The organism is Frigoribacterium sp. AC394, assembly GCF_979258095.1.
The window spans coordinates 749,333-806,780 of sequence record NZ_OZ409834.1; the positions used below are offsets into that span (position 1 = coordinate 749,333).

Genomic DNA, 57,448 nt, shown 5'->3' on the forward strand with positions numbered 1-57,448 from the left:
GTCGAGGCGGCGAAGAACAGCGGCCTCGAGCTCGCCCTCGACCTCGCGCTGCAGTGCTCGCCCGACCACCCCTGGGTCGCCGAGCACCCCGAGTGGTTCACGACCCTGCCCGACGGCACGATCGCGTACGCCGAGAACCCGCCGAAGAAGTACCAGGACATCTACCCCCTGAACTTCGACAACGACTACGACGGTCTCAGCCGCGAGGTGCTCCGCATCGTCCGCTACTGGATCGACCTCGGCGTGACGATCTTCCGCGTCGACAACCCGCACACGAAGCCCGTCCGCTTCTGGGAGTGGCTGCTGCACGAGATCCGCGGCACGAACCCCGAGGTGGTGTTCCTGTCGGAGGCGTTCACGAAGCCCGCCATGATGCAGGCGCTCGCCCAGGTCGGATTCCACCAGTCGTACACGTACTTCACCTGGCGCAACGAGAAGTGGGAGCTCGAGGAGTACCTCACCGAGCTGTCGAAGGAGACGAGCGGCTGGCTCCGGCCCAACCTCTTCGTCAACACCCATGACATCCTCACCCCGTACCTGCAGTACGGCGGCCCGTCGGCGTACAAGATCCGTGCGGCGATCGCCGCGACGGCATCGCCGACCTGGGGCGTCTACTCGGGCTACGAGCTGATCGAGGACGTCGCGCGCCCCGGCAGCGAAGAGAACATCGACAACGAGAAGTACGAGTTCAAGCCGCGTGACTGGGCCGCCGCGGAGGCGGCCGGCGCCTCGATCGCGCCGTACCTCACCCAGCTGAACCGCATCCGCGCATCGCACCCCGCGCTGCGTCAGCTGCGGAACCTCGAGATCCACTCGAGCGACGACGACGCCGTGCTGGTCTTCTCGAAGTACCTGTCGCGGGCCCACACCCGCAGCGGTCGCGCCGACGCCGTGATCGTCGTCGCCAACGTCGACCCGCACTCGGCCCGCGAGACCACCGTGCACCTCGACGTGACGAAGTTCGGCCTGACCCCCGGCGGCACGTACACGGTCCGAGACCTGATCGCGGGCCAGTCGTGGACGTGGGGCGACGACAACTACGTCCGCCTCGACGCCTTCGTCGAGCCCGTGCACGTCTTGACCGTCGACCTCAACCGCGCACCGTAGGAGCACCCGAGATGACCTCCCCCTTCACCCCCGCCCCCGCGGAGGACCCGACGCCCGCCGACGTCCCGGTCGACCTGACCGTCGAGCCGACGCCGTCGGAGCAGACGCCCGCCGCACAGGAGCCCGCCGCGCAGGAGCCTGTCGAGCAGCCCACTGTGGCGCCGACCGCACCCGACCTCGACGACGCCGAGGTCGCGGCCGCCGCGGAGGGTCGTCACGGCCACCCGCACGCGCTGCTCGGCGAGCACACCCGCGACGGGGTGACCGTCGTTCGCGTCGTCCGACCGCTGGCCGCCACGGTCACGGTGACCGGCGCCTCCTCGGAGGTCGTGACCCTCGAGCACGTGGGCCACGGACTCTGGCAGGGCGTCGCCGACGAACCGCTCGGCGGCTACGAGATCGAGGCGAGCTACGAAGGAGGCGCACCCTGGGTCGCCGACGATCCGTACCGCTTCTCCCCCACGGTCTCCGAGCTCGACCTCTACCTCTTCGGCGAGGGCCGCCACGAGCAGCTCTGGAACGTGCTCGGCTCGCACGTCCGCGAGCACGACGGCGTCACCGGCACCTCGTTCGCCGTGTGGGCACCGCACGCGCACGCCGTCCGTGTGATCGGCGAGCTCAACGGCTGGTACGGCGCGCTGCACGCGCTGCGTCGCCTCGACGGCAACGGCGTGTGGGAGATCTTCGTGCCCGGCGTGACCGAGGGCGCGTACAAGTACGAGATCCTCACGCCCGACGGCGTCTGGGTCGAACGCGCCGACCCGATGGCGCGCCGGTCGGAGGTCCCCCCGGCCACCGCCTCCCTCATCACCCGCTCGGAGCACACCTGGTCCGACGACGCATGGCTCGAGAAGCGCGCCGCGAGCGACCAGCACGCCGGCCCGATGAGCGTCTACGAGATGCACGTCGGCTCGTGGCGCCCGGGGCTCGGCTACCGCGAGCTGGCCGACCCGCTGGTCGACTACGTCACGGCCCTCGGCTTCACGCACGTCGAGTTCATGCCGCTCGCGCAGCACCCGTTCGGCGGCTCGTGGGGCTACCAGGTGACGGGCTACTACGCGGCGCAGAGCACCTACGGCTCGCCCGACGACCTGCGCTACCTGATCGACCGCCTGCACCAGGCGGGCATCGGCGTGATCATGGACTGGGTGCCCGGGCACTTCCCGAAAGACGAATGGGCCCTCGGCAACTTCGACGGACGCGCCGTCTACGAGCACTCCGACCCGCGTCGCGGCGAGCAGCCCGACTGGGGCACCCTCGTCTTCAACTTCGGCGACTCGCAGGTGCGGAACTTCCTGGTCGCGAATGCGCTGTACTGGCTCGAGGAGTTCCACATCGACGGACTGCGCGTCGACGCCGTCGCCTCGATGCTGTACCTCGACTACAGCCGCAACGACGGCGAGTGGCTGCCCAACGAGCACGGCGGCCGCGAGGCCACCGAGGCGATCTCGTTCCTGCAGGAGGCGAACGCCACCGCCTACAAGCGCCACCCCGGCATCGTGATGATCGCGGAGGAGAGCACCAGCTGGCCCGGCGTCTCGCGTCCGACCAGCGAGGGCGGCCTCGGCTTCGGTCTGAAGTGGAACATGGGCTGGATGCACGACACCCTCGACTACGTCGAGAAGGATCCGATCCACCGCTCGTACCACCACGGCGAGATCACCTTCTCGTTCCACTACGCCTGGAGTGAGAACTTCATGCTGCCGATCTCGCACGACGAGGTCGTCTACGGCAAGGGCTCGCTCATCGAGAAGATGCCCGGCGACGACTGGCAGAAGCGCGCCAACCTGCGCGCCTACCTCGCGTACATGTGGGGCCACCCCGGCAAGCAGCTGCTCTTCATGGGCTCGGAGTACGGCCAGCCCACCGAGTGGAGCCAGGAGGCCGGTCTCGATTGGTCGGTGCTCGACCGCCACGAGCACCAGCAGATCTTCGACCTCGTCTCGAAGCTGAACAGCGTGTACCGCGCCGAGAAGGCGCTGTGGGCGCACGACTTCGACACCGAGGGCTTCGAGTGGATCGACGGAGGCGCGGCGCAGCAGAGCGTCGTCGCCTTCATGCGGAAGTCCGGCGACGGCGAGAGCGTGGCCGTCCTCGCGAACTGGTCGGGTCAGCCCGTGCAGATGCGCTTCGGGTTCCCCGAGGCCGGCACCTGGCAGGAGGTGCTCAACACCGACGCCGTCGAGTTCGGCGGCTCGGGGGTCGGCAACTACGGTTCGGTCGTGGCGACGGACAGCCCCTGGGCCGGGCGCCCCGCCTCGGCGGACGTCCTGCTGCCGCCACTCGGAGTGCTCTGGCTCAAGCGCCGCCCCTGAGTCCCGAGGCGGCGGGGTCGTGACGATCCGCGCCTCCTCGGAGCGGCCCGCGACAGCGGAAGGCCCCCGTCCGGTTCTCGGACGGGGGCCTTCGTCGTTCGCCTGGCGCCGGGGTCGGCGTCCGGGCGTCGGCGTCCGGCGTCGGCTCAGTAGAGCAGCATCGTCAGACGGCGGCGCGCGGCGACGACCCGGGGGTCGTCGGCTCCGACGATCTCGAAGTACTCGAGGAGGCGCGCGCGGGCCCTGTCACGCCCCGCGGCGTCCTGCGTCGGGAACACGGTGAGCACCCGGTCGAACGCGTCGTCGACATGTCCGCCGCTCACGTCGAGGTCGGCCACGGCGAGCTGCGCGTCGAGATCCGCCGGGTCGGCCGCAGCCGCCTCGCGGACCTCGGCCAGCGTGACCCCCTGCAGACGGGCGATCAGCGACACCTGCGCGAGACCGGCGACGGCCAGCTGGTCGCGGGGGTCTTGGGCGATGGCCGTCTTGTAGGCCGCGATCGCCGCGTCGTAGTCGCCGCGGTCGATGGCGTCGTAGGCGTCTTGATGGTGCGGGGGCAGCGGCTCGGGCTCGGGCTCGCGGGCCTCGCCCTCCACGTCGGGGGCGCCGTCGACGACCGCCCGGCCGGTGACGCCGTTCTGGGCGGCGAGCTCGAGCACCTGCTCGAACGCGTCGCGCACCTGCGCCTCGGGGAGGGCCCCGACGAACAGCTGCACGGGTCGACCGCCGACCACCGCGGCGACCGCGGGGATCGACTGCGCCTGGAACGCCTGGGTCAGCTGGGGGTTCGCGTCGACGTCGACCTTGGCGAGCACGAGACGACCGGCGTACTCGGTCACCAGCTTGTCGAGCACCGGCGAGAGCTGCTTGCACGGCCCGCACCACTCGGCCCAGAGGTCGACGATGACGGGCACGGTGTTGCTCAGCTCGAGGAACTGCGCGAAGGTCTCGTCGGTCGCGTCGATCACGAGCGACGGGACGCCCACGGTGGCCGCGGCCCCGCCGTCGGGGGCGCCGGGTGCTCCCCCGGTCGCGGGCGCCGGTCGGCCGGCACCGCCAGCGGACGGTCGCTCGACCAGCGACGACAGGTCGACGGCTCCGCGGAGACCGGCGGGCAGAGGGGGGACGTTGGTCATGGCAGCTCCTTAGCGCTGATGAGGGCCTGGCTGAATCCGAGGAGGACGATCTTCTGGTCGCTGCCCACGGCCGGCACGGAGAAGAGCAGCTCGACGCCGTAGGTCGCCTCGATCCCCTTCGTCGTCTTCTCGATGCCGGTGAGGGTCTTGACCGCACCGGCCGGGTTGACCTCGGCCCCCTCGGCTGTCGGCTTCACGGTCTCGACCTCGTTCAGGGCGACGGAGACGATGGCACCGGCGTCGTTCGTCGCGAAAGCGACCGCCGGGTCGTCGTCGGGGTTCGAGGCGAAGTCGATCGAGGCGGTCTCGGGGAGGGCCTCTCGCTTGGCGTCTTTGTAGGGCTTGCCGATCTTCTCGCGGAGTGTGTCGCCCTCCGACTCGAACAGCGGCGCGTACTCGCTCTCGTCGCCGTCGGCGAGGATGTCGCCGTAGGCCGTGGCGAGCTGATCGGGCTGCAGGGTCAGCAGCTTGACGTCGGGCGAGAGCCGGGCGGCGCCGATGCTGGCGGGCGCGACCGTGGGAGGCGTGGCCCCGGCCTCGAGGCTGGTCAGGTACTCGACCTGGTAGTTGGCCCGCGCCTCCTCTTGCACCAGGGTGAGCGCGATGGGCGCCACGGCCGTGTCGTCGGACTGGACGATGGCGAAGACGCTGCGGGGCCAGGTGTCGGCCTGCTGGGGCAGGGTCAGGGTGACGTCGCCCTCGGGGATGGCGATGGGCTCGGCGGCGGCCGCGTCTTTGTCGCGCAGGGCGTAGTTGGCCTCGCGCTGGGCCAGGGCCGGCCCGGTGAAGCGGGTGGCGGCGAGCTCGGCGTCGAGGGTCCCGTCGGCCTGCGAGGCCACGGCGGAGATGCGCTTCACGATGCGCTCGGCCTGCGCGACGCTGACGACGGGGGGCTGCAGGTCGTCCTGCTCGTCGTCGGACGCGGCACCGGTGCTGGTCGGAGTGGGCGTCGCGGACGGACCCGAACCGGTGCCCCCGACGGCGCTCGGCCAGTAGTCGGCGGTGCAGCCGGAGAGCGCCAGGGCACCCACCAGCACGACGGGCACGATCGCCACGGAACGACGGATGGCTCGACGGTCGCCCGCGCCGCCGTCGCCGAGGCTCGACGGCTCACGCCGCGTCCGTCGGGTCGGACGGAGGGGCTTGCCCTGACCGGAGCGCCGGCGCGGACCGCGGTTGCGGCGGTGGTGGGCGATCGCCCAGATGTAGAGCAGCACGCCGATCAGCAGCACGAGGAGACCACCGGCGATCAGCGGACCGGCCATGGGCGTCGCGGTCGAGAGCGGCCAGGTCACCCGGATCGTGTCGGGTGCCGGCGCGGCGCCGTCGGACACGACGACGAGGGAGACGTCGTCGGGGGCGTCGAGCGAGAAGGTCGGGTCGGCCCCGGCGTACTCGGCGTTCCAGAGGTCGGAGTCGGCGGGGCTCGGGACGTCGGCGGTGTCGCCGTCGACCACCGTGCTCACGAGCTCGCCGCTCGTCTCGTCGAACGACACCTCGTTGTAGGCCGAGTCGCCGACCCAGCCGAGGACGTCGGAGGTGCGGCCCGTGGCGGCGAAGGCCGTGTCGGCACCCGAGATGCTCACCGTCTGGCGGCCGTCGTGACCGTGCAGCGCCTCGGAGGGCACGACCGTGATTCGGGCCTCGGAGTCGGAGGTCGAGACGGTCGACGAGACGCTGGGAGGTGGCGCGAAGACGGTCCGCTGGGCGAAGCCCAGGGCCACCATGAGCGCCGCCAGCACGACGACGAACACTGCGATGATGAAACGCACGTTTCTCTCCCTCCGTGCCACCATCCCGGTCGGGTCGCGACGAACCGCTCGGGACGGCCACGCCGGCGCGGGCCTGGCCGGATGGCCGGGCGCGGCAGCAGACTTTAAGACGGCTCAGCGTATCCGAAAAGACCTGGGAGGCGCGTGACCGACGAGAAGTCCTCTCAGGCCGGGTGGCGACCAGTCCCTCGCCCGCTAAAATCGTCGGGTCCGGGCCGAGCGATCTCGTTCCCGCCGCCGAGCAAGAGGAGACACCGTGGCCGCTGACGAATCGGAATTCGGGACGGAACTCCGCGGGTACCGCAAAGAAGAGGTCGACCGCGCGCTGGGCGACCTGCGGCGCGAGCTGATCAAGTCGAACACCGACCGCGCCGAGACGGTCGACGACCTCAAGCGCCTGCAGAGTCGCCTCGACGAGCTGCAGTCCGAGCTCGACGAGGCCGGCACCCCGACCTACGCCGGTCTCGGCAGCAAGCTCGAGCAGACCCTCCGCCTCGCCGAGCAGCAGGCCACCCGCCTCGTCAGCCAGGCCGACATCGACGCCGAAGAGCTGCGGCGCTCGTCGACGACCGAGGCCGAGCGACTCGTCGCCGACGCCACCGAGCGCGCCGACGCCGTGCTGGGTGACGCCCGGGGTCGCGCCGCCGCCCAGATCGACGAGTCCCGTGCCGATGCCGACCGCATGGTCGCCCGAGCCCGCAACGAGGCCCGCTCGCTCCTCCAGGAGGCGCAGCGCGACTCGTCCGCCATGCGCGGCGCCGCGGCGACCGAGGCCGCCGAGAACGTGTCGACCGCCCGCCACGAGGCCGCCGCGCTGCGCGCCGACGCCGAACGGGACGTCGCCGAGCAGCGCGACGTCGTCGGCCGCGAGGTCGCCGAGGCCCGTGCCGACGCCGCCGAGCTGGCCCGCACCACGGCCGAGACCCGCGCCCTCTTCATCAGCGACAGCGAACGCCAACGCGCCGACCTCGACCGCGAGGGCGACACGCTCCGTGCCGAGCTCGCCCGCCTCGACGAGACCACCCGTGCCGAGCTCGAGGTCGAGGTGACCACCCGTCGCGCCGATCTCGAGCGCGAGATCACGGGCGCTCGAGCAGACCTCGACGACGACGTCGCGAACCGTCGCGCCGAACTCGACCGCGACATCGCCGAGCAGCGCGCCGAGCTGGCCCGCCACGTCTCCGAGACGCGCGCGGCGCTCGAGCGCGAGGTGGACGCCGGCCGCGACGACCTGAGCCGCGAGGTCGAGACGACCCGCGCCTCCTTGGCGACCGAGGCCCTCGAGATGCGAGCCGGGCTCCAGCTCGAGATCGAGACCGCCCGTGCGGAGCTCGAGCGCGAGGCCCGAGCGGCCCGCGACGAGATCGAGCTCGACCGCACCACGACCCGCGACGAGATCGAGCGCACCACCGTCGAGACCCGTGAGCGCCTGGCCCGCGACGTCCAGCAGCAGGCCGAGCGACTCGAACGCGACGCCGCCGAGCACCGGGCGCAGGTCGAGGCCGAGACGGCGAACGCCCGTGCCGACCTCGACGCCGAGGTGGCCGAGAGCCAGGCGCGGCTGTTCGACGACGAGGAGGCGCAGCGCGCACGACTCGAGAACGAGGCGGAGACCATCCGCGCCCGGCTCGCCGCCGAACGCGACCGCGCCGAGGCGCTCGTCGCCCGCGAGACGGACGAGGCCCGGACGGCTCTCGCGCTAGAACGGACGACCCGATTCGACGAGCTCGAGCGCGACCTCGTCGCCCGACACCAGGCGGCCGTCGCCGAGACGCAGAACTACCTGGACGACGCTCACGCGCAGCTCGACGAGGCCCGGCAGCGGGCCGTCGACGTGCGCCGCGAGGCCGACGAGCTCGAGCGCTCGTCTCACGACCACGCGAAGACGGTGCGCGGCGAGGCCGACTCGACCGCGCACGAGGTGCTGACCAACGCCGAGGTGCGCAGTCGCGACATCGTGACGGAGGCCGAGAACCGGGCCCGCGACCTCGTCTCCGACGCCGAGCGTCGACTCTCGGAGCTGCGGGACGAGCGCGACGCGGTCGCCTCGTACCTCGAGAACCTCCGCGCCATGTTGAGCGAAGCCGCGAAGGTTGCGCCAGAGTAGTCACGCGGCGGCCCCGTGCTGAACGACTCAGCCGCCGAAGAGGAGTAGAGCCCGCGTGAAGATCCACAATCCGTTCCGGCTGGGCCTCCTGGCCGGGCTCGGCGTGCTCGTCGCCCTCGTGATCGGCGGTGCCGTCAGCGAGCTGTCCACGATCATCACGTACGTGGGCGCCGCGCTGTTCATCGCCCTCGGTCTCGACCCGATCGTGTCGTGGCTCGAGAAGCGGCGCGTCCCTCGGACCCTCGCGATCACCCTCGTCATGGTCGCCCTGCTGGGCGCCGTCGTCGGCGTCGTCTTCGCCATCGTCCCGATGATCGTCAGTCAGGCCACGGCGCTGATCACGAACCTCGTGACCTACCTGCAGAGCGTCACGACGCAGCAGTTCGTCGACAACCTGCAGAGCTCGTACCCCAGAACGTCTTCGACGTGCAGCAGGGCCTCGACTCGGTCGTGGCGTTCCTCGGCGACCCCGACAACGTGGTCACGATCGGCGGCGGGGTCCTGGCGGTCGGCGTCGCGATCGGCAACGGGCTCTTCGCGACCATCGTCGTCCTGATCCTCACGCTGTACTTCACGTCGTCGATCAACAGCGTCAAGCGTGCGGTCTACCAGCTCGTGCCGGCCTCGAAGCGCCCGAAGTTCATCGTCATCGCGGAGCAGATCGGCGACTCGGTGGGTCGCTACGTGATCGGCCAGTTCACCCTCGCCGCGATCAACGGCATCCTGAGCTTCATCTTCCTGAGCATCATCGGCGCCGAGCAGCCCGCGGTGTTCGCGGCCATCGCCTTCGTGGGGTCGGTCATCCCCCTGGTCGGCACCATCAGCGGCTCGGCGATCATCGTGCTGGCCCAGGTCGCCCTGCTGCCCGATTCGCCCTCGACGTGGATCACCGCCGCCGTCTACTACCTCGTCTACATGCAGATCGAGGCGTACCTGCTCAGCCCGCGCATCATGCGCCGTGCGGTCAGGGTGCCCGGGGTGATCGTCGTCATCGCGGCGCTCGTCGGCGGCACGCTGCTCGGAGTCCTCGGGGCCCTGATCGCGATCCCCTTCGCCGCGTCGGTGCTCCTGATCATCCGCGAGGTGCTCGTGCCCCGGCAGAACACGCTCTGACGCTGACGCTGACGCTGACGCTGACGCTGGCGCTGACGACGCTCGTCCGACCGCTGGCGCGCCGGGCGCTGTGCGATCGCACGCGATCTGCGGTCACGTCCGCTCCGGTAGCCGGCAGCGGCTCAGGGCCAGATGGCGGGCAGCGGCAGCGCCTGCGGAGCGACCCGCTGCACGATCTCCGACAGCACGCGCGTCGTCTGCTTCTCGCCGACCCAGAGGTGCTTGCCGCCCTCGACGGCGACGACCTCGGCGCGGGGAACGACGGCGAAGCGGCGCCGCGCCTCCTCGGGTCGGAGGTAGTCGTCGAACTCGGGCACGACGGCCACGATCGGCGTCGCGACGTCGTTCCAGGCGGCGAGCTCGGCGTCGGTGGTGCGATGCAGGGGCGGTGACAGCAGCAGCAGACCGGCCGTCTCGACGCCGCGCCCATGCTTCAGCGCGACCTCGGTGCCGAACGACCAGCCGACCAGCCACGGCGTGGGCAGACCCTCGTCGTGCACGAACGCGACTGCGGCCGCGAGATCGGCGGCCTCGGCGATCCCTTCGCCGAACTCGCCCTCGGACCGCCCCCTCGGCGATGACACGCCACGGAAGTTGAAGCGCAGCACCGCGAGGTCGGCCAGGGCGGGGAGGCGCGCGGCGGCCTTGCGGATCACGTGCGAGTCCATGAACCCGCCCGCCGTCGGCAGCGGATGCAGGGCGACCAGCGTGCCGACCGGCGGGCGGTCGGTGGGAACGGAGAGCTCGCCGACGAGGCGGAGACCATCGCCGGTGCGGAGCTCGACGTCGCGACGGCGCGCGGGCAGCAGGACGCCGCCCCGCACCTCGACGGAGCCGGTCGAGTCGGTCGGGTCGGTCGGGTCGGTCGAGCGGGTCGGGTCGGTCACGAGATCCTCCAGCAGTGGGTGTGCCAATGACGACGGGACGCCAGGTCGTCGGCGTCGCCGAAGAGCCCGTCGGCACGCCAGACGACGACGTGCGCCGTACCGGGGGCGACGATCAGCGAGCAGCCGGGGCAGACGTACTCTTTGACGGACGACGACGCACCGATGGACTGGACGGTGAATGACCGGCCATGTCGGGTCTCGACGACCGCACCGCCCCGGATCGCCCGGGTGATGTCGTTCGCAGGCTCGTCATCAGGTCGACGTGTGTCGCGAGGGCGTCGCGGTCGATTGCTTCGGGGCATGACCACCACCGTATCGCGGCGGCGCTGCTGACATCGTCAGAGTCCCGCTGCGGTTCCAGCGGCCGAGCCGGTGGCGCCATCGTGCCCCGGACGACCCGTCCGGTGCACGTGGACGGGATCAGTACCAGTTGACGGCCTGCGAGTGCGACCAGGCGCCGCAGGGCGACCCGTAGACGCCCGAGATGTAGTTGAGACCCCAGGTGATCTGCGTCGCGGGGTTCGTCTGCCAGTCGGCGCCGGCCGTCGCCATCTTGCTGCCGGGCAGCGACTGCGGGATGCCGTAGGCGCCGCTTGAGCCGTTGGAGGCGTAGACGTTCCAGCCCGACTCTTTGTTCCACAGCGAGACGAGGCAGTCGTACTCGCCGGTGCCCCAGCCTCGGGCCGAGACCATGCCCGCGGCGATGGCCTTCGCGCTGCCCGGATCGGGGGTGCCCGCAGCGGGTGCCGCCGGGGCCGCCGGGGCAGGCGCCGGGGCCACGGCCGATTCCGACGTCGACACGACGGAGGCGTCGACGTCGTCGGCCTCCTCGGTGACGACCGGCTCAGGCTCGGGCGGGGGCGGCGGAGGCGGCAGGGTGACGTCGTAGCCGTCTCGATCGGCCGTGGAGGCCGATGCGCCGATGACGGAGTACGACTGCCCGGGCGCGACCAGCACACTGGCACCGCCGACGACGCGGGTGGTCGCCTCGGCACCGGAGATCGGGTTCACGAGCGAGGCCGACACGAATGCGAACGACGCGAGGAAGCCGCACGCTGGGAGGACGTATCGCCCCCGACGGCGCCGAGGCGCAGGGGTCGGAGCGGTCACGGCCAGACTCGACGCGGGGACCATACGGCGTGCCGCGATGGGTCTCGCGACCAGCGCCGGGTGCTCTCGAGGAGTGATGCCGGTCGTCGGAGTTGCAGCGTGCCTACCCATAAGTGGACTAAGAATAACCGAAGTCTCGGGAACTGGCCAGGACGACGTGATGCGTGTCGACACGGGAGGCGATCGCCTCGGCGGGTTCGGCGAAGGCGGGCCGGCGTGCGCTGGCCTGCGCGCAGGAAGGTTCGGCGGGTCGATTCAGCGGACGGCGAGCATCACGTCGACGACGGCGTCGAGCAGCACGTCGACCTGGACCTCGCGGTACCCGCCCCGCTTCGCACGGAAGACCACGGCGCGGACGTCGTCGATGCTCAGGGCCTCGCCATCGCCGAAGTACCCCTTCAGTCTGCGGACGAAGCTGTCGACGTCGGCGGGGTGGTAACCCTGCGTGACGATACCGACCCGGTCGAACCGATGGCCCGTCGGCCGATCGAGACGCGCCACGATCTCCTCCGCCGCCGAACGCGCACCCGCGAACCAGGCGGCGTCACCCTCGCCGGCGAGCGACCGTTCGCGCTCGCGACTCGCGAAGGCGTCCTCCAGACGCTCGAGGGCCGCATCGACGTGCGACGTGGAGTAGCCGCCCTTGGCCATCGTGAAGGCCGTGCGACGGATCTGCTCGGAGTCGATCGACGTGGACCGCGTGGCGCGCGTGGGCGCCGCGCCCGAGTACGCCGCGCGAGCCCTCTCCAGGAACGACTCGACCTCGGTCACGTCGTAGCCGAGTCGACCGTTCTGAGCCATCGGGAATGTCGTCTTCACCAGACCATCATGCCGCACCGACGCCCTGGGTCCGCCTGAGCGGATGCCCCGTGCGTCAGGTGACGATGAGGTACAGGGCGTACGCCGCGGCCGCCGACGGCAGCGTGCTGTCGAGCCTGTCGAGGAATCCGCCGTGGCCCGGCAGCCAGGTCGAGATGTCTTTGATCCCCAGGTCGCGCTTGATGAGGGACTCGGAGAGATCGCCGATGGTCGCCGTCACGATGATCACGCCACCGAGGATGAGACCGAACCACCAGGCCTCGTCGAGCATCAGCCACGACAGCAGGACCGCCGCGATGAGACTCGCCGCTACGGACCCGGCGAAGCCCTCCCAGGTCTTCTTCGGGCTGATCCGCGGAGCCATCGGGTGCTTGCCGAACGACAGACCCGTCGCATACGCCCCCGTGTCGACGGCGATCACGATGATGAGCGCGGCGAGAGTCCAGTTGGCGCCGTTCGGCTGAGCCGCCATCAGCGCCATGAAGCTGCCCAGGAACGCGCAGTAGATCTGCACGAACGCGCCGGCGCCGATGTCGCGGGCCACCGAGGAGGCGCTGGTGCGGTGCGAAGGACGCACCAGTTCGACGAGCCGCCACGCCGACACCACGAGGATGCCCCCCACCAGCGCCAGCCACTGCCCCTGTGCACCGAAGTAGAAGGCGGCGGGGACGATGGCGACACCGGCGAGGACGCTCGGCAGGCGCGGTACGTCGCGACCTGCGAAGCGGAGTGCGCTCGCGAGCTCGAAGCACAGCGACCCGATGAGGGCCGCCGCCACGATCATGAAGAACGCCGGCTCGAAGATCAGGCTGACGAGCACGGCACCGCCGAGACCGACGCCGACGCCGATGGCCGCGGGGAGGTTGCGCCCTGTGCGGGCGGTCAGCTTCTCGTTGCGGGCACCGAGCGCGGCGCGGCGCGTGCGGAGCTGGTTCTCGAGGTCGTGACGAGCGGCCTGCGCCCTGGCGTCGAAGTCGGCCCGACGGCTACCGAGGGTGGTCTTGGGGGTCGGCCCCGAATCGTCAGGACGAGGGCCGTCAGGAGCGTCGCTCATCTAGACCTCGAGCAGCTCGGCTTCCTTCTTCTTCAACGCCTCGTCGATCGAGTCGATGTACCCCTTGGTCAGAGCCTCGAGGTCTTTCTCGGCACGAGCGACCTCGTCGTCGCCGACCTCGGACTTGAGGGCGTCGAGATCGTCCTTCGACTTGCGCCGGATGTTGCGGATCTGCACCTTGGCGTCTTCGCCCTTGCTGCGCACGATCTTGACGAACTCCTTGCGGCGTTCCTGCGTCAGCTCCGGGATCGTGACCCGGACGAGCGTGCCGTCGTTGGTCGGGCTCGCACCGAGGTTCGGGAAGGTCGCGATGGCCTTCTCGATCTCCTTGAGCGCCGTCTTGTCGTACGGGGTCACGATCATCGTCCGCGCTTCGGGCACCTGGAGGGATGCCAGCTGCGCCAGAGGGGTCGGGGTGCCGTAGTAGTCGACGGGGATCTTCTGGAAGAGCGCCGGGTTGATGCGCCCGGTGCGGACCTGACCGAAGTCGGTCTTGGCGGACTCGAGTGCCCGCTCCATCTTCTCGCGCGTCTCGTTCTGTACGTCGTTGATCGCCACAATGCTCCCTAGATTCGTTGTCGAGCTTAGTCGTCAGTTGCTGACGAGGGTTCCGATGCGCTCGCCACGGATGGCCCGGGCGATGTTGCCGCCGCCCTCCATGCCGAACACGTGCATGGGCATGCCGTTGTCCATGCAGAGGCTGAACGCGGTCGAGTCGACGACCTTGAGCCCCTTGACCAGCGCCTCCTGGTAGGTCAGCGTCTCGAGCTTGACCGCCGAGGGGTCGTGGCGGGGGTCGGCCGAGTAGACGCCGTCGACTCCGTTCTTGGCGACGAGCACCTCGTCGGCGCCGATCTCGAGGGCGCGCTGGGCGGAGACCGTGTCGGTCGAGAAGTAGGGCAGACCCGCACCGGCGCCGAAGATGACGACCCGGCCCTTCTCGAGGTGGCGCTCGGCACGACGCGGGATGTACGGCTCGGCGACCTGGGTCATCGAGATGGCCGACTGCACGCGCGTCGCCGCACCCGCCTGCTCGAGGAAGTCCTGGAGGGCGAGGGCGTTCATCACCGTGCCCAGCATGCCCATGTAATCGGCCCGGCCGCGGTCCATGCCCCGCTGGCTCAGCTCGGCGCCACGGAAGAAGTTGCCGCCGCCGACCACCACGGCGATCTCGACGTCCTGGGCGGCGTCGGCGATCTCTCGGGCGATGGCGCCCACCACGTCGGGGTTGACGCCCAGCTGGCCGCCGCCGAAGGCCTCGCCGGAGAGTTTCAGGAGGACCCGTCGGCGTCCGGTGATGTCTGATGTCATGTGGGGTCTCCTTCGTTCATGGCCGTAGCCAGGTTAGCGACTCGGCGCTGGACGCTGTCCGCCCGACCGGGATCGGCGGCGGACACGGAAATGGGGCCTGAGACGTATGACCGTCTCAGACCCCATCGCGTATGTGGCTAGGCGCCGACCTTGATCCGGGAGAAGCCCTGGATCTCGATGCCGGCCTGCTCGACGACCTTGGCGACCGACAGCTTGCTGTCCTTCGCGTAGGCCTGGTCGAGCAGTGCGATCTCCTTGAAGAAGCCGGTCAGGCGACCCTCGATGATCTTCGGCAGGGCGGCCTCGGGCTTGCCCTCGTTCTTCGCGGTCTCTTCGACGATGGCGCGCTCTTTCGCGACGTCGTCGGCGGGGACCTCGTCGCGCGACAGGTACGTCGGCGCAGCGAAGGCGACGTGCTGGGCGATCGAGCGGGCGGTCTCGGCGTCCGAACCGGTGTAGCCCACGACCACGCCGACCTGCGGGGGCAGGTCTTTGGAGGTCTTGTGCAGGTAGATCGCGAACTCGGAGCCCTCGACGCGAGCGACCGAGCGGAGCTCGACCTTCTCGCCCATGAGAGCCGCCTCGTCGTTGACGAACGCCTCGACGGTCTGGCCGCCGATGGCGGCCGCGTTGCCCTCTGCGGCGGTCGCCGCACCCGCGGCCGAGACGGCCTCGAGCACGGAGTCGGCCAGGGCGATGAACTTCTCGTTCTTCGCGACGAAGTCGGTCTCGCTGGCGAGCTCGATGATCGTGGCGTAGCCGGCGGATGCCTTGGCGGCCACGAGGCCCGCGGTGGTCTGACGGCCCTCGCGCTTGGCGACGCCCTTCAGTCCCTTGACGCGGAGGATCTCGACGGCCTTCTCGATGTCGCCGTCGGCCTCGACGAGAGCGTTCTTGCTGTCCATCATGCCCGCACCGAGGCGGTCACGGAGGGTCTTGACGTCAGCGGCGGTGAAGTTTGCCATGTCTGACTTCCTTTCGTGGAGTCGGAGTGAGGAGGTGCGTTACTTCGAGTCGGCGGCGGCGTCGGCGTCGGCCGGCTCCGCAGCGGTCTCGACGGTCGCCTCGGCGACGGGCTCGGCGACCGGCTCGCCCAGGGGCTTCGCGGCGACCTGAGCGTCGGCGTCGTTCTCCTCCGTGGGGAGCGGCTCGGCGGCGGGCGCCTCGGTCGCGGCGTCGGCGGCCTTGGCCTCGCCCTGGGCGAGCAGCTCGGCCTCCCACTCGGCGAGGGGCTCGACGGGCTGGTCGGCGTCTTCGGGCTTCTGGTGACGCTGGACGAGGCCCTCGGCGGCGGCGTCGGCGACGATGCGCGTCAGCAGACCGACGGAGCGGATCGCGTCGTCGTTGCCGGGGATCGGGAAGTTGATCTCGTCGGGGTCGCAGTTGGTGTCGAGGATGCCGATGACCGGGATGCCGAGCTTCTTGGCCTCGTCGATCGCGAGGTGCTCTTTCTTGGTGTCGACGATCCAGAGCGCCGACGGCGTCTTGGTGAGGTTGCGGATACCACCGAGCGTCTTGTGCAGCTTGTCGAGCTCGCGCTTCTTGATCAGGAGCTCTTTCTTGGTGAAGCCCTGGGTGGTGTCGTCGAAGTCGATGTCCTCGAGCTCCTTCATGCGGGCGAGGCGCTTCGACACGGTCTGGAAGTTGGTCAGCAGACCACCCAGCCAGCGCTGGTTCACGAAGGGCTGGCCGACACGGTTCGCCTGCTCGGCGATGGAGCCCTGAGCCTGCTTCTTGGTGCCGACGAAGAGGATGGTGCCGCCGTGGGCGACGGTCTCCTTGACGAAGTCGTAGGCGCTGTCGATGTAGCCGAGCGACTGCTGCAGGTCGATGATGTGGATGCCGGAGCGCTCGGCGAGGATGAATCGCTTCACCTTCGGGTTCCAGCGGCGGGTCTGGTGTCCGAAGTGGACGCCGCTGTCGAGCAGCTGGCGGATGGTGACGACGGCCATGGTCGTTCTCCTGTTTCTGGGCGCACACGCTGGTGCACCGGATTGTCGGTTGTCGGACGACCGGTCGGTCGTCGCTGCCTGGTGCCCGGGCGCACCTCCGCCGCTCGCACCCTGGGATGCGGTCGGACCGAATGGAGATGGAGGCCGGTGACGAACGGAACCGGACGGACCGGCTCGCGATCGGTGCGTCCGAAGACGCACTGGGCACGCGAAGTCAGCCTGCTGAGCAGGCTGCATCGATCATGTTAGCACCACGCGAGAACGCCCCGACCGGCAGCCGGTCGGGGCGTTCTGGGGCGTGTCGGACGTCAGGCCCTGGAGCGCTTGGCGTCGATGGATCCGTCGAGCGCCGAGACGCCCATCTCCTCCAGGGAACGGCCCTTGGTCTCGGGGATCTTCGCGAAGACGAAGAAGAACGAGACGAGGGCGAAGAAGGCGAAGATGCCGTACGACAGCGTGAGGCTGAGGGCGGCGAGGCTCGGGAACGACACCGTGACGATGAAGTTGGCGATCCAGTTCGCCATGCTGCCGACGCCGAGCGCCGTGGCACGGATGCTGTTGGGGAACATCTCGCCGAGGAGGACCCACATCAGCGGACCCCAGGTCGCACCGAACGAGACCACGAAGAGGTTCGCCGCGACGAGCGCGACCGGGCCCCAGGCACCCGGCAGCGACGGGTCGCCGGAGGCGGTGGTCGTCGCCTGGCTGAATGCGAGCGCGGTGACGGCGAGGCTCAGGAACATGCCGACGGAGCCGGTGAGCAGCAGCGGGCGACGACCGACCTTGTCGACCAGACCGATGGCCACGAAGGTCACGGCCACGTTGACGACGGCGGTGATCGTCGAGATGAGGAAGGAGTCCTCCTCCTGGAATCCGACGGCCTGCCAGAGGGTGGTCGAGTAGTAGAAGATCACGTTGATGCCGACGAACTGCTGGAGGACGGCGAGGATGATGCCGACCCAGACGATCGGCTGCAGGCCGAAGCGCTTGCCGCGGATGGACGACTTCGTGTCGAGGTCTGCCTCGGTCTTGATCGAGTCGGTGATCTCCTTCAGGCTCGTGTCGACCGTCTCGGTCGGGACGATGCTCTCGAGCACCTTGCGAGCTTCGCCCTCCCGGCCTTCGCCCGCGAGATAGCGGGGCGACTCGGGCAGACGCCATGCCAGCACGCCGTAGACGACCGACGGCACGACGCCGACGAGGAACATCCAGCGCCAGGCCGCGAGACCGAAGAGCGACGGCTCGGACGCCCCGCCCGCGGTGACCGCGAACAGCTGGTCGGAGAGGAGGGCGACGAAGATGCCGAGCGTGATGGCCAGCTGCTGGAACGACGCGAGTCGCCCGCGGATGGCCTTGGGCGAGACCTCGCTGATGTAGGCCGGTGCGATGACGGAGGCGATGCCGATGCCGAGTCCGCCGATGACGCGCCAGAGCACGAGGTCCCAGACGGCGAAGGCGGCTGCCGCGCCGATCGAGCTGACGAGGAACAGCGCGGCGCCGATCAGCATGACCTTGATGCGGCCCATCTTGTCGGCGAGACGACCGGCGACGTAGGCGCCGATCGCGCAGCCGATCAGGGCCGAGGCGACGGCGAAGCCTGACGCGAACTCGGTCAGACCGAACTCGTCGGTGATCGACGACACCGCGCCGTTGATGACGGACGAGTCGAATCCGAAGAGGAAGCCTCCGACGGCCGCGGCCACCGCGAGCGCCGTCACCCGCCTGTTCAGCTTCTTGGCTTCCGCTGGATCTGCTGCCGAGTTCGACACGGTTCTCCTTCTTGCTCGGAGGAGGAGGGCGCGCCTCGACTCCTCCACAACGTCGTGCACCGGGTGTCCGTGCACCGATGAACGATACGCCTCGGCGGAGCGAGGTGCACGCTCGGCAGAATTTCCGGATGCGCCTCGTCGACCGTGCCTCGTCTCGCCACCGTGCCCGGGCCTCCTCGATGGGGGCCGGGGTCGGGTCCCTGGTCGTCGGGTGGCGTCCGAGGCTCGGGGGCGCGTCGCTGCTGGTGCTGCTCGTCGCGATGGCCGGGGGTGCGGACGGGACGGCGGGCGCGGCGGGCGACCCGGTGGGCGGCGCACCCATCGTGACCGTCGGGTCGGTGCTCTGGTCGTGGCCGGTGGCGCCACCGCACCCGGTCGTCCGCCCGTTCGTCGCACCCGAGCACGCGTGGTCACCCGGTCACCGCGGCATCGACATCGGGGCCGCCGTCGGCGAACCCGTGCTGGCACCCGACGACGGCGTCGTGCGCTTCGCAGGCACGGTGGTCGACCGGCCGGTCCTCTCCATCACGCACTCCGACGGTCTGCTGAGCAGCTTCGAGCCGGTCACGACGGAGCTGACCGCCGGCGAGGCCGTCACCCGGGGCGACGTCGTCGGTCTCGTCGTCGCCGGCCACTCCCCCGACGTCGACGCCGTGCACCTCGGCGCCCGCCGCGACGGCGAGTACGTCTCCCCGCTGCTGCTGCTCGGCGGCGGACGCCCGTCGGTGCTGCTGCCGACCCGCCCCGTGGGGTGAGGCGCGCCCGGCGGTCAGGCCCTGGGGTGCGCCGAGCGGTAGCTCTCGCGGAGCCGTTCCGTCGAGACGTGCGTGTAGATCTGGGTCGTGCCGAGACTGGCGTGGCCGAGCAGTTCCTGCACGGCCCGGAGGTCGGCGCCCCCGTCGAGCAGATGCGTCGCCGCCGTGTGCCGCAGCGCGTGCGGCCCGGCGGGGCCGGCACCCGGGATGTCGCCGAGGAGGCGCGCGACCAGTCGATGGACGGCTCGCGTGCCGAGGCGCCCCCCCTCCGATCCGACGAAGAACGCGGTCGTGCCCGGCTCGCCGCCGGCCGCAACGAGTGAGGGCCGCGCCCGATCGAGGTACCGACCGAGCGCCTCGGCCGCGGGCACCCCGAAGGGCACCACCCGCTGCTTCGCCCCCTTTCCCGTCACCCGCACCATGAGCCGCCCGAGGTCGACGTCGGCCAGGTCGGCGCCGACGAGCTCCGAGACCCGCAGACCCGACCCGTAGAGCAGCTCGACGACCGCGAGGTCGCGGCGGGCACCGGGGTCGTCGGTGTCGGCGCGGAGCTCGAGCGAGCGCAGGACGCCGTCGATCTGGGGCTCGGTGAGCACCCGGGGCAGGCGGCTCTCGGCCTTCGGCGCCCGGAGGCGGACCCCCACGTCGACGGCCGTGCAGCCGGTCTCCTCCAACCAGCGGGTGAAGGCGCGGGCCGTGGCCGATCGACGGGCGAGCGTCGCCCGTGCCAGACCGGAGCGGGTCGCCCGATAGAGCCATTCCCGGAGCAGATCGAGGTCGAGATCGGCGACCTGCGGCTCGCGGCCGAGGCGGACGGCGCCGAACGCCACGAGGTCGGCGAGATCGGAGCGATACGACCTGATCGTGTGCTCGCTGAGCCCGCGGCCGTGCCGCAGGTGCTCCACGAAGGCCTCGACGTCGATCATCACGCCAGAGTAGTCATCGGGGCGCCATCGGCGATCCCGTGCCCAGCCCTCGCTCACCCCGGGCGCCGTCGCCGCCACCCTCCCGCCGCGCGCTCCACGAGACCGTCGAGCTCCAGCTCGGTGAGGACCTCGCGCGTGCGATCGGTCGACAACCCGCTCGCGACGGAGACCTCGTCGGTGCTCCGACCGACGCGGGTGCTCAGGGCGTCACGGACGCGGACTCGCTCGGGGTGCTCGCGCGGGTCGGGGGCGGCACCCGCCGAAACGGCGCGCCCGGGAACGAGCTCGAGGACGTCGTCGACGGAGGTGATGCAGACGCCGAGCCCGGAACGGATCAGCGCATGGCACCCCACCGACGACGGCGAGGTGATCGGACCGGGCACCGCGCCCACCGGGCGCCCGAGCGCCTGGGCGTGCGCCGCGGTGTTCAGCGCCCCCGAGCGCCGACCGGCCTCGACGACGACGGACACGGCCGACAGCGCCGCGATCAGCCTGTTCCGCTGCAGGAACCGCCATCTGCTCGGCGTGCTGCCGCAGGGCGACTCGGAGACGAGAAGCCCCTTCTCGACCACCGACCTCAGCAACGTGTCGTGGCCGCTCGGATAGAAGCGGTCCACTCCCCCGGCCATGACGGCGACGGTGGGCCCCTCCGACACCAGCGCCGCGCGGTGCGCCATCCCGTCGATGCCGTACGCGCCACCGGAGACGATCGTGAAGCCCCGGTCGCAGAGCGCGCTGCTGAGATCGGCCGCGACCTGCTCGCCGTACGCTGTCGACGCCCGACACCCCACGACGGCGACCGTCGACGCCACCGCCGGCAGGTCGGCCGCCCCTCGGAGCCACAGCGCCGCCGGCGCATGGTCGCCCAGATCGTCGAGAACCGCCGGCCAGTCGCCGTCGCCGGGGACGACGAGTCGCAGGCCGATGGCCGTCGCCGCCCGGAACGACGACCGGATGCGGACGTGGTCGGTGCGCGGGGCCCAGCGCGACAACGCCCGGGCGATCCGCCGATCGGAGATCTCCTCCGGGTCGATCCCGGCCTGCCGCAGCGCCTGCCCGAGCAGAGACGGATCGCCTTCGGAGACGCGCCGGTCGACCGACTCGAGGACGACGCGCAGGGCGGCGGCCGCCCCGAGGACGCGCCGAGCGAGACCTCCCACGGCGTCGCCCGGCTCGACGACGGCCGACCAGGCGCCGAGGGCGAAGGCGTCGACGGCCCCTGCTCCCTCGCGACGGAGTGGCCCCACGACGGCGGCGAGGTCCACGCTCGAAGCCGTCAGCAGCTCGTTCACGACGACCTCCGGAGCGCGAGGGCGCCCAGCACGTGCGACCGCTCGGGCCGGTCGACGCCGTCGAGGTCGGCCAGCGTCCACGACACCCGGAGCACCCGGTCGTAGCCGCGCATGGTGAGCGCCCCGGTCTCGAGGGCGTGGTCCGCCGGCAGACTCACGGCGACCGGCAGGCGGTTGACGCGCTCGCGCAGCCAGACGCCGGGCACCTCGGAGTTCAACCGCCACGGGGTCGACGCGAGACGGTCGGCCGTCCGCGCCCGCGCCTCCTCGACTCGTCGCCTCGCGTCGGCCGTCGACGGCCGGACGGACTGCTCGGACAGCCGGAAGGCCGCCGAGCCGATCCGCGCGACCCTCAGCTGCAGGTCGATGCGATCGACGAGAGGACCGGACAGCTTCGCCAGATACCTGCGCCGGTGATGCGGCGAGCACTCGCAGTCGCCGTCTCGCGTGCCGTACTGCCCGCAGGGGCAGGGATTGGCCGCCGCGACCAGCTGGAACCGCGCGGGGAACCGCGCGACGGCCCGAGCACGGTGGATCACGGCCTCGCCGGACTCGAGCGGTTGACGCAGGCAGTCGAGCACCGTCCGCGAGAATTCGGGGGCCTCGTCGAGGAACAGCACTCCCCGTGTCGCACGGGAGGCGGCGCCCGGCCGGATGACGCTGCTGCCACCCCCGATGAGCGACGCCGCGCTGCAGGTGTGGTGCGGGCTCTCGAATGGCGGACGACGGTCGAGCGCGCCGTCGACGGGCCGCCCGGCCAGCGATCGCACGCTGCCGACCTCGAGTGCGGCGTCGAGGTCGAGATCGGGCAGGATGCCGGGCAGCCGCGCGGCGAGCATCGTCTTGCCCGCCCCCGGCGGACCCACCATCAGGAGGTGGTGCCCACCGGCCGCCGCCACGATCAGCGCCTGCACCGCGTCGGAGTTGCCGACGACGTCGGCGAGGTCGGGTCGCGGGCCGTCGACGGCCGACGCGAGTCCGATCGGACGCGGTCGCACGATCGCCTCCACCGGCTCAGGGGTCAGATCGGCGCCGTGCCAGATGGCCGCCTCGCGGAGGCTCGCCACCGGGACGATGCGGATCCCGGGGACGAGCCCGGCCTCGGCGGCGTTGTCGCTCGGCACCATGACCGTCTCGGCCCCGGCTCGACGCGCCGCGAGCACCGCCGGCAGGACGCCGTCGACGGGCCGGAGCCTGCCGTCGAGCCCGAGCTCGCCGAGATGGACGACCCGACCGACCGAGACCGCCGAGACGAGGTCGGCCGCCGCGAGGGCCGCCACCGCGATCGCCAGATCGAAGGACGAGCCCTGCTTGGGCAGCGAAGCCGGCGAGAGATTCACCGTCAGCTTCCGTGTCGGCAGGGCGCAGCCCGTGTTCGTCGCGGCGGCCCGTACGCGGTCGCGCGCCTCGCCGAGCGACGTGTCGGGCAGCCCGATGATCATGAAGGCCGGCAGCCCCTGACCCATGTCCGCCTCGACCTCGACCAGCGCGCCCTCGAGACCCAGCAGCGAGACCGCGCGCGTGCGACCGATGCTCATGCGCCCGCCCCGCGCACGTGCTCGATGCGCTCGTGGCCCTGGCACCTCTCGATCGTGATGCCGACGACGTCGATCCTCAGGCCGCGGCCCCGCCCGGGATTCGCTCGCGTCCACGCGGCGGCCAACCGGCGGAGCCGTGCCAGCTTCGACGCCGTGACCGACTCGAGGGCGTGCCCGTAACCCGTACCCGAACGGGTCTTCACCTCGATCACCACCACGTCGTCGCCATCGACGGCCACGAGATCGATCTCGCCCTCGCGGCACCGCCAGTTCTTGTCGACGACGCGCATGCCCTGCGCCTCGACCCACTCGGCGGCCACGTCTTCGCCGCGCCGCCCCAGATCATCCTTCTTCGCCATGTCGGCCTCCTCGACGAGAAGCGTCGCGGAGGACGGCATGGCTCAGGCGCCGTGCGGACCGGACTGTGGAGCGATGCGTGCCCCGGCTGACGGGGGAGGGATCAGCGGACGGGTCTCACTCGTCGAGCGCGAGCTCTTTCGGCAGCTCGAGATCGCGGGCCGTCAGCTCTTCGACGTTGACGTCTTTGAAGGTCAGCACACGCACCGACTTGACGAAGCGATCGGACCGGTAGACGTCCCAGACCCAGACGTCGGTCATGCTCAGCTCGAAGTAGAAGTCGTGCTCGGTGTCGCGGCGGACGAGTTCGACCTCGTTCGCCAGGTAGAACCGTCGCTCCGTCTCGACGACGTAGCGGAACTGCGACACCACGTCGCGGTACTCGCGGTACAGCGCGAGCTCGACCTCGCGGTCGTAGTCTTCGAACTCGTCTTCGTCCATCGAGAAGACATCCTACGCGGAGCGCGAGAGGGTGCCCGGCACGACGGAGGCCCGAGCGTCAGTGCAGCCAGGTCAGGCGATGCAACGGCGACGGCCCCAGCTCGGCCAGCGCGCCGAAGTGCGCAGACGACCCGTACCCCTTGTTGCCCGACCAGCCGTAACCGGGGTGCTGGACGTCGGCCTCGATCATCAGCCGGTCGCGTTCGACCTTCGCGATGACCGACGCGGCGGCGACGGAGGCGCAGTCCCGGTCGGCCTTGACGCGCGTGGTGATGCGCGGCGGGGTCGCCAGCTGCGGCGAGAGGTAGTCGTGGTTGCCGTCGAGGACGACCACGGACCGCATGATGCCCACCCCCTGGTGATGCAGGGCCGTGAGGGCGCGACGACCCGCCAGACCGAGTGCGGCGACGATGCCCATCTCGTCGACCTCGTGGGCCTCGGCGAACCCGACCGCGTGATGCGACACCCAGGCCGTCGCCACCGGGTAGAGCGCTTCGCGGCGCTTCTCGGAGAGCAGCTTCGAGTCGCGGAGGCCGGTCGGCATCTCGATGCACCCGACGGGCACGGCGCCCAGGCCGACGGCGACCGGCCCCGCGATCGCACCCCGACCCACCTCGTCGCAGCCGATGACCCACTCCGCGCCGGCGGCGTGCAGCTCACGCTCGACGTCGAGGGTCGGATCGACGACGACCATCAGTCGCCCTCGCCCTCGCGCTCGATGCCGCGGAACACCTCGGGGTGGTCGTCGAGCCACTGCCAGCGCGTGTACGGCCAGCTGACCACGAAGGCCCGCCCCACGACGTCGCTCATCGGGACGAAGCCCTCGCTCGGCGTCGAGCCGTTGTAGCGGCTGTCTTTCGAGTTGTAGCGGTTGTCGCCCATCACCCAGAGCGAGTCGGCCGGCACCGTCACCGAGAAGTCGTCGCCCGAGACCCGCGTCTCGCCGGGCGGGAGGAGGACGTACGGCTCGTCGAGCGGGACGCCGTTGACGGTCATCTGCCCGAAGTCGTTGCAGCAGGCGACGGTGTCGCCCGGCAGACCGATGACCCGCTTGATGAGGTGGTCGTTGCTGTCTCGCGTGCCGAGACCGACCTGGGTGAGGAACCACGCGAGGCCGTCGGCGATCGGATTGCCCGAACCCGTCGTGACCGGGGCGGTGCCGTCGAGCCAGCCACCCGGATCGGTGAACACCACGACGTCGCCGCGCTGGACGTCGACGACGTCGGGGACGAGCTCGTTGACGATGATGCGATCGTCGATCTGCAGCGTGTTCTCCATCGACCCCGAGGGGATGTAGAACGAGCGGATCAGGAACGTCTTGACCAGGAACGAGATCAGCAGCGCCGCGAGGAAGATGACGAGGATGTCGCGGAGGAACACGCCGAAGCCCCGAGGGCGGTCGTCGTCTCGCGAGGGACGCAGACGGTGCCGATGTGAAGATGTCTTGTTTGTCATTTAACCGCCGAGCTCCCCGCCATCGTATACGGCGGGGAGCTCGGGAGAGGTCTAGAAGGCGATCAGCGGTCGCGCTTCTCCTTGATCTTCGCCTTCTTGCCGCGCAGCTCGCGCAGGTAGTAGAGCTTGGCCCGACGGACGTCGCCTCGGCTGACGATCTCGATGTGGTCGATGACCGGCGAGTGGACGGGGAACGTGCGCTCGACACCGACCTGGAAGCTGACCTTGCGGACCGTGAAGGTCTCGCGGACGCCCTCGTTCTGCTTGCCGATGACGACACCCTGGAAGACCTGGACACGCGAGCGCGTGCCTTCGATGATGTTCACGTGCACCTTGACGGTGTCGCCGGCACGGAAGTCGGGGACGTCCGTACGGAGGCTGGCGGAGTCAACCGCGTCGAGGATGTGCATAGTCGTTCGCTCTCTGCAACCGCCACAGGTCGACTGCCGTTCGTGGTGGGAGACCACCGATTCGTGATGAAGAGGATGTGCGCTGAGATGGCAGACTCCCCTGTGGCAGAGTCGTGCGCAGGCACAAACAGCAAGTGTGCCACAGGCCGGAGCCCGGCCGCTACCGCCGGGTCATCCGTCGGAGCGGCGAGCGTCGCCCTCGCCCCGGGGTTCGATGCGGATCACCGGGCCGTCGCCGCGGGCCGGACCGCGCATCCCGCCGGCGGCCGACGGTCGGCCCCCGGCCGCACCGGCCTGCGCGACCCCGAGACCGGCGACGCGGTCGAGGTCGGCCATCGACGCGGCCACCCGCTCGCCGGTCTCGCGCAGCAGCTGCCAGACCCCGGAGGCGATGAGAGCGATCACCGACGCGATCGTGACGACCGCCGAGAGTGCGAAGAGAGCGGTCGACAGATCGAGATCGCCGCCGGCCACCGCGGTGAACGCCGATGCGGCCCGCGACCCGGCCGAGCTGTCGACCAGGAAGAACCCCAGCGCGAGCTGCGCGACCCAGGCCGTGCCGAGCAGACCGGCGTCGAGCCACGAGACGGCGCGGCCGGACCGCACGCTGCGCCGGGCCACCACGAGACCGGCGGCGACCACCTGACCCACGAAGAGCAGGGGCACCAGGAAGACCTGACCGACGAACTGGAGCCCGAGCGGCACGCCGAAGAAGGCGCGGCCGAACATGACCCAGAGGGGCAGGGCGAACACCAGGGGCCAGAGGAGGCGGAAGAGGACGCGGCGTGCCGTCATGCGGACAGAGTACGGAAGCAGGGTGGGGAACTCCTGCATCGCGTCGGCGGACGGACGCCCGCCAGTCGCCCCGACGGGCGTCAGTCGATCAGATCGGGGCGGACCCGTCGGGTCCGCTCGAGCTGCTGCTCATGCCGCCATGAGGCGATCGCCCCGTGGTTGCCGCTGAGGAGCACCGGAGGCACGTCGAGACCCCGCCACGACGACGGCTTCGTGTAGCTGGGGTACTCGAGGAGTCCGTTCTCGTGACTCTCCTCCGTCAGGCTGGCGGGGTTGCCGACCATGCCCGGGACGAGACGGCCGATGGCCTCGATCATCGCGACGACGGCCACCTCGCCGCCGTTCAGCACGTAGTCGCCGAGACTGATCTCCCGGACGGTGACGCGGCTCGCCGCGTGGTCGACGACCCGCTGGTCGATGCCCTCGTAGCGACCGCACGTGAAGACGAGATGCTGCTCGAGGGCGAGCTCTTCGCCACGGCCTGAGTGAACGGGGTGCCCGCCGGCGAGGGGACGACCATGGTCGTCGTCTCCGGTGTGGACTCGTCACCGAAGACGTGGTCGAGCGCCTCGCCCCAGGGTTCGGGACGCATGACCATCCCGGCGCCCCCGCCGTAGGGGGTGTCGTCGACGGTGCGGTGCCGATCATGCGCGAAATCACGCAGATCGTGCACCGACACGTCGAGCAGCCCCTGCTGGCGGGCCTTGCCCAGCAACGAGATGTCGAGCACCCCGAAGAACTCGGGGAAGATCGACACGATGTCGATGCGCACGGTCAGACCTCGTCGGTCGGCTGCGTGTCGCCGTCGGTGTCGACGAGTTCTTCGAAGAGCCCCGCAGGGGGCGTCACGACGACGACCCCGGCCTCGATGTCGACCGACGGCACCAGAGCGGAGACGAACGGCACGAGCACCTCGCCCGTCGGGGTGGCGACGGCCAGAAGGTCTTGGGCGGGGAGGTGGTCGATGCGAGCCACTGTGCCGACCTGCACGCCGTCGCGCTCGACCCGGAGACCGATCAGCTGGTGGTGGTACCAGGCGTCATCTTCTTCGGGGAGCTGCGCGAGGTCCTGGTCGACCCAGAGGATGGCCTTGACCAGCGACTCGGCGCCGGTGCGGTCGGCGACACCCTCGAAGAACCCGACGGGGTGGCCGTTGTACCAGCGCAGTTCGGCGAGGGTCAGGGTCTTGCCGTGCCACTCGCTGGTCTCGGGGACCTGCAGGGTGAACTCTGCACCCGGCACGAACCGCGTCTCGGGGGTGTCGGTGAACAGCTCGAGCTTGAGGGCGCCCTTCAAGCCGTGCGGCTTGGTCAGTCGCCCGACTCTCAGCTGGGTGGTCTCTTCGGTGCTCACGGCTCAGACGTCACCATCGACGACGTCCACCCGCACGCGCTTGCCGTCGGCCAGAGCCGTGACGAGCGTGCGCAGAGCCTTCGCGGTGCGACCGGCGCGACCGATCACGCGACCGAGGTCGTCGGGATGCACGTGCACCTCGAGCACCTCGCCGCGAGGCGAGGTCGAGGCCACGACCTGCACCTCGCCCGGGTGATCGACGATCCCCCGGACGAGGTGTTCGAGTGCAGGTGCGAGCACTGACTACGCCTCGGTGGTCTCGGCGTCGTCGGCAGGGGCCTCGGCCGGAGCCTCGGCCTTGGCGGGCTTCTCCGACTTGGGGACGAGGACCGGCTTCTTCTTCTCGTCGGCGACGAAGGCCTCTTTCGGAGCCTTGGTCTTGACGGTGCTGACGGCGTCGGCGTCGCCCTGGAACTTGCCCCAGTCGCCCGTGAGCTTCAGCAGCGCGGCGACCTGCTCGGTCGGCTGTGCGCCGACGCCGAGCCAGTACTGCGCGCGGTCCGACTCGACCTCGATGAACGAGGGCTCTTCGGTGGGGTGGTACTTGCCGATCTCCTCGATCACGCGACCGTCGCGCTTGGTGCGCGAGTCGGCGACGACGATGCGGTAGTAGGGGGCACGGATCTTGCCCATACGCTTGAGACGGATCTTGACAGCCACAATTCTCCTGTGTGATGTGATGTGGGCGAGTTGCTAGCCGTGAGCGTGGGGGCACACTCGGCTCGAAAGCTCTGATGGGGTCTGATCGGCCGCCTGATTAGAGGGTCGGGCGGACGGAGACTCGACCCACCATTGTTGCAGAAGATCGACGCGATCCACCAATTCTCGGTGATCGGGTTTCACGGCGCGTCCCTGCGTGACGGCGGCGCGCCTCCTGCGGTCTCCCGACCGGCTCGGCTGGCAGGATGGACGCCGCGCGCGACACCGGACGCCCGCGGCGGACCGACGGAGGGCCTCGAGCATGCGGATCGACTTCACGACCTCGGAGCGGTCGACGCTCGGCATCGAATGGGAGCTCGCCCTCGTCGACCGCGAGACCGGCGATCTGGCCCCGCACGCGCCCGCGATCCTCGCCGACCTCGAGCACCTGAACGACGGCGGCCCCGTGCGACTGACCCACGAGCTGCTGACCAACACCGTCGAGGTCGTCAGCGGGGTCCACCACCGGGTGCCCGACGCGGTCGACGACCTCCGGTCCACCATCGACGCCGTCCACCGCCCCGCCGAGACCCTGGGCGCCGACCTGCTGTGCGCCGGGACGCACCCCTTCGGCCGCTACTCCGACCAGGAGGTCACGCCCGGCAACGAGCGCTACGCGACCCTCATCGACCGGACCCGCTGGTGGGGACGCCAGATGATGATCTGGGGGGTGCACGTCCACGTCGGCATCGACTCCCGCGACAAGGCCCTGCCGATCCTGAACGGCCTCCTGACGTATCTCCCGCACTTCCAGGCGCTGACGGCGTCGAGCCCGTTCTGGGTCGGCGAGGAGACCGGGTACGCCTCGAACCGCGCCCTGATGTTCCAGCAGCTGCCGACCGCCGGGCTGCCCCCGCAGTTCGGCGCCTGGGCGAACTACGAGGAGATGGTCGCCGACATGACCCACACGGGCGTCATCGACCACCACAGCGAGCTCCGCTGGGACATCCGCCCGTCACCGAAGTGGGGCACCCTCGAGACGCGCGTCTTCGACGGAATCGCCACCTTCGAGGAGGTCGGCGCGGTCGCGGCGCTCGTCCAGTGCCTCGTCGACGACATGTCGCAGTCGCTCGACGACGGCGACGAACCGCCGCAGATGCAGCCCTGGTTCGTTCGCGAGAACAAGTGGCGGGCGGCTCGGTACGGGATGGACGCCATCGTCATCCAGAACTCGGACGGCGACGAGCGGCTCGTCACCGACGACCTCCGCGACCTCGTCGTGCGGCTCGAGCCCACGGCCGAACGGCTCGGCTGCCTGACAGAGCTGCGGTCGCTCGACACGATCGTCGAGCACGGCGCGAGCTATCAGCGCCAGCTGTCCGTGTCGGCCCGCCACGGCGGCGACCTCCGCCCGGTCGTCTCGTCGTTGGTGCGCGAGCTCCGTGAGGGCGTCACCCCGCGGGTCTGAGCCGAGGAGGCGCGGCGCGGTCCGCCGAGGACGTCACCCCTGCGCGCGACTCACCCGGGGCGATCGCACGCGACCGACCGAGCCGGCTGCGACCGGGCTGGCTGGCCGGCTGCGATCGGGCTAACTGCGGCCGAGCATCTTCTGCAGCGACGCGAGCTCTTCGGGGGTCGGCGCCTTGTCGCCCTTGCCGCCGCCGAGCCCGAAGCCCGAGCCGGCCGCACCGGGCGAGGCCGCGGGCTTGCCGGTGGCCAGAGCGGCGTTCTGAGCGGCGCGCTTGGCCGGGTTGCCCGCCTTCGAGCCCTTCTTCTTCGCCGCAGGCCGCTTGCCCGCGTACGAGGCGCCGGGGATCGGACCCATGCCGGGGACCTGGGGCACGCCGCCCTTGGCCACGGTCTTCATCATCTTCGACGCCTGCTCGAAGCGCTGCACGAGCTGGTTCACGTCGGTCACGGTCATGCCGCAGCCCTTGGCGATGCGCAGACGACGCGAACCGTTCAGCAGCTTCGGCAGCTGACGCTCTTGAGGGGTCATCGACTGGATGATCGCCTCGGTGCGGACGATCTCGCGCTCGTCGAAGTTCTCGAGCTGCTCGCGCATGCCCTTGGCGCCCGGCAGCATGCCGAGCATGCCCTTGATCGACCCCATCTTGCGCAGCTGCTGCATCTGCTTGAGGAAGTCGTCGAGGGTGAACGAGTCGGTCGCGATCTTCTGCGCGACCGCCATCGCCTCGTCTTCGTCGAACGCCTGCTGAGCCTGCTCGATGAGCGAGAGGATGTCGCCGAGGTCGAGGATGCGGCTGGCCATGCGATCGGGGTGGAACGGCTCGAAGTCGTCGAGCGACTCGCCGGTCGAGGCGAACATGATGGGCCGACCGGTGACGGACGCGACGCTGAGCGCCGCACCGCCGCGGGCGTCGCCGTCGAGCTTCGACAGCACGACGCCGGTGAAGTCGACCCCCTCTTGGAAGGCCTTGGCCGTCGCCACGGCGTCCTGACCGATCATCGCGTCGATGACGAAGAGCACCTCGTCGGGGTCGACGGCCTTCCGGATGTTCGCGGCCTGCTTCATCATGTCGGCGTCGACGCCGAGTCGACCGGCGGTGTCGACGATGACCGTGTCGTAGACCTTGTCGCGCGCGAACTTGATGGCCTGCTTGGCGACCTTCACGGGGTCGCCCACGCCGTTGCCCGGCTCGGGGGCGAAGACGGCGGCGCCGGCCTGCTCGCCGACCACCTGCAGCTGCTGCACCGCGTTGGGTCGCTGGAGGTCGGCCGCGACCAGCAGCGGCGTGTGACCGTCTTTGGCGAGCCACTTCGCCAGCTTGCCGGCGAGGGTCGTCTTGCCCGCACCCTGGAGACCGGCGAGCATGATCACGGTGGGCGGGTTCTTCGCGAACTCGAGACGACGCTGCTTGCCGCCGAGGATCTCGACCAGCTCTTCGTTGACGATCTGCACGACCTGCTGGGCGGGGTTCAGCGCCTTGCTGACCTCGTCGCCCAGGGCGCGCTCGCGCACCGTCGTCGTGAACGCCTTGACGACCTCGAAGGCGACGTCGGCGTCGAGCAGTGCGCGCCGGATCTCCCGGACGGTGCTGTCGACGTCGGCAGGGCTGAGCTTGCCCTTGTTGCGGAGGTTCTTGAAGGTGTCCGCGAGGCGGTCGGAGAGCGTTCCAAATGTGGCCATGGTGACGACAGCTTAACCGACGCCGCGCCTCCTGCGATCGAGTCGCCCCGCCCGGGCGGGGCGGGCCGCGACTACGCGATGAGGTTCTGGACGAAGACGTGCGGGGTGAAGCCGGTCAGATCGCCGATGCCCTCGCCCTGGCCGACGAGCTTGATGGGGATGCCGGTCTGCTCTTGCACGGCCAGGACGAACCCGCCGCGGGCCGAGCCGTCGAGCTTCGTCAGCACGAGACCGGTCACCCCCGCGTGCTCGATGAACGCCTGCGCCTGAGCGAGACCGTTCTGGCCGGTCGTCGCGTCGAGCACGAGCAGCACCTCGGCGATCTCGGTCTGCTTCTCGACGACGCGCTTGATCTTGCCGAGCTCGTCCATCAGGCCGGACTTCGTCTGCAGTCGCCCCGCGGTGTCGATCAGCACGATCTCGATGCCCTCGCGCATGGCCAGCTCCACCGTCTGGTAGGCCACCGAGGCAGGATCCTGGCCGGGCTGCTGCGGGCGCACGATGCGCGCCCCGGCCCGGTCGGCCCAGGTCGCGACCTGCTCGACGGCCGCCGCACGGAAGGTGTCGGCCGCCCCGACGACCACCGACCGGTCGTAGTTGCGGAGGAACTTCGCGAACTTGCCGATCGTCGTCGTCTTGCCGACCCCGTTCACCCCGACCATCAGGACGACCGCCGGGCGGTTGCTCAGCTTGAGGGTGGAGTCCAGCTTCGACAGACGCTCTTCGAGCACCTCGCGGAGCATGCGCTTCAGGTCGGCCGGATCGGTCGTGCTGTAGCGCTGCACCTTCGCGCGGAGGTCGTCGACGACCTGCTCGGTGACGTCGGGGCCGAAGTCGGCCCCGATCAGGGCCTCCTCGAGGTCGTCCCAGGTGGTCTCGTCGATCGTCTTCTTCGCGAACATGCCACGGAGTGCACCGGAGAGGGACCAGGGGGAAGCCATGTGCGCCAGCTTATTCGGCCATCGGCGGACGTGCAGACCGTGCAGAGGCTGTAAGCTCGGCGAGTTGAAGGGGAGTACTCCCGCGCGGTGGCGTCGTCAATACGGAAGAGACCGATCTCGACCCGGTGCACCGGTTCGCAAGCGTTCGAGAGGACGCCCCGCGAGTGGAGGAGACCTTCGGTACCCGCTGCGTACTGGAGGTACGAACATGGACGTCCATTTCATCACCTGGGCGATCACCATCGCCGGCATCATCGGCCTGCTCTTCTTCGACTTCTTCAGTCACGTGCGGACCCCCCACGAGCCGACCATCAAGGAGTCGGCCATCTGGTCGGGTGTCTACATCGGCATCGCGATCCTGTTCGGCGTCGGCGTCGGCGTCTTCTCGAACTGGACCTTCGGCGGCGAGTACTTCGCCGGCTACGTCACCGAGAAGGCCCTCTCGGTCGACAACCTCTTCGTCTTCCTGATCATCATGACGAGCTTCGCGGTGCCGCGGATCTACCAGCAGAAGGTCCTGCTCGTCGGCATCGCGATCGCCCTGCTCTCGCGAGGTCTCTTCATCGCCGCCGGCGTCGTCATCATCGAGAACTTCTCGTGGGTCTTCTACCTCTTCGGCCTGCTGCTCTTCTGGCTCGCCTACAGCCAGGTGCGCGGCGGTCACGACGACAAGGACGAGGCCGACAGCAAGCTGATCCGCACGCTCCGCCGCATCATCCCCACCTCGAAGGACTACGACGGTCAGAAGCTGACCACGAAGGTCGACGGCAAGCGCCTCTTCACCCCGCTCTTCCTGGTGATGGTCGCCATCGGCCTGACCGACGTGCTCTTTGCACTCGACTCCATCCCGGCCATCTTCGGTCTGACTCAAGAGGCGTACATCGTCTTCACGGCGAACGCCTTCTCGCTGCTGGGCCTCCGTCAGCTGTACTTCCTGATCTCGGGTCTGCTCGAGCGCCTCGTCTACCTGGCGCAGGGGCTCGCGGTCATCCTCGCGTTCATCGGCGTCAAGCTGCTGTTCCACGCCCTGCACGTCAACGAGGTGCCGTTCATCAACGGCGGCGAGCCGATCGACTGGATCCCCGAGATCCCGATCTGGTTCTCGCTCGGGTTCATCCTGCTGACGATCGCCGTCGCCACGGTGCTGAGCCTCGCGAAGACCCGACGTGACGCCCGCGCGGCGACCGCCTCGGCCGACCACCCGGGTGTCGCCAGCAGCACCGACGACGACCACTAGCCCCACCCGTCGTGCGGTCGCGCCCCGCGGCCGCACGGCACGGATCCACAGGAACGGAACTCCCCCATGCGCCTCGAACTCATCCGCCACGGTCAGACCGACTGGAACCTCAACGACAAGCTGCAGGGTTCGTCGGACATCCCGCTGAACGAGACCGGACGAGGGCAGGCGCACGAGGCGGCGCGGCTGCTCGCCGGCGTCGAGTGGAGCGCCATCGTGTCGTCGCCGCTCGGTCGTGCTCGAGAGACCGCCCGCATCATCGCCTCCGAGCTGGGCATCGAGCTCGGCGACGCGTACGACGAGCTGATCGAACGCGACTACGCGTCTCACGAGGGTCGCACCCCCGAGTCGCCCATCCCCGACGAGCCCAACGCCGACTACCCCGACATCGAGCCCCGCGAGTCGGTCGCCCGCCGCGGCATCGGCGCCCTCGAGACGATCCGCGACACGCGTCTCCCGCTCGACGGCGACGACGCCCACATCGTGGTCGTCTGCCACGGGACGATCATCCGCTTCGTGCTGTCCGAGATCCTCGGCCGCGAGGTCGGGCACATCGAGAACGCGGCTGCGAACACGGTCGAGTGGGACGGCACCGCCTGGCACGTGCTGAGCATCAACGGCGGGGTCGTCGACACCGACATCGACTGACGAGGCTGAGACGAGAGCACGAGCCGAGGAGGCGCGATCAGGTCGGTCGCGCCTCCTCGGCTCGTCTATGCGACCCGTCAGGGGCCGTCCGGGGCCCGAGGTGCCCCGGACGCGTCATGTCGATGCGGGCCGCCGTCGGCGCAGACCTCGGATCGACGGGCCCAGGGTGCCCTGTGCGAGCACCGACGCGGTCACGAGCAGGGCGACGAGCACGATGCCCCGCACGAGGCCGTCGTAGTAGTAGCTCACCCCGAGCAGCGCCAGCCCGTTCGACAGGATGGTGAAGATCAGCACCCCGACGAGCGTGCCGAGCACGTTCGGTCGGCCGTAGCGGCTGAGCGTGGCCCCGATGAACACGGCGCCGATCGCGTCGAGCACGTACGCCTGGCCGCTGCCCCCGACGAAGCCGTAGGTCCGTGAGGCGAGCAGCACGCCCGCGACGGAGGCGATCGCCGCCGCGACGACGAACGCGGCGCCGAGGGCCGGCCTGGTGGCCCGGCCCGCGATCGTCGTCGCCGTCCGCTGCTCTCCGGCGGCGGTCACGACCCTCCCCCAGCGCGTGCGGTCGAGGAGGAGCCAGGTGACGACCGCGACCCCCGCCGCGACGACGACCGGCAGTGGCACCCCCGCCACGGTCGCGTTGCCGAGGGCGGCGAACGAGTCGGGGGTCGCCGGGCGCCGCAGGTAGATCGGCGCGCCGCCGTCGGTGAGCAGCTGCTGGACGCTCGTGCCGACGAACCAGACGCTGAGGGTCGCCAGGAACGCACGGATCCGCAGCACCGTCACGAGCAGCGCGTTGACCACCCCGGCGAGGGTGCCGAAGGCGACGCCCACCACGACGGCGAACCAGGTCACGTACCCGTCGGCGATCAACGCCGTCGCGCCGAGGGCCGCGAGGTCGACGGCCACGCCGATCGAGAGATCGATGCCCCCGCCCCGGACGACGACCGTCATGGCGCACGCCGCGATGGCCACCAGCGACGCCGCCGACAGGACGGACACGGCGTTGCCGCCGGTCGCGAACGTCGAGGTGAGGATCGCGAAGACCAGCACGATCAGGGCGAGCACGCCCGGGGCGAGGAGGCGGGTCGCCCGGCGACGCAGGCGGTCGGGCTCGGCGGACCCGGGAGCGTGCCGCGCGCCGGGCGCCGGCGTGCTCGGCCCGCCGAGTGGGGGCACGCCGGACGACGGGTCGGCGGATGATCGGTCGACGACGGTGCTCATCGGACGAGCCCTCTCTCTCGGACGGCGGCCAGGGCGAGGACCGCCAGGATGAGCGCCCCCTTGACGACGCCGACCCACTGACTGCCGATGCCGAGCAGCGTGAAGCCGTTGCCCAGCGCGGCGACGAAGACGGCGGCCACGAGCGTGCCGCCGATCGTGACGACGAGCCGACGGGAGAACACCACCGACATGTAGGCCGTGAGCACGATGTCGAGCAGGATCTGCTCGCCCACGTCGGGGACGGCCGCCGCGAGACGCGAGGCGAGCACGATGCCCGCGACCCCGGCGAGCAGGGCGGACAGGACGTAGCTCGAGGCGACGTAGCGCCAGACGGCGATGCCCGTGACCGACGCCGCGGTCGGGTTCTCCCCCACCGCGTAGCTGCGGACGCCCCAGGGGGTGCGCCCGACAGCGAGACCGACGACGACGGCGACGCCCGCGAGGACGACGACCGGTGCCGGGACGCCGAGCAGGTCGCCGTCGCGCAGCCAGCGGAAGACCGTGTCGTCAAGCGGCACCTTGACGTTGCCGGTCGCCAGGTACACGACGCTCGTGATGATGCCGCCGGACGCCAGCGTGACGAGCAGCGGACTGACGCCGAGCACGACAACCGTGCCGTTGACGGCGCCGAACCCCGCCGACACCGCGAGCGCCGCGCCGATCGCCCAGAGTGCGCCTGCGCCACTGGCGGCGACGAGGGCCGCGACGACCCCGGAGACCGCCACGACGGCTCCGCTCGACAGATCGATGCCGCCGCGCACGACGTCGTCGCCGCCGGTGATGACCACCACGGCCAGGCCGAAGCCGGCGATCGCGTAGACGGCGGCCTGCGACAGGATGGTCGCGGCGTTGCCCGTCGTCGCGAACGACGGCGACGCCGCGGCGAGGACGACGAACTCGACGACGACGACCGACCAGCCGAGCAGCGACACCCATCTCGGCGCACCACGGCGCCTGGCGGTCAGGCGTGACCGCTCGATGCTCAGCGCGGTCATGCGACGGCCTCGGCGATCGAGGCGTCGGAGGCACCGGCACCGGCGACGGACGCATCGGCACCCGACGCGACGGCCAGCACGCGGTCGACGCTCGCGTCGGCGTGCTCGATCACCGCTCGCACCCGGCCTCGGTAGAGCACCACGATGCGGTCGGCGAGACCGACGAGCTCCTCGAGGTCGACGGACACCAGCAGCACGGCGGCACCGTGCGCGAGCTGCCCTTCGACCCGGTCGTAGACGGCCTGCCTGCTGCCGACGTCGACGCCGGCCGTGGGCTGATCGAGCACGAAGACGGTCGAGCCGGCGGCGAGCCAGCGACCGAGCACGACCTTCTGCTGGTTGCCGCCCGACAGCCGCCCGGCCACGGCCTCGCCGTCGGCCGGCCGGACGTCGACGTGCTCGATCTGCTCTCGGGCCAGGGCGCGCTCCCGCCCGCGATCCACCCACCCGCCGAGCCGCGAGGTGGCGCGTGGGCTGGCCAGCGCGATGTTCTCGCGCACGGTGTGCCGCAGGATCACGCCGTCGCGGCGCCGATCGCTCGGCACGTGGGCGCCCCCGGCGCGGACGAAGCCGGCCGGGCTGCGGATGCTGCGGGCACCGACCCGCACCGCGCCTCCTCGGTGTCGGAGACCCGTCACGGCCTCGGCCACCACCTCGACACCCGAGCCGACGAGACCCGTGACGCCGACGATCTCGCCGGGGCGGACCGCGAGGTCGATCCCGTCGAGGAGCCCCGCCACGGTCAGTCCCTCGACCACGAGCGCGGGCTCGGCGCCGGCGGGAGCGGGGGTTCGGCGGCGACCGCCGTACTCGTCGACCCGTCGACCGACCATCAGCTCGACGACCCGCTCGAGACGATCCGGCTCGTCGGCGGTCGGGTCGGCCCGCAGATCGACCTCGCCCACGACCGAGCCGTTGCGGAGGACGACGACGCGATCGGCGATGTCGTGCACCTCCTGCAGGTAGTGCGAGATGTAGACGATCGGGACGCCCCGGCTCCGGAGGCGCGCGACGGTCTCGATCAGCCGCGCCACGTCGTGCGCCGCGAGGGGCGCCGTGGGCTCGTCGAGCACCAGCACGCGCGGCTCCGACAGCACGGCCCGCGCGATCTGCACCAGCTGACGCTCGGCGACGGTGAGATCGTCGATCAGCAGATCGGCTCGGATCTCGAGCCCCACGGAGGCGCGGAGGTCGGCCTCGGCCCGACGCCGGAGCGCCCGCGGCGAGACCCAGCCGCGCCGCCCCTCCGACCGGCCGAGGTAGAGCTGCTCGGCGACGGTCAGCCGGCCCGCCTGGTGGCGGTCCTGATGGACGACCCTGATGCCGAGCCGTTCGGCGTCGGCGGCGCTCGCCACCTCGACGGGGACGCCGCCGAGCGAGACGGTGCCCGAGTCGGCGGGGTGGAACCCCGTCAGCACCTTGATCAGGGTGGACTTGCCGGCGCCGTTCTCGCCGACCAGCGCGACGACCTCGCCGGGCGCGACGTCGAGGTCGACGCCGTGCAGCACCTCGACACCCGCGAACGACTTGACGATGGAGCGGAGTGCGAGGGCCGCGCCCTGCGGGGGCGGCGGCGATGCGGACTCCGGCACCGCGCCTCCTCGGCTCTCGGACTCGGCGGTCACAGCCCCAGCTCGACTCGGGTGTCGGCGATGTTCTCCTTGGTGATGAGCACCGGGGGCAGGTAGCTGGTGACCGGGACGTCCGCCTCGTCGCCGCCGAGGAACCTCGCGACGTTGTCGACCGACGTCGTGCCGATCGCCGAGTTCTGCTGAGCCACCGTGGCGGTGTACGACGAGTCGGGGTCGGCGATCAGATCGAGGGCGCCCTGGTCGGCGTCGACGCCGTAGATCTTGATCTCATCGCGCCCGGCGGCGTCGACGGCCTGCGCCGCCCCGATCTGCGGGGTGTCCCAGCACGACCAGATGGCCGAGATCTCGCCCGCGGGGTAGCGCTTCAGGGCGTCGGTGACCTGCTGCTTGGCGTCCTCGATCGTGCCCACGTACTTGTCCTGCAGCTCGGGGGTGATGAGCTCGACGCCCGGGTAGTCCTTCAGCACGAGCGACAGCTCGTCGTAGCGGATGCGGCACGGGGCCACCCCCGGGAAGCCGTTGAAGACGAGCACCTTGCCGGTGCCGCCGATGTCTTCCGCGATGGTGCGCGCGAGGGTCGAGCCGATCTGCCAGTTGTCGCTCGTGACGTTGTTCTCGCTGTACTCGCTGACGTTGTCGATGGTGAAGAGCGGGATGCCCGCCTCGTGCACCTTCTCGAGCTCGGGGGCGAGGGTGGTCGCGTCGCCGAGGATGACGACGATCGCGTCGACGTCGCGCGAGACGAGGGCGTCGATGTCGCTGACGTGCTTGTCGTCCTTCGCCTCGGCCTGCGTGGCGACGACCGTCCCGCCGAGGGCCTCGACGCGGTCCTGGACGTTCTCGTAGACGATGCGGCTGAAGTCGTGGACGACGTCCTTCGCGGCGACGCCGACGGTCTTGCCCTCGAGACTCGGGACGTCCGCCGCGGCCGACGGGGCGGCGGGAGCAGGGACGTCGTCGGCGTCGGCCGTCGAGGTCTTCAGCGAGCACGAGGTGAGCACGAGGACGACGCCGAGAGCGGCGGCGACCACGGAGGCGAGTCGGGCGGGGCGGGTGACGGTCATGGTGTCCTCGGGGTGGGAAGGGTCGACGGGTCGACGGGTCGACGGGGCGACGGGGCGACGGGGCGGCTGGGCGACGGGGCGGTGCGGTGCGGTCGGCGCGGCGGACGGCCGCGGTGGCCACATCCTGGAGGGTTCGGGAGGCCGCGCGGAAGACCCGCCGCCACGCGCTGTCACAGAGGGTCACGGGGCGTAACGGAGGGCCCGCCGCGCCCCGGGGCGGCCCTAGCGTGACCGACTACACCCACGACTGGAGGCCACGGATGACCGATCTGCTGAACCCGCCGACGCCCGCCCCGGCTCCCCCGGCCGCGCCCGATGGCTCCTCGTCGACCGAGCAGCGCCCCGCCTCGTCGACCGAGCCGCGCAGCCACTGGACCGGCACCGCCGACGCCGCCGAGCTGGCGCACTGGACGGCCGTCGCCGCCGAGGTCGCCGCCGTCCTGGCCCGCGACGTGCTCGAGCGCGACCGTCGCGGCGACGACCCCACCGCCGAGCTCGAGCCGCTCCGCACCAGCGGCCTCGTGAACCTCCTCGACCCCGCCGAGTTCGGCGGCGGCGGGGCGCACTGGCAGACGGCCTTCCGTGTCGTGCGGGTGCTCGCCCGCGCCGACGGATCGCTGGCCCAGCTGCTGCTCTACCACTACGTCAACGTCGCCAACATCGCGACGAGCGCTCCCGCCGGCGAGCGCGAGCGCTTCTACCGGCAGACCATCGAGGGTCGCTGGCTGTGGGGCGACTCGGTGAACCCGGTCGACCCCGACCTCCGTCTGACCCCGGACGGCGACGGGTACCGCCTCGACGGGTTGAAGCGGTTCTCGACCGGCGTCTCGTCGGGAGACCGGGCCCTGGTGAACGCGGTGGTCGTCGGCGGCGAGCGCGAGGGCGACGTGATCGCGTTCGTGATCGACGCGCGGGCCGACGGGGTGAAGCACCTCGGCGACTGGGACGCCCTCGGTCAGCGGCAGAGCGCCTCGGGCAGCGTGCGCTTCACGGGTGTCCGTGTCGAGCCCGACGACGTGCTGGGCACCCTCGACGGCGAGCCGTTCTCGACGTTGATCACCGCGGCCATCCAGCTCGGCTTCGGCAACCTGTACCTCGGTCTCGCCGAGGGGGCGCTGGCCTCGGCCCGGGACATCACTCTGGCCCGGCCGAACGCCTGGTTCCTCAGCGACGCCGACCGCTACGCGGAGGATCCGTTCGTCCGGCGGCTGTACGGCGAGCTGGTCTCGCAGGCCGCGGCCGTCGAGGCCCTGGCCGATCGCGTCGGCGCCCTGTTCGACGCCGAGACGGCGAAGGGCGACGAGGTGACCGCCGAGTCGCGGGGTGCGCTCGCCATCGAGATCGCGAAGGTCAAGGTGGTCTCGAGCGACCTCGCCACGGACTCCACCTCGCGGGTCTTCGAGGCGACCGGCTCGAGCTCGACCCGCAGCTCGGTCGGCCTCGACCTCTACTGGCGGAACGCCCGGACGCACAGCCTGCACGACCCCGTCGACTACAAGCGGCTCGAGGTCGGCGCCCACTACCTGACCGGCGTCCTCCAGCCGCTGTCGCTCTACACGTGAGCGCCGCAGACGTGAGCGCGGCGCCGCTCACCCTCGAGTCGGCCAGGGCCCGCTTCGGGGGGCTCTTCGCGCGGATCGCCGACGGCGCCGTCGGCCGCGAACAGCGGCGCGAGCTGCCGAGGCAGGCCCTCCGTGAGCTTCAGGAGGCGCGGTTCGGCGCCCTCACCGTCCCCGTCTGGCACGGCGGTCTCGGTCTCGGTCTCGCCGACGCCGTCGATCTCCTGAGCGAGCTGGCCGAGGCCGACTCGAACGTGGCGCACGCCCTGCGCGGGCATCTCGAGTTCGTGGAGGACCAGAAGTCGTTCGCCCCGTCGCCCGCCCGCGACGAGTGGCTGCGTCGGGTCGCCGACGGCGAGCTGATCGGCAACGCGTGGAGCGAGCGCGGCTCGGCGGCGGTGGGCACGACCGCGACCCGGCTGGTCGAGGCGCCCGACGGCACCCTGACCGTGCACGGGACGAAGTACTACACGACGGGCACCCTCTACGCCGACTGGACCGACGTGACGGTCGGCCGCGACGGGCTGCCCGACACGGCGGTGGCCGTCCGCGTCGATCAGCCCGGGGTGACCGTGCTCGACGACTGGGACGGCTTCGGTCAACGCCACACCGGCACGGGGACGGTCGTCTTCGACGCGGCCGTGGTGCGCCCGGAGCACGTCTTCGACGGCATCGAGAGGGCTCCGCACCAGACGCCGTATTTCCAGCTCGTGCTGAATGCGGTGCTCACCGGCATCGCCCGCGCCGTCGTGCGGGACGCGGTGGCGAAGGTCACCGGCCGCAGTCGCGTCTACAGCCACGGCAACGCCGACACCACCCGCGACGACCCGCAGCTGCAGGCCGTCGTCGGCGAGCTCTCGGCGACCGCGTTCACCGCGGAGGCCCTGCTCCGCCGCGGCGCCGAGTCGGTCGAGCGGGTCGCCCTCGCCACCCTCGACGGCGCCCGACCGGACGACCTCGGCGACCTGGTCGCCCGCGCCGGAGCCGACGTCTACCGTGCGCAGACCGTGCTGAGCGACAGCGTGCCCGCCGCCGCCTCGCATCTCTTCGACGCCCTCGGCGCCTCCGGGGTGTCGGTGGACGCCGCGCTCGACCGGCACTGGCGGAACGCGCGCACCGTCGCCTCGCACAACCCGCAGGTCTTCAAGCGACGCATCGTGGGCGAGTGGGTGCTGAACGGCACTCCCCCGCCGACCGCATGGGCGATCGGGGTGGTGCCGGGCGCCTCCTGATCGGTGATCCGCACCTCCTCGGCTCGTCGATGCGACCCGTCAGGGGCCGTCCGCGGCCCGAGGTGCACCTGATGCGTCGTCTCGACGCGAGCGCTCCGCCACGACCCGCTGACCGACGACGGCGCTGACGCCGTCCTGCCGCATCGAGACGCCGTAGAGGGCGTCCGCGATCTCCATCGTGCGCTTCTGGTGCGTGATGACGATGAGCTGGCTGTTCTCGCGGAGGTCCTCGAAGATGGCGAGCAGACGGCCGAGGTTCGCGTCGTCGAGGGCCGCCTCGACCTCGTCCATGATGTAGAACGGGCTCGGTCGGGCCTTGAAGATGGCGATCAGCAGGGCGACCGCAGCCAGCGACCGTTCGCCGCCCGAGAGCAGCGACAGCCGCTCGATCTTCTTGCCGGCGGGTCGCACCGTCACCTCGATTCCCGTCGTGAGGAGGTCGTCGGGGTCGGTGAGCTGCAGCGACCCCGTGCCTCCCGGGAACAGGATCGGGAACACCCGGTCGAAGGCCGCCTGGGTGTCGGCGAAGGCGCTGCCGAAGATCGTCTGCATCGTCGAGTCGATGTCGTCGATGATCGTGAGGAGATCGGCGCGGGTGCGGGTGAGATCGGTCAGCTGCTCGGAGAGGAACGCGTGCCGCTGCTCGAGCGCCGCGAACTCCTCGAGGGCCAGGGGGTTGACGCGACCGAGCCGGGCCAGCTTCTTCTCGGCCTTCACCAGCCGCGCCTCCTGCTCGGCACGGTCGAACGGGCTGCCCTCGGACCCGGGCCCGCCGTCGACGCCGCCCTCCGACGGCGCGGCGTGGGCGGTGGCCGCCTCGTCCGGCACGGGCACGTCGGGGCCGTACTCGGCGATCAGGACGTCCTCGACGAGGCCGAGCCCCGAGGCGGCCCGGTCGAGCAGCCCCGACAGGTGCAGGCGCTTCTCGTGGAGCTCCATCTCGAGGCCGTGCACGCTCTCGGTGACGGCGTCGAGACGCTCTCGGACCGACCGGGCGTCGCGACGGAGGGCGGCGAGCTCGTCGTTGCGGCCGGCGCGGGCGCGCTCGGCCTCGGCCAGCTCGCGACGCGCCTCGTCGAGCGACCGGGCCACGGCGTCGACGGTCGGCGGCAGCGCGGTGAGCACCGACGAGGTCGAGGCCATCTGACGCTGACGGATCACCGTGCGGCGCGCCTGCCGTTCGGCCGCCTCGCGCTGCTCGTCGAGCTGCCGCTGCAGCGTGACCGCGCGGGCGGCCTCGGCCCGCACGCGCTCGCGCACCGTCTCGAGCACGACGCGTCGTTCGAGCTCGGCGGCACGGGCGGCCTCGACCTCGTCGAGGAGACCCTGGCGGGCCGAGACGTCGAGCAGCGGTCGGGGCCGCGCGCGGTGCACCTCGTCGGCGGCGGCCGCCTCGTCGACGATCACGGCCGCCTCGTCGGCGGACCTGCTCGCCACGACCAGGGCCGCCCGCAGGCGCTCGACCTCGGCCTCGGCGGCATCGACCCGGGCGCGCAGACGACCGAGACGCTGCTCGTGGTCGACGACCCGCGCCTCCTGCGCCTTCGCCTGCGCAGCCGACGCGGCGGCCAGCGCGCGCGCCTCGACGAGTCGGCGTCTCGCCTCATCGTGCTCGGGCGCGAGGTCGGTGAGCGTCACCTCGACGGCGGTGAGCCGCTCGGCCGCCGCGTCGCGCTCGGCGACGAGTTCGAGCCGGGAGCGTTCGGCGCCCGAACCGCCCCGCAGCACGTAGTCGGTGAGCACCTCGCCCGACCGCGTGATGACGGTCACCGGCACGGGGTGCGCGGCGAGGGCCCCTCGAGTCGCGCGGGCGACGTCGAGGTCGTCGGCTACGACCGTGCTCGCCAGCAGACCGAGGACACCAGGAGGCGCGGTGACGACCGAGACGGCGCTCACGGCCCCCGGCGGCAGGTCCACCTCGAGCGTGGCCAGACGGCGTTCGGGCTCGGCGACGACGACCTCGACCCGGCCGAGCTCGTCGACGGTCGCGTGCTCGATGGCGTCGAAGGCCGACGTCGAGTCGTCGGCGAGGACGGAGTCGACGATGCTGCCGAGGGCCGCGGCGACGGCCGCCTCGAACCCGGGGCGCACCTGGACATGATCGGCCACCCGGCCCCGCACGCCCGGTCGCCCGGCCGCCAGGAGCGCGCTCGACCCGTCGGCGCGGTCGAGCGCCAACGACAGGGCCCCGCGCCGGGCGGCCAGGGCGTCGCGCTCGCGCTCGGCGGCGTGCAGGCGGTCGCGGAGCTCGTCGACGCGTTCGCCCAGGGACACGGCCTCGCTCTCGGCGGCCGCCTGGGCCGCGACGTGGTCGACCCCGTCGCTCTCGGGCGCCTCGTGGTCGAGGGCCTCGAGCTCGGCGTTCGCGGCGTCACGGCGGGTCTCGGCGGACTGCAGGGCCGTCTCGTGCCGGAGGCGCTCCCCCCGCACCGCCGCGAGTCTCGACCGGGCCAGATCGAGCGCCGAGCGGAGGCGCCCGGCCTCGAGATCGTGCTTCGAGACGAGAGCGCTCTGGGCGGAGATCTCGTCGTCGAGGGCGTCGAGCGCCCGACGGGCGGAGGCCAGCCCGCCGCGGGCCTCCTCGACGGCCTCCGCGGCCGCCGCGACGTCGCCCTGCAGGCGCTCGGCCTCGTCTCGGGCGTCGGCGACCATGCCCGCCGACACCGTGGTCACGGCGACGGGCTGCTCGGCCTGCTGGGCGAGCAGCTGCAGGCGCTGGCGGGCGAGGCTCGACAGGCTGCGGAGGCGCTCGTGCACGGACTCGAGCTCGAACGCGACCCGTCGCGCCCGGTCGACGTCGTCGCCCGCCATCGACTGCTCGAGGCGCTGCTCGTCGGCGGCGATCTCGCCGAGACGGGCGGCGAGCAGCTCGCGTTCGGCCCTCTGCTCGGCCTCGCTGCGCGACCGGGCGTCAAGGGACCGCTGGAGCCCGACGACCTCGTCGGCGAGGAGGCGCGCCCGGGCGTCGCGCACCACGGCGGCGATCGTCTGCGCCTCGCGGGCGATCTCGGCCTGGCGCCCGAGCGGCTTCAGCTGCCGCCTGATCTCGCCCGCCAGGTCGCTCAACCGCGTCAGGTTCGCCTGCATGGCGTCGAGCTTCCGGAGGGTCTTCTCCTTGCGGCGGCGGTGCTTCAGGATGCCCGCCGCCTCTTCGATGAAGCCGCGCCGCTCCTCCGGGGTCGCCCGCAGCACCGCGTCGAGCTGCCCCTGACCGACGATGACGTGCATCTCGCGGCCCAGTCCGGAGTCGCTCAGCAGCTCTTGCACGTCGAGCAGTCGGCAGCCCTCGCCGTTGATCGCGTACTCGCTGCCGCCGTTGCGGAACAGCGTGCGACTGATCGTGACCTCGGTGTAGTCGATCGGCAGCGCGCCGTCGCCGTTGTCGATCGTCAGCACGACCTGCGCTCGACCGAGGGGGCCCCGGGTCGACGTGCCCGCGAAGATGACGTCCTCCATCTTGCCGCCGCGGAGGTTCTTGACGCCCTGCTCGCCCATCACCCAGGCGAGAGCGTCGACGACGTTGCTCTTGCCCGATCCGTTCGGGCCGACCACGCAGGTGACCCCCGGCTCGAACGCGAACGTCGTCGGCGAGGCGAACGACTTGAAGCCCTTGAGGGTGAGGCTCTTCAGGTACATGCGCCGCGCCTCCTCGGGTCCTGTCTGCGGGGTGACCGTCGCTCAAGAATAGGTGCGGATGGGTCAGCGGACGCGCTGGCACCTCGGGCAGAAGTGCGACGAGCGGTTCATGAAGGCCTCGCGCACGATCTCGGTTCCGCACCGGGGGCACGGCCCGCCCTGCTGCCCGTACGCGTTGAGGCTGTGACTGAAATAGCCGGACTGGCCGTTCACGTTGACGTACTGGGCGTCGAAGCTCGTGCCGCCCTCGCCGAGCGCCTTGAGCAGCACGACGCGGACCTCGGCGAGCAGCACCCGTGCGCGGGCCCGCGAGAACGACTCGGTGGGCTGATCGGGGTGCACCCGAGCAGCCCAGAGGCTCTCGTCGGCGTAGATGTTGCCGACGCCGCTGAGCAGCCCCTGATCGAGCAGCGCCCGCTTGACGCCGGTGCGCCGCGCGAGCAGCCGCGTCAGCACCCGGTTCTCGTCGAACGCCGGGTCGAGAGGGTCTCGGGCGATGTGCGAGACCTGCTGCGGCACCCGGCGGACCCAGGCTGCGGTCTCGTCGGCTGCGGACTCGTCCGCTGCGGTCTCGTCGCCTGCGGCCTCGCCGTCGGAGGCGGTGCCGGCTGCGGGGGCCGGAGAGCCGAGGAGGCGCGCTGCGGAGAACCCCGCCGGTCGCCCGTCGAGGGTGGGCACCGTGTCGTCCAGAGCCATCGAGCCGAAGATGCGCTGGTCGACGAAGGCGAGCCGGACCGGCCCGTGCGCGGGGCTCTCGACGTCGAGCCGGATGCGCATCAGGCGGTCGGGCTCGGCGTCGCGACTGCGGAGCAGCACCTGACCGCTCATGCCGAGGTGGGCGACGAGGGCCAGCGGCTGCTCGTGCGGCGCCGCGGGCTCGAAGGGGAACCAGAGGAACTTGCCTCGACGGACCGCCGCGTCGATCGTGCCGCCCACGAGCCGGTCGACGAAATCGTCGGACGGGCCGTGATGACGCTTGAGCGACCGGTGGTCGAGCACGTCGACACCGGTCACGACGGCGCCCGCGACGACGGGCTGCAGCCCGGCGCGGACGACTTCGACCTCGGGGAGCTCGGGCACCGCTCAGAGACCGTCGACCGGCGTGCTGAGTCGCGTCCACGCCTCGAGGGCCGCCGACATCTCGGCCTGCTTCTTGCTGCTGCCGATGCCGGTCGCGACGTCGTCGCCGCCCAGGCGGACGCTGGCGTGGAACCTCTTGTCGTGATCGGGGCCGCTGTCGCTGACGTGATAGGTCGGCATGCCGCGCCCGAGCGAGGCCGCGAGCTCTTGCAGACTCGTCTTCGGATCCATCGCGGCGCCGAACCGATCGGGATCGTCGAGCAGAGGTGCGATCAACCGCAGGACGAGTGCGGTCGCCGTGTCTCCGCCGGCGTCGAGGTAGGTCGCACCGATGATCGCCTCGACCGTGTCGGCCAGGATCGAGGGCTTGTCGCGACCGCCGGTCAGCTCTTCGCCCCGACCGAGCCGGAGGTGGTCGCCGAGACCGATGACCCGGGCGGCCTCGGCCAGCGCGACGGTGCTGACGAGACTGGCGCGTCGCTTGGCGAGGTCGCCCTCGTCGAGATCGGGGTTCGCCGTGAAGAGCATGACCGTGACGGCCTGCCCGAGGATGGAGTCGCCGAGGAACTCGAGACGCTCGTTGTTGGCGATGCCGCCGTTCTCGTACGCGTACGAGCGGTGGGTCAGCGCGAGATCGAGGAGTTCGGGTCGGATGTCGATGTCGAGGCGTGACAGCAGATCAGCCCGGTCGGCGCGGAGGCGCGACGCGGGCTGATCAGAAGTCGACGTCATCTCGACACCGCCGAGGGAGACGTGATCACGACGGGAGTGCTCAGACGTCGGCGACCTTGCGGCCCTTGTACTCCATGTACAGGGCGGTGCCGGCGCTGTCCTCGACGACCTTCGCGCGGTGCGGGAGGCTGTAGGTGACCTTGCCGTTCTCGATGGTCTTGACGAGCTGGACGGGCGTCGCCTTCCACTGCGAGCGACGGGCGTGCGTGTTCGAGCGTGACTGCTTCCGCTTCGGAACGGCCATGAGCATCTCTTCTCTCTTGCGGCTCCCCCGCAGGGGGCCTGGTCTGACTGGTGGGTGACGCGGTGGTGTGATGCGGCCCGGGGAGGCCGCCGGCCACCCCTACCGACGCGAGTCGGTGTCGGGCGAGCCCTCGGCAGGTGCCGATTCAGCCTGGAACCCGGTGAGTGCCGACCAGCGGGGGTCGATGTCCTCTTCGGGCTGGTAGTCGTGGATGTCTTCGATCCGTTCACCCGTGGCGGGGTCGAGTCCAGGACAATCCGGCCGACAGACCGGCTGGAAGGGCAGTGACAGAACCACTGCGTCTCTGACCACAGGTTCAAGATCCACGTGGTCGTCGTGAACCTGATAGTCAAAAGCTTCGTCGACAGCGTACGCGAAAAGCTCGGCGAAATCGACTTCCACCGGCTCGGAGAGCGGTTTCAGGCATCGGCTGCACTCGCCGGTCGCCGTGCCCGACACGTGCGTCGAGACCAGGATGCCGTCGTGCAGACCCTCGAGCCGCACGTCGAGGCGGAGCGGATCGCCCGCCGCGACCGAGATCTGGCCCTCGCCGAGCCGCTCAGGGACCACGACGTCGAGCGTGCGCTCGCGCATCTCGCCCGGGCGGTGCATGAGGTCGTACACCGGGAGCGTGTAGGGGGTCAGGTTGAAATGAGGCACGGGAGACGAGTTTACGCCGTCGACCCGGTCTTCGCAGAGGAGGTCGCGAACAGCGACCGCGGCGCGAACCGCGCGACGAGGCGGTCACGCGCACCCGACGCCGAACGGAGGCCGTCGAGCACGAGCCGGGCGTCCGCCCTCGTGCCGTCGGGGGCGGCGACCCCGCCGTACCGCTCGCTCTGCAGGGCGACGACCAGGCGGTCGAGGGCGACCCGCGCCTCCTCGGTCTCGGGTCGTGACGAGAGTCTCGTGTGGAGGAGCGTCGCGGCCGCGGTCGGCGTCGCCCCCGACGGGACGTGCAGGCCCAGATCGGCCGCCGTGTCGACGACCTCATGCCAGACGGCGAGCGCGACGTCGGGCGGCGGGGTGGCCCATCGACGTCGGCGGCGCCCGGCCCGGAGCGCCGAGGGCACGATCAGCACGACCGCGAGCAGCACGAGGGCGATCAGACCGGCCGACCCGAGGCCGGGGCCGCCCGTGCCCGAGGCGGAGCCCGCGGCGGTCGGGTCCGACGCGTCGGCGGACGGCGTCGCGGAGGGGGTCTCGGCCGGCGCGTCGTCGGCGGAGGGCGTGGGGATCGCGGCGTCGTCGGCACTCGGCGCGGCGCTCGGCTCGACACCCGTCGGCTGGAGGTACGCCTGCGGGCTGCCCAGGCCGACGGTCGGCTCGAAGGGCACCCAGCCGAGCCCCTCGAAGTACAGCTCGGGCCAGGTGTGCAGGTCGTCGCTGCTCACGCGACGCTCGGCCTCGGCCCCGAAGCCCGTGGACTCGCCGGGCAGGAACCCCACCGCGACCCGCGAGGGGATGCCGAGCGTCCGCGCCATGACGGCCATCGACGAGGCGAAGTGCACGCAGTATCCGCTGCGGACCTCGAGGAAGGTCTGCACGGCCTCGAGACCGCTGCCGTCGTAGCCCTGATCGACGGGGGTCTCTTCGGAGTAGGTGAAGTCGCCGTCTCGGAAGAAGTCCTGGAGGGCCACGGCGGCGTCGAAGTCGTTGGGCGCGTCGGCCGTCACCTCGGACGCCAGCGCGATCACGCTCTGGGGCACCCCGTCGGTCGAGAGGTAGTCGGCCATCGCGGTGTCGTCGCCGGCGGACGACGCGACGACCTGGTCGCGGGTGGGGTCGACCGGAGCGCTCTCGACCGTGTAGTCGAGACCCTGCGTACCGGTCGTGTCGCTGCGGACGGTCACCCCCGACTCGTCCACGACCTCCCACTCGTCGCCGAGGCCCTCGATCCGGGTGGCCGGCACCGGCACCGGCAGGTAGGGGCTGCGGAGCGAGCCGACGTCGATCTCGGTGGTCACGGCCCGGCGGTCGGTGGCCTCGGCGACGCCGGGCGCGGCCGGGAGCCGGTCGAGGGTCGCCTCGGGGTCGGGCTCGCCCTCGGCGGGACTCCAGGAGCGACCCGAGAAGTCGACGAGGTCGACGAGCTTCAGGTACTCGCCGTCGGCATCGGAGGACCGGTAGGTCAGCACGGTGACCGGGGCGCCGCGACGCAGGTCGTCGCCGAGGTCGATGATCGGATTCACGCCGGTGGCCAGCCCGAGACCGGAGCCGCCCGTGCCGGCGAGGGGCGCGAGGCCGCCGATCGGCACGGTGGCCGTCAGCAGACCGGCGACGCCGAGCGCTGCCAGACCCCCGACGAGACCGCCGCGCGTGGGGTGCCGGCCGGTGGCCAGCGCCAGGAGCACGAGGAAGAGAAGCACGGTCGCCACGACGAACGGCCAGCTCGTCTCGACCCCCGGCACGAAGGCGGGGACGGCGAGCACGACGACCGGCACCACCCCCGTGAACGCGGGAAGCTGCCCGACGGACGAGACGAGGTCGATCAGCACGGCCGCCGCCAGGACCGACACGAGCACCGTCGCGAGCACGCCGTCGGTGACGTCGAGGGGCGCCGCCTCGCCGACGATGGCCGCCTCGGCCTGATCGGCGAGGTCGCGCATCCGCTGGAGCGTCGCCGACGTGGGGATGACGCCGAGGACGGCCGTGCCGCCCGAGACGAAGGCGCAGGTCACGGCCGAGCCCGCGACGGCGCCGACGATCCAGCCGATCCAGGCCGGCGCCCGGAGGCCCCGGACGGCCAGCGAGACGCCGAGGACCACGGCGGAGACGAAGGCGGCGGCGAACCACCAGCCCGTCCCGAGGAACAGCGGATGGAGGCTGGCCAGCGACGCGACGAACACCAGCCAGGCGAAGAGGGTGGGCAGCCACGAGGCGGCGGCCACGCGCACCACCGGGCGCCGGAGCGGGGCGTCAGTCATCGAGCGGCCTCGCCCCGAGCACGACGTCGGTGACCGGATCGCCGGACGAGACCTCCACCACGCGCCAGCCGGCGTCGCGGAGGGCGGCCGCCACCCGTTCGGGGCCGAGGGTCTCCGCACCGGTGACGCCGCCCCGCGGTGCGGTCGTCTCACTGAACCCGAGGGGCGGCGAGACGACGAGGGCTACGGCGGACGAGCCGACGCCCCGCGAGCGCCCGAGCGACTCGAGCTCGCGCGGCCGGAGACCCGACACGACGGCGACGACGGGCTCGCGCGGCGCGGCGGGCGCCGCCGAGCGGTGGCCGGCGTCGCCCAGCCGGAGATCGGCGAGCGACTCGAGGTACGAGGCGGTCGAGTCCGGATCGTTGCGGGCGACGACGTCGCCCTCGGGAGTCGTCGCCTGGGCCACGGAGCCGCTGCGCCCGAACTCGACGCCCAGGGTCGCGACGACCGACACGGCCCACTCGAAGGCGTCGCTGACGGGCGACCCGTCGGGGCCCGTTCGGGCGTCGGACCAGCCGTCGACCCCCGTCGCGAGCACGAGGCGGGCGCTCGGCAGGCCGTGCTGCTCCTCTTGTCGCACCATGAGCTCGTCGTGACGGGCCGAGGCCTTCCAGTGGACGCGCCGCATGGGGTCTCCGCGTCGGTACTCGCGCGTGACGGGGTCGTCGTCTCCGCCGGCCAGGCTGTGCTCCCGCTGACGGCGGGCGCCGTCTCCGAGGGCGTGGGACTCGGCGCCGAGCCCCAGGTCGTGGACCTCGGGCACGACGAGCAGCTCGGCGCTGCCGGGGGCCACGACCCGACGCCGGGCGACGCCGAAGGACTCGATCAGATCGACGTGCAGGGGCCCGACGCGGTGTCGCCCGCGCGGCAGGCCCTCGTGACGGAACACGGCCGAGGAGGCGCGGCCCGGCACGAGCGTGACCCCCACCGCCTCGGACGCCCTGGTGCGTCGCCAGCCGACGTCGTCGCGGATGCCGATGCGGCCGGCCGCGCCCCCGGGGGCGGTCAGGGTCACGGTCTCGTCGACGGACCAGCCGGCCATGCCGCGATCGGGCGAGAAGCGCCGGGCGACCGTGATCAGGGGGCGTCGGAACAGCAGCGAGACGAGCACGGCCATCACCAGGACGACCAGGGTCGTGCCGGCGAAGACGAGCGCCGGCGACGGAACGACGGCTCCCGTCGCGACGAGGGCGACGCCGACGCCGACGACCGCGCAGCCGCGCAGGGTCGGCCGGGGCACTCCCCCGCGGGTGATGCCCGCCTGCGCTCGCCCGCCAGGCCGCGCCGGCACGTCGCCGTGCGGCGTCGGCGGCGCCGCGGCTCGATCGGTCACGGTCAGCGCGCGTCGCCGAGGGGGACGGGAGTAGCCGAGACGACGTCCGCCACGACGTCGTAGGCGGCCGAGACCGCCCCGGCGCCGGCCCGCCCGGCGAGGATGATGCGGTGACCGAGCACCGGCCCGCTCATCGCGTCGATGTCGTCGGGCACGACGAACTCGCGACCGTTGAGCGCCGCCCACGACTTCGACGCGCGCATCAGCTGCAGGGTGGCCCGCGGGCTCGCGCCGAGTCGGACGTCCGGGTGCACGCGCGTGGCCTGGACGACGGCGACGGCGTAGCGCTCGACGGCCTCTGCCGTGTAGACCGCGCGGACGGCGGCGATCATGCGGCGGAGGTCGGTCAGCGACACGAGGGGCTTCAGGACGTCGAGCGGGCTGACCCGTTCACGCTGCTGCACCATGCGGAGCTCGCTCTCGGCGTCGGGGTAGCCGAGCGAGATGCGCGCCATGAACCGGTCTCGCTGCGCCTCGGGAAGCGAGTACGTGCCCTCCATCTCGACCGGGTTCTGCGTCGCGACGACGAGGAACGGATCGGGCAGCGGGTGCGTGATGCCGTCGACCGTCACCTGGCGCTCCTCGAGGCTCTCGAGCAGGGCGGACTGCGTCTTCGGCGACGCGCGGTTGATCTCGTCGCCGATGACGACGTTGGCGAAGACCGGGCCGGGCTTGAACTCGAACCCTCCGGAGGGCCGGTCGAAGACCGAGACGCCGGTGATGTCGCTGGGCAGCAGGTCGGGGGTGAACTGGATGCGCGTGACGGTGGCGTCGACCGCCTTGGCGAGCGCGCGCGCCAGCTGGGTCTTGCCGACCCCGGGGACGTCCTCGATCAGGAGGTGCCCCTCGGCGAGCAGCACGGTCAGGGCCGTGCCGATGGCGCCGTCCTTCCCGTCGATGACGGTGCCGATGGCCTCGAGGATGCCCCGCGCGCGTCGCTGCACCTCCGCCAGCGGCATGAGGCCCTCGTCGGCGGAGGCGCTCGGCCGATCGGCGGGACGGCTGGTCGTTGTCATCGGATCGCTTTCTGAGGAGTGATCGAGCGGTTCGTCGGGAGGAGCGTCGCACGGTGTTCGGAACGGACCCCCTCGAGGAGGCGGTCGTCACGATGAGCCGGTGCGTCTCAGGTGGTCTCGAGGTACTCCGCGACGACCCTCGGCACGTACGGCGACACGTCGCCGCCGAGCCCCGCGACCTGCCGGACGAGCGAGCTCGAGACGTGCGCGTGGGCGGGGTCGGGCAGGAGGAAGACGGTCTCGACGCCGGCGAGGCTCCGGTTCATGATCGCCATCGGGGTCTCGTAGGCGACGTCGACCTGCGAGCGGATGCCCTTGACCAGAACGCTGGCGCCGACGTCGGTGCAGTAGTCGACGAGCAGACCCATGCTCCAGCTGTGCACGCTGACGGTCTCGGGCAGCCCGGCCTCACGCAGAGCGGCGGTGAGCAGCGAGACCCGCTGGGTGAGCGGGAGCAGAGCCGACTTGTCGGGGTTGTGCACCACGAGCACGTGCACCTGATCGAAGATGTTGGCGGCCCGGGCGATCACGTCGATGTGGCCGAGGGTGACGGGGTCGAACGACCCGGGGACGACGGCGATCCTGCTCATGCGGACACAGTAGCGGCCCGGCCCGGGAGGTCGGCCGAGCATCCACCGGAGGTCGGGCGCGCGGGCGGAGACGTCAGTTCTTGCCCATCGCCTCGCGCCCGCGATCGTCGAGCCGTCTCGCGATGGCCGCGGCCAGGGCGGGGTGGTCGGTCAGGCGCGGGTCGTCGTCGAGCACCTCGGCCGCATGCTCTCGTGCGAGGCCGATCAGGTCGCCGTCGCGGGCGACCCTCAGCAGTCGGAGCGACGACCGGCCGCCGGACTGCAGGTTGCCGAGCACGTCGCCCTCGCGGCGCAGGTCGAGGTCGACCTGCGCGAGCTCGAAGCCGTCGAGGGTCGACGCCACGGCGTCGACCCTCTCGCGGGCGATGGAGTCGGCCGGCGCGGACGTCACGAGCAGGCACAGACCCGCGTGACCGCCTCGACCGACGCGTCCCCGCAGCTGGTGCAGCTGCGAGACGCCGAACCGGTCGGCGTCGAGCACGACCATGGTCGAGGCGTTCGGCACGTCGACACCGACCTCGATCACCGTCGTCGCGATGATCATGTCGATGTCGCCGGCGGCGAACCGGCGCATGACGTCGTCCTTCTCGTCGGACGACATGCGACCGTGCAGCGGCTCGATGACGAGACCGTCGAGCACCGGCAGCGAGGCCGTCAGCGCGACGATGCCCTCGACGCTCGCCCGGGGCGGGGGCGCCGACGGCAGGTCGCCCCCGTTCTGCCCGTCGGCTCCCGTCGATCGGGTGCCGCCGCCGGGCTCGGAGTCGCCGCCCGGTCCCGTCTCGCCGCCCGGCCCCGCGTCGTCGCCGAGCTCCGTCGTGACGGCGTCGATCGCGGGGCAGACCACGAAGACCTGGCGCCCCGCCGCGATCTCCTCCGCGGAGCGCTGCCAGACGCGGTCGACCCAGCCCGGGTGCTCGGCCAGCGGAACGACGAACGACTCGATCGGCTGACGCCCCTTCGGCAGCTCGGCGATGGTCGAGATGTCGAGGTCGCCGAACACCGTCATCGCGACGGTGCGGGGAATGGGCGTCGCCGTCAGCACCAGCACGTGCGGCGGGGTGGCGCCCTTCTTGCGGAGCGCCTCCCGCTGATCGACGCCGAAGCGGTGCTGCTCGTCGACGACGACGAGCCCGAGGTCGAAGAACCCGACCGTCTCGCTGATCAACGCGTGCGTGCCGACGACGATGTGCGCCTGGCCGCTGACGATCGAGAGGAGCGCCTTCTTGCGCTGGGCCGTGGTCATCTGCCCCGTGAGCAGGGTCGGTCGCAGCCGGGCGGCCAGGTCGGGGCCGAGGGTCGCCGTGATCGATCGGAGGTGCTGGGCGGCCAGCACCTCGGTCGGGGCGAGCAGGGCCGACTGCCCCCCGCTCTCGGCGACCGCCAGCATCGCCCGCAGCGCGACGAGCGTCTTGCCCGAGCCGACCTCGCCCTGGACGAGCCGGTTCATGGGGACCTCGGCCTCGAGGTCGCGGGTGATCTCGTCGCCGACGAGACGCTGATCGCCCGTGCGCTCGAAGGGCAGGGCCGCGTCGAACAGGTCGAGCATGCCCCCCGCGACCGCGCGACGGGGTGTCGCCGCGGACCGGCGGACGAGGGCGCGCTGCTGCAGCAGAGCGCTCTGCAGCACGAACGCCTCGTCGAAGCGCAGGCTGTCGCGGGCCGTGAGGTGGTCTCGGTCGGTCTCGGGTCGATGGATGCGTTCGTACGCCTCGGCCAGGGGCATCAGATCGAGCTCGGCTCTGACCGCGGCCGGCACGGCGTCGTCGATCGGCGGCAGCGAGTCGAGCAGCACCTCGACCGACTTCTGCACCTGCCACGACGCCACGGAGGCGCTGGCGGGGTAGATCGGGATCGGCTGCTTCGCCCACTTCTGCGCCTCGGCGTCGCCCACGCCCGCGACCGCCTCGTGCGAGGCGTCGAAGAGCTCGTAGTCGGGGTGCGCCAGCTGCCGCAGCCCGCGGTAGTCGCCCACCTTGCCGGCGAAGATGCCCCGGGCGCCCGGCACGAGGTCTCTCGCGCGCCACGCCTGGTTGAAGAAGGTGAGGGTCAGGATGCCCTGGCCGTCGCCGATGCGGACCTCGAGGATCGACCCGCGGCGAGCGCGCATCGTGCGCTCGCGCACGTCGAGCACCTGGGCCACGATCGTGACCGACTCGCCGAGCGGCAGCTGATCGAGCGCCGTCAGCTCGCCCCGGCGGGCGTACCGCCTCGGGAAGTGCGTCAGCAGATCGCCGACGGTGCGGAGGCCGAAGGCCTTCTGCAGGGCCGTGGCCGTGCGGCCGCCCAGGGCACCGGCGAGGGAGGCGTCGAGGGGTGAGTCGGGCACGACCCCACGCTACTGCCCGCCCCCGACACCGGTGCCCGGGCTCGTTCGAGCCGCGGGCGGGCGGCGTCAGAGGGTGAAGTCGTACCCGCCGGAGGCGCGGGTCGACGCCGCGAGCTCGGTCACGTGCCGGTCGTCGTTCACCTCGAGGGCCCGCAGCTGCCGTGACACCCCGCGTGCCGACTGCTTGCAGAACCCGACGGCGAGGCGACGTTCGGCGTCGGAGTCGACCCGCGCCTCCTGCAGGGCCGTCGACGCCCGCGACAGCACGGCCGTCTGCGCGTAGATGCCGCTCGCGGCGTCGGCGAGGCGCTTCTGCACGAGCTGTCTCTCCTGCACCTTCTTGCCGTGCTTGCGGAGGGCCCCCTCGGTGCGCTCGCGCAGCCGCGACACCTGGTCGCCGAGCTCCGCGGCCTGCTTGGCGAGCTCGGGGTGCACTCCGACCGGACGATCGGGTCGGAGCCGACGCTGGACGCGACCCGCGACGTACGGCGCCAGCACACCCAGGGCGCGACCGGGGGCGCCGATGCTCAGCGACGCGACGTCGGGCAGCTCCTCGCTGAGCGTCTTGAGGCCGTTCAGGGCGACGAAGGCGCGCAGGACGTCGTTGGCTCCCTCGAAGATCGGGAAGATGCGGAAGTCGCGCAGCGCCTTCGACAGCGGGTGCCCCTCCATGTACGCCTCCCCGCCGTGCAGCTGAACGGCCCGGTTGAGCGCGTACCAGCCGGTGTCGCTGGCGGCGACCTTCGTCATCGCCGACTCGAGGGCGAAGTCGGTGTCGCCGCGGTCGACGAGACCGGTGGTCAGGTACGACATCGACTCGATGCCGTAGATCTGCTGCGTCATCCAGGCGAGCTTGTCGCCGACCATCTCGAAGTCGGCGAGCGGTCTTCCGAACTGGTGACGCGCCTCCGTGTGCTCGAGACTCAGCTGGAGGAACCTCTTCATGCCGCCCGCGATCGCCGTGCCCATCGACATGCGACCGTTGTTGAGCGTGTTCACCGCGATGCGGAAGCCGTCGCCGGGTTCGCCGAGCAGGTTCTCGGCGGGCACCCGGACGTCCTTGAAGCGCACCCGCTGCAGGTGGTTGGCCTTCAGGCCGTGCGTCTCGAACCGCGGGCCGGTGCTCAGCCCGTCCATGCCCTTCTCGACGATCAGCGCGACGTGCCCGAGGTCGCTCTGCGCGAAGACCGTCAGGACGTCCTTGTCGCCGTTGCCGATCCAGCGCTTCTCGCCGTTCAGCAGCCAGCTGCCGTCGCTCTGCCGCTCGGCCCGGGTCTCGAGCGCGTAGGCGTCGCTGCCTACGTTGGGCTCCGTGAGCACGAAGGCCGCGAGCTTCCGGCCGCTCGCCAGATCGGGCAGCCAGCGGGCCTTCTGATCGTCGGTGCCGTAGAGGTGCAGCGGCTTGGTGCCGATCGACTGGTGCACGCCCATGACGGTGGCGAGGGTGCCGTCGACCCGGCCGAACTCCTCGTAGACGCGGCAGTAGGCGCTCTGACCGAGAC

General features: G+C 71.4%; 52 protein-coding genes and 1 pseudogene (2 of these 53 cut by a window edge). 11 read left to right on the forward strand and 42 right to left on the reverse strand.

What is annotated here, in order from left to right; genetic code table 11:
• Positions 1-1,107, forward strand: partial view of an alpha-1,4-glucan--maltose-1-phosphate maltosyltransferase gene (locus tag ACZZY9_RS03385; RefSeq protein ID WP_463462989.1) — the 3' portion only. The gene continues 894 nt to the left of window position 1, outside the view; 1,107 of the gene's 2,001 nt are visible here — the last part of the coding sequence; the start codon falls outside the window, past its left edge; the stop codon is at positions 1,105-1,107.
• 11 nt (positions 1,108-1,118) lie between these two features.
• A complete protein-coding gene (gene glgB / locus ACZZY9_RS03390; RefSeq protein WP_463462990.1) occupies positions 1,119-3,422 on the forward strand; it encodes a 1,4-alpha-glucan branching protein GlgB in 2,304 nt (767 codons plus the stop codon).
• Between the two features lie 146 nt (positions 3,423-3,568).
• Here the strand turns inward: glgB and ACZZY9_RS03395 are convergent, their stop codons facing one another.
• Positions 3,569-4,558 carry a tetratricopeptide repeat protein gene (locus ACZZY9_RS03395; protein ID WP_463462991.1) on the reverse strand — a complete coding sequence of 330 codons (990 nt, stop codon included), beginning with the start codon at positions 4,556-4,558 and terminating at the stop codon, positions 3,569-3,571.
• Positions 4,555-6,330: a hypothetical protein gene (locus tag ACZZY9_RS03400; protein ID WP_463462992.1), complete on the reverse strand. Its 1,776-nt coding sequence runs from the start codon at positions 6,328-6,330 to the stop codon at positions 4,555-4,557. The genes ACZZY9_RS03395 and ACZZY9_RS03400 overlap by 4 nt, the downstream gene beginning before the upstream one ends.
• Positions 6,331-6,586: 256 nt before the next feature.
• On the opposite strand from ACZZY9_RS03400, the gene ACZZY9_RS03405 reads away from it, so the two are divergent.
• From ACZZY9_RS03405 to ACZZY9_RS03415, 3 genes are read left to right on the forward strand one after another with little or no spacing between them, the layout of a single operon-like run.
• Complete coding sequence (locus tag ACZZY9_RS03405) at positions 6,587-8,437, forward strand: DivIVA domain-containing protein (protein ID WP_463462993.1); 1,851 nt, start codon at positions 6,587-6,589, stop codon at positions 8,435-8,437.
• Positions 8,438-8,492: 55 nt separating this feature from the next.
• Positions 8,493-8,993, forward strand: coding sequence for an AI-2E family transporter (locus tag ACZZY9_RS03410; protein WP_463462994.1), 501 nt, complete (start codon positions 8,493-8,495; stop codon positions 8,991-8,993).
• Complete coding sequence (locus ACZZY9_RS03415; protein ID WP_463464629.1) at positions 8,915-9,550, forward strand: AI-2E family transporter; 636 nt, start codon at positions 8,915-8,917, stop codon at positions 9,548-9,550. Before ACZZY9_RS03410 ends, ACZZY9_RS03415 begins: the two co-directional genes overlap by 79 nt.
• Positions 9,551-9,672: 122 nt before the next feature.
• Here the strand turns inward: ACZZY9_RS03415 and ACZZY9_RS03420 are convergent, their stop codons facing one another.
• From ACZZY9_RS03420 to ACZZY9_RS03465, 10 genes are all read right to left on the reverse strand, one after another.
• The gene (locus tag ACZZY9_RS03420; protein ID WP_463462995.1) at positions 9,673-10,437 is read right to left on the reverse strand and encodes an alpha/beta hydrolase; all 765 of its coding nucleotides are present in this window, start codon (positions 10,435-10,437) and stop codon (positions 9,673-9,675) included.
• Positions 10,434-10,739: a hypothetical protein gene (locus ACZZY9_RS03425; RefSeq protein WP_463462996.1), complete on the reverse strand. Its 306-nt coding sequence runs from the start codon at positions 10,737-10,739 to the stop codon at positions 10,434-10,436. The genes ACZZY9_RS03420 and ACZZY9_RS03425 overlap by 4 nt, the downstream gene beginning before the upstream one ends.
• A 118-nt stretch (positions 10,740-10,857) precedes the next feature.
• Entirely contained in the window at positions 10,858-11,547 is a 690-nt protein-coding gene (locus ACZZY9_RS03430; RefSeq protein WP_463462997.1) for an aggregation-promoting factor C-terminal-like domain-containing protein, read from the reverse strand.
• 255 nt (positions 11,548-11,802) lie between these two features.
• Entirely contained in the window at positions 11,803-12,366 is a 564-nt protein-coding gene (locus ACZZY9_RS03435) for a DivIVA domain-containing protein (protein ID WP_463462998.1), read from the reverse strand.
• A gap of 55 nt (positions 12,367-12,421) precedes the next feature.
• On the reverse strand, positions 12,422-13,420 hold the full coding sequence (locus ACZZY9_RS03440) for a phosphatidate cytidylyltransferase (RefSeq protein ID WP_320479056.1): 999 nt from the start codon (positions 13,418-13,420) through the stop codon (positions 12,422-12,424).
• A complete protein-coding gene (frr, locus tag ACZZY9_RS03445) occupies positions 13,421-13,939 on the reverse strand; it encodes a ribosome recycling factor (protein WP_197981716.1) in 519 nt (172 codons plus the stop codon).
• Between the two features lie 72 nt (positions 13,940-14,011).
• The gene (gene pyrH / locus ACZZY9_RS03450) at positions 14,012-14,731 is read right to left on the reverse strand and encodes a UMP kinase (RefSeq protein WP_192058301.1); all 720 of its coding nucleotides are present in this window, start codon (positions 14,729-14,731) and stop codon (positions 14,012-14,014) included.
• A gap of 137 nt (positions 14,732-14,868) precedes the next feature.
• Positions 14,869-15,696 carry a translation elongation factor Ts gene (gene tsf, locus ACZZY9_RS03455; protein ID WP_192058304.1) on the reverse strand — a complete coding sequence of 276 codons (828 nt, stop codon included), beginning with the start codon at positions 15,694-15,696 and terminating at the stop codon, positions 14,869-14,871.
• Between the two features lie 39 nt (positions 15,697-15,735).
• Positions 15,736-16,683 carry a 30S ribosomal protein S2 gene (gene rpsB / locus ACZZY9_RS03460; RefSeq protein WP_192058306.1) on the reverse strand — a complete coding sequence of 316 codons (948 nt, stop codon included), beginning with the start codon at positions 16,681-16,683 and terminating at the stop codon, positions 15,736-15,738.
• 308 nt (positions 16,684-16,991) lie between these two features.
• Complete coding sequence (locus tag ACZZY9_RS03465) at positions 16,992-18,452, reverse strand: sugar porter family MFS transporter (protein ID WP_192058308.1); 1,461 nt, start codon at positions 18,450-18,452, stop codon at positions 16,992-16,994.
• Between the two features lie 128 nt (positions 18,453-18,580).
• Here ACZZY9_RS03465 and ACZZY9_RS03470 point away from each other — a divergent pair, with 128 nt between their 5' ends.
• On the forward strand, positions 18,581-19,207 hold the full coding sequence (locus ACZZY9_RS03470) for a M23 family metallopeptidase (protein WP_463462999.1): 627 nt from the start codon (positions 18,581-18,583) through the stop codon (positions 19,205-19,207).
• Positions 19,208-19,221: 14 nt separating this feature from the next.
• On the opposite strand, the gene ACZZY9_RS03475 is transcribed toward ACZZY9_RS03470, so the two are convergent.
• The 13 genes and pseudogenes from ACZZY9_RS03475 to rpsP form a co-directional block, all read right to left on the reverse strand.
• Positions 19,222-20,133, reverse strand: coding sequence for a tyrosine recombinase XerC (locus ACZZY9_RS03475; protein WP_463463000.1), 912 nt, complete (start codon positions 20,131-20,133; stop codon positions 19,222-19,224).
• Between the two features lie 53 nt (positions 20,134-20,186).
• Complete coding sequence (dprA, locus tag ACZZY9_RS03480) at positions 20,187-21,425, reverse strand: DNA-processing protein DprA (protein ID WP_463463001.1); 1,239 nt, start codon at positions 21,423-21,425, stop codon at positions 20,187-20,189.
• Positions 21,422-22,963, reverse strand: a complete 1,542-nt coding sequence (locus ACZZY9_RS03485; RefSeq protein ID WP_463463002.1) for a YifB family Mg chelatase-like AAA ATPase — start codon at positions 22,961-22,963, stop codon at positions 21,422-21,424. Before ACZZY9_RS03485 ends, dprA begins: the two co-directional genes overlap by 4 nt.
• On the reverse strand, positions 22,960-23,322 hold the full coding sequence (locus tag ACZZY9_RS03490; RefSeq protein ID WP_463463003.1) for a YraN family protein: 363 nt from the start codon (positions 23,320-23,322) through the stop codon (positions 22,960-22,962). Before ACZZY9_RS03490 ends, ACZZY9_RS03485 begins: the two co-directional genes overlap by 4 nt.
• A 115-nt stretch (positions 23,323-23,437) precedes the next feature.
• Entirely contained in the window at positions 23,438-23,761 is a 324-nt protein-coding gene (locus tag ACZZY9_RS03495; protein ID WP_055796429.1) for a DUF2469 family protein, read from the reverse strand.
• Between the two features lie 58 nt (positions 23,762-23,819).
• Entirely contained in the window at positions 23,820-24,455 is a 636-nt protein-coding gene (locus ACZZY9_RS03500; protein ID WP_463463004.1) for a ribonuclease HII, read from the reverse strand.
• Positions 24,455-25,216 (reverse strand): signal peptidase I, encoded by a 762-nt coding sequence (gene lepB, locus ACZZY9_RS03505; RefSeq protein WP_463463005.1) that lies wholly within the window; start codon positions 25,214-25,216, stop codon positions 24,455-24,457. The genes ACZZY9_RS03500 and lepB overlap by 1 nt, the downstream gene beginning before the upstream one ends.
• Positions 25,217-25,278: 62 nt before the next feature.
• Entirely contained in the window at positions 25,279-25,626 is a 348-nt protein-coding gene (rplS, locus tag ACZZY9_RS03510; RefSeq protein WP_192058321.1) for a 50S ribosomal protein L19, read from the reverse strand.
• A gap of 171 nt (positions 25,627-25,797) precedes the next feature.
• Positions 25,798-26,421, reverse strand: coding sequence for a hypothetical protein (locus ACZZY9_RS03515; protein WP_463463006.1), 624 nt, complete (start codon positions 26,419-26,421; stop codon positions 25,798-25,800).
• Positions 26,422-26,501: 80 nt separating this feature from the next.
• Positions 26,502-27,193 (reverse strand): annotated as a pseudogene (gene trmD, locus ACZZY9_RS03520) (tRNA (guanosine(37)-N1)-methyltransferase TrmD).
• A 2-nt stretch (positions 27,194-27,195) separates the two neighbouring features.
• Complete coding sequence (gene rimM / locus ACZZY9_RS03525) at positions 27,196-27,774, reverse strand: ribosome maturation factor RimM (RefSeq protein ID WP_463463007.1); 579 nt, start codon at positions 27,772-27,774, stop codon at positions 27,196-27,198.
• 3 nt (positions 27,775-27,777) lie between these two features.
• Positions 27,778-28,014: an RNA-binding protein gene (locus ACZZY9_RS03530; protein ID WP_192058329.1), complete on the reverse strand. Its 237-nt coding sequence runs from the start codon at positions 28,012-28,014 to the stop codon at positions 27,778-27,780.
• Positions 28,015-28,017: 3 nt separating this feature from the next.
• Positions 28,018-28,434 (reverse strand): 30S ribosomal protein S16, encoded by a 417-nt coding sequence (rpsP, locus tag ACZZY9_RS03535; RefSeq protein WP_192058332.1) that lies wholly within the window; start codon positions 28,432-28,434, stop codon positions 28,018-28,020.
• A gap of 301 nt (positions 28,435-28,735) precedes the next feature.
• On the opposite strand from rpsP, the gene ACZZY9_RS03540 reads away from it, so the two are divergent.
• The gene (locus ACZZY9_RS03540) at positions 28,736-29,881 is read left to right on the forward strand and encodes a glutamate--cysteine ligase (protein ID WP_463463008.1); all 1,146 of its coding nucleotides are present in this window, start codon (positions 28,736-28,738) and stop codon (positions 29,879-29,881) included.
• A 120-nt stretch (positions 29,882-30,001) separates the two neighbouring features.
• On the opposite strand, the gene ffh is transcribed toward ACZZY9_RS03540, so the two are convergent.
• The gene (gene ffh / locus ACZZY9_RS03545; RefSeq protein ID WP_192058336.1) at positions 30,002-31,564 is read right to left on the reverse strand and encodes a signal recognition particle protein; all 1,563 of its coding nucleotides are present in this window, start codon (positions 31,562-31,564) and stop codon (positions 30,002-30,004) included.
• 71 nt (positions 31,565-31,635) lie between these two features.
• A complete protein-coding gene (gene ftsY / locus ACZZY9_RS03550) occupies positions 31,636-32,505 on the reverse strand; it encodes a signal recognition particle-docking protein FtsY (RefSeq protein WP_055796393.1) in 870 nt (289 codons plus the stop codon).
• Between the two features lie 208 nt (positions 32,506-32,713).
• Between ftsY and ACZZY9_RS03555 the strand changes: the two genes are divergently transcribed.
• Complete coding sequence (locus tag ACZZY9_RS03555; protein ID WP_463463009.1) at positions 32,714-33,742, forward strand: TerC family protein; 1,029 nt, start codon at positions 32,714-32,716, stop codon at positions 33,740-33,742.
• A 66-nt stretch (positions 33,743-33,808) separates the two neighbouring features.
• On the forward strand, positions 33,809-34,390 hold the full coding sequence (locus tag ACZZY9_RS03560; RefSeq protein ID WP_192058340.1) for a histidine phosphatase family protein: 582 nt from the start codon (positions 33,809-33,811) through the stop codon (positions 34,388-34,390).
• A 114-nt stretch (positions 34,391-34,504) separates the two neighbouring features.
• On the opposite strand, the gene ACZZY9_RS03565 is transcribed toward ACZZY9_RS03560, so the two are convergent.
• From ACZZY9_RS03565 to ACZZY9_RS03580, 4 genes are read right to left on the reverse strand one after another with little or no spacing between them, the layout of a single operon-like run.
• On the reverse strand, positions 34,505-35,614 hold the full coding sequence (locus tag ACZZY9_RS03565; protein WP_463463010.1) for an ABC transporter permease: 1,110 nt from the start codon (positions 35,612-35,614) through the stop codon (positions 34,505-34,507).
• Positions 35,611-36,609 carry an ABC transporter permease gene (locus ACZZY9_RS03570; RefSeq protein WP_463463011.1) on the reverse strand — a complete coding sequence of 333 codons (999 nt, stop codon included), beginning with the start codon at positions 36,607-36,609 and terminating at the stop codon, positions 35,611-35,613. Before ACZZY9_RS03570 ends, ACZZY9_RS03565 begins: the two co-directional genes overlap by 4 nt.
• On the reverse strand, positions 36,606-38,234 hold the full coding sequence (locus ACZZY9_RS03575; protein WP_463463012.1) for a sugar ABC transporter ATP-binding protein: 1,629 nt from the start codon (positions 38,232-38,234) through the stop codon (positions 36,606-36,608). The genes ACZZY9_RS03570 and ACZZY9_RS03575 overlap by 4 nt, the downstream gene beginning before the upstream one ends.
• A complete protein-coding gene (locus ACZZY9_RS03580; protein WP_463463013.1) occupies positions 38,231-39,265 on the reverse strand; it encodes a substrate-binding domain-containing protein in 1,035 nt (344 codons plus the stop codon). The genes ACZZY9_RS03575 and ACZZY9_RS03580 overlap by 4 nt, the downstream gene beginning before the upstream one ends.
• Before the next feature lie 227 nt (positions 39,266-39,492).
• Here ACZZY9_RS03580 and ACZZY9_RS03585 point away from each other — a divergent pair, with 227 nt between their 5' ends.
• Positions 39,493-40,827 (forward strand): acyl-CoA dehydrogenase family protein, encoded by a 1,335-nt coding sequence (locus ACZZY9_RS03585; RefSeq protein WP_463463014.1) that lies wholly within the window; start codon positions 39,493-39,495, stop codon positions 40,825-40,827.
• Positions 40,824-42,056, forward strand: a complete 1,233-nt coding sequence (locus ACZZY9_RS03590) for an acyl-CoA dehydrogenase family protein (RefSeq protein WP_463463015.1) — start codon at positions 40,824-40,826, stop codon at positions 42,054-42,056. The genes ACZZY9_RS03585 and ACZZY9_RS03590 overlap by 4 nt, the downstream gene beginning before the upstream one ends.
• A gap of 39 nt (positions 42,057-42,095) precedes the next feature.
• Here the strand turns inward: ACZZY9_RS03590 and smc are convergent, their stop codons facing one another.
• From smc to ACZZY9_RS03645, 11 genes are all read right to left on the reverse strand, one after another.
• Complete coding sequence (smc, locus tag ACZZY9_RS03595) at positions 42,096-45,692, reverse strand: chromosome segregation protein SMC (RefSeq protein ID WP_463463016.1); 3,597 nt, start codon at positions 45,690-45,692, stop codon at positions 42,096-42,098.
• Between the two features lie 63 nt (positions 45,693-45,755).
• A complete protein-coding gene (locus ACZZY9_RS03600) occupies positions 45,756-46,772 on the reverse strand; it encodes a DNA-formamidopyrimidine glycosylase family protein (protein ID WP_463463017.1) in 1,017 nt (338 codons plus the stop codon).
• A gap of 3 nt (positions 46,773-46,775) precedes the next feature.
• Positions 46,776-47,504, reverse strand: a complete 729-nt coding sequence (rnc, locus tag ACZZY9_RS03605; RefSeq protein WP_463463018.1) for a ribonuclease III — start codon at positions 47,502-47,504, stop codon at positions 46,776-46,778.
• Positions 47,505-47,544: 40 nt separating this feature from the next.
• Positions 47,545-47,748: a 50S ribosomal protein L32 gene (gene rpmF / locus ACZZY9_RS03610; protein ID WP_043593937.1), complete on the reverse strand. Its 204-nt coding sequence runs from the start codon at positions 47,746-47,748 to the stop codon at positions 47,545-47,547.
• 99 nt (positions 47,749-47,847) lie between these two features.
• Positions 47,848-48,408, reverse strand: coding sequence for a YceD family protein (locus ACZZY9_RS03615; RefSeq protein ID WP_308196261.1), 561 nt, complete (start codon positions 48,406-48,408; stop codon positions 47,848-47,850).
• Positions 48,409-48,419: 11 nt separating this feature from the next.
• The gene (locus ACZZY9_RS03620) at positions 48,420-50,675 is read right to left on the reverse strand and encodes a transglutaminase TgpA family protein (RefSeq protein ID WP_463463019.1); all 2,256 of its coding nucleotides are present in this window, start codon (positions 50,673-50,675) and stop codon (positions 48,420-48,422) included.
• Positions 50,668-52,011 (reverse strand): DUF58 domain-containing protein, encoded by a 1,344-nt coding sequence (locus ACZZY9_RS03625; RefSeq protein ID WP_463463020.1) that lies wholly within the window; start codon positions 52,009-52,011, stop codon positions 50,668-50,670. Before ACZZY9_RS03625 ends, ACZZY9_RS03620 begins: the two co-directional genes overlap by 8 nt.
• Positions 52,012-52,013: 2 nt before the next feature.
• A complete protein-coding gene (locus tag ACZZY9_RS03630; protein ID WP_463463021.1) occupies positions 52,014-53,027 on the reverse strand; it encodes an AAA family ATPase in 1,014 nt (337 codons plus the stop codon).
• 107 nt (positions 53,028-53,134) lie between these two features.
• Positions 53,135-53,617 carry a pantetheine-phosphate adenylyltransferase gene (gene coaD / locus ACZZY9_RS03635; RefSeq protein WP_192058352.1) on the reverse strand — a complete coding sequence of 161 codons (483 nt, stop codon included), beginning with the start codon at positions 53,615-53,617 and terminating at the stop codon, positions 53,135-53,137.
• 73 nt (positions 53,618-53,690) lie between these two features.
• Positions 53,691-55,946, reverse strand: coding sequence for an ATP-dependent DNA helicase RecG (locus tag ACZZY9_RS03640; protein WP_463463022.1), 2,256 nt, complete (start codon positions 55,944-55,946; stop codon positions 53,691-53,693).
• Positions 55,947-56,012: 66 nt separating this feature from the next.
• Positions 56,013-57,448, reverse strand: the 3' portion of a protein-coding gene (locus ACZZY9_RS03645) for an acyl-CoA dehydrogenase family protein (protein ID WP_463463023.1). Its footprint extends 271 nt past the window's final position; 1,436 of the gene's 1,707 nt are visible here — the last part of the coding sequence; the start codon falls outside the window, past its right edge — the gene reads right to left on this strand; it ends in the stop codon at positions 56,013-56,015.

What these genes read in the sequence shown, in the direction of transcription:
- ACZZY9_RS03565 (WP_463463010.1), bottom strand. Translation starts at nt 35,614, where the DNA reads ATGAGCACCGTCGTCGACCGATCATCCGCCGACCCGTCGTCCGGCGTG.
- rpsB (WP_192058306.1), bottom strand. Translation starts at nt 16,683, where the DNA reads ATGGCCGTCGTCACCATCCGCCAGCTGCTCGACAGCGGCGTCCACTTC.
- ACZZY9_RS03515 (WP_463463006.1), bottom strand. Translation starts at nt 26,421, where the DNA reads ATGACGGCACGCCGCGTCCTCTTCCGCCTCCTCTGGCCCCTGGTGTTC.
- ACZZY9_RS03500 (WP_463463004.1), bottom strand. Translation starts at nt 24,455, where the DNA reads ATGGTCGTCGTCGATCCGACCCTCGACGTCGAGCGTGAGCTGCACGCC.
- rplS (WP_192058321.1), bottom strand. Translation starts at nt 25,626, where the DNA reads ATGCACATCCTCGACGCGGTTGACTCCGCCAGCCTCCGTACGGACGTC.
- ACZZY9_RS03555 (WP_463463009.1), top strand. Translation starts at nt 32,714, where the DNA reads ATGGACGTCCATTTCATCACCTGGGCGATCACCATCGCCGGCATCATC.
- rpmF (WP_043593937.1), bottom strand. Translation starts at nt 47,748, where the DNA reads ATGGCCGTTCCGAAGCGGAAGCAGTCACGCTCGAACACGCACGCCCGT.
- ACZZY9_RS03630 (WP_463463021.1), bottom strand. Translation starts at nt 53,027, where the DNA reads ATGACAACGACCAGCCGTCCCGCCGATCGGCCGAGCGCCTCCGCCGAC.
- rnc (WP_463463018.1), bottom strand. Translation starts at nt 47,504, where the DNA reads ATGACGTCGACTTCTGATCAGCCCGCGTCGCGCCTCCGCGCCGACCGG.
- ACZZY9_RS03470 (WP_463462999.1), top strand. Translation starts at nt 18,581, where the DNA reads ATGCGCCTCGTCGACCGTGCCTCGTCTCGCCACCGTGCCCGGGCCTCC.
- ftsY (WP_055796393.1), bottom strand. Translation starts at nt 32,505, where the DNA reads ATGGCTTCCCCCTGGTCCCTCTCCGGTGCACTCCGTGGCATGTTCGCG.
- smc (WP_463463016.1), bottom strand. Translation starts at nt 45,692, where the DNA reads ATGTACCTGAAGAGCCTCACCCTCAAGGGCTTCAAGTCGTTCGCCTCG.
- ACZZY9_RS03425 (WP_463462996.1), bottom strand. Translation starts at nt 10,739, where the DNA reads ATGCCCCGAAGCAATCGACCGCGACGCCCTCGCGACACACGTCGACCT.
- pyrH (WP_192058301.1), bottom strand. Translation starts at nt 14,731, where the DNA reads ATGACATCAGACATCACCGGACGCCGACGGGTCCTCCTGAAACTCTCC.
- ffh (WP_192058336.1), bottom strand. Translation starts at nt 31,564, where the DNA reads ATGGCCACATTTGGAACGCTCTCCGACCGCCTCGCGGACACCTTCAAG.
- ACZZY9_RS03475 (WP_463463000.1), bottom strand. Translation starts at nt 20,133, where the DNA reads ATGATCGACGTCGAGGCCTTCGTGGAGCACCTGCGGCACGGCCGCGGG.
- ACZZY9_RS03495 (WP_055796429.1), bottom strand. Translation starts at nt 23,761, where the DNA reads ATGGACGAAGACGAGTTCGAAGACTACGACCGCGAGGTCGAGCTCGCG.
- tsf (WP_192058304.1), bottom strand. Translation starts at nt 15,696, where the DNA reads ATGGCAAACTTCACCGCCGCTGACGTCAAGACCCTCCGTGACCGCCTC.
- ACZZY9_RS03440 (WP_320479056.1), bottom strand. Translation starts at nt 13,420, where the DNA reads ATGAGCGACGCTCCTGACGGCCCTCGTCCTGACGATTCGGGGCCGACC.
- lepB (WP_463463005.1), bottom strand. Translation starts at nt 25,216, where the DNA reads ATGACAAACAAGACATCTTCACATCGGCACCGTCTGCGTCCCTCGCGA.
- ACZZY9_RS03620 (WP_463463019.1), bottom strand. Translation starts at nt 50,675, where the DNA reads ATGACTGACGCCCCGCTCCGGCGCCCGGTGGTGCGCGTGGCCGCCGCC.
- ACZZY9_RS03570 (WP_463463011.1), bottom strand. Translation starts at nt 36,609, where the DNA reads ATGACCGCGCTGAGCATCGAGCGGTCACGCCTGACCGCCAGGCGCCGT.
- coaD (WP_192058352.1), bottom strand. Translation starts at nt 53,617, where the DNA reads ATGAGCAGGATCGCCGTCGTCCCCGGGTCGTTCGACCCCGTCACCCTC.
- ACZZY9_RS03580 (WP_463463013.1), bottom strand. Translation starts at nt 39,265, where the DNA reads ATGACCGTCACCCGCCCCGCCCGACTCGCCTCCGTGGTCGCCGCCGCT.
- ACZZY9_RS03560 (WP_192058340.1), top strand. Translation starts at nt 33,809, where the DNA reads ATGCGCCTCGAACTCATCCGCCACGGTCAGACCGACTGGAACCTCAAC.
- ACZZY9_RS03490 (WP_463463003.1), bottom strand. Translation starts at nt 23,322, where the DNA reads ATGGCGAAGAAGGATGATCTGGGGCGGCGCGGCGAAGACGTGGCCGCC.
- frr (WP_197981716.1), bottom strand. Translation starts at nt 13,939, where the DNA reads ATGGAGCGGGCACTCGAGTCCGCCAAGACCGACTTCGGTCAGGTCCGC.
- ACZZY9_RS03395 (WP_463462991.1), bottom strand. Translation starts at nt 4,558, where the DNA reads ATGACCAACGTCCCCCCTCTGCCCGCCGGTCTCCGCGGAGCCGTCGAC.
- glgB (WP_463462990.1), top strand. Translation starts at nt 1,119, where the DNA reads ATGACCTCCCCCTTCACCCCCGCCCCCGCGGAGGACCCGACGCCCGCC.
- ACZZY9_RS03485 (WP_463463002.1), bottom strand. Translation starts at nt 22,963, where the DNA reads ATGAGCATCGGTCGCACGCGCGCGGTCTCGCTGCTGGGTCTCGAGGGC.
- ACZZY9_RS03540 (WP_463463008.1), top strand. Translation starts at nt 28,736, where the DNA reads ATGCGGATCGACTTCACGACCTCGGAGCGGTCGACGCTCGGCATCGAA.